Below are 55719 nucleotides of genomic sequence, written 5' to 3' on the forward strand. Positions count from 1 at the left end.
GGCGCAGCGTCAGATCGCGGGGGAGGTAGTAGTGGATACCGGTGCCGATCATCCAGGACTGGCCTCTGCCGTAGACGACCGTGTCTCCTGGACGGTGGTACTTCGCGATGGTCCGCGCGGCGGCCGGGTAGTCGACCCTGTGGGGCACGTCGTGCTCGTACTGCTCGCGCATCCTTGTCTGGTCAGGCACCACGAGCAACCCGAGCACGGTGACGGCGGCAGCTGTCGCGCCCCAGGACCGCGTTGTCGCGGCAAGGCCGGCACCGGCCAGTACCGACCAGGCCGGCAGGGTGAAAAGGGCGTACTGGTAGCGGAAGTAGGACACTTCCCCGTGGGAGGCCGCCCAGATCGTGAGGAGGGGCAGCACGGCCACCGCGATGCAGAGGACCAGGGCGTCGCGGCGCTCCTTGCGGACGGGCACGGCCAGTACGGCCAGCGCGATCAGGGCCCCGGCACACACGCCCGAGGCGAACACCTCCTGCGGGATCCGCAGGAGGCTCCAGCCGTCCGGCTCCTCGACCCAGAACAGCTGGCGGCCGTCATGGGACAGACCCAGGACGATGACCGGGCTCACGCAGGCCGTGCCGACGACGGCGGCCAGACCGAAGGACCAGAGCGCCCGGCGCTCGCGCCAGGCGTGCACCACCACGGCGACGGTGTGAGCCAGCACGATGCTCAGGGAGATGAGATGCAGAAGTCCCGCGCACGTCAGGCACAGGGCGTAGGCCCCCCAGCGCCACCAGCTGCGGGGCTTCTCCAGGGCCCGGAGCAGCAGCAGCGTCGCCAGGGCCGTGGCGAGCATCACCAGCGCATAGCCGCGGGTCTCCTGGCCGAACCGGCTGACAGCGGGAATCAGCGCGAACACGAGTCCGCCGCACAGCCCGGCGGGGGCGCCGAACAGCCGGCGCCCCGTCAGTGCCACCACGGCGGCCGCCACGGTCATGGCGAGCGCGGAGGGTGCACGCAGGGCGGTGGGCGAGTCCCCGAAGACCTCCATCCATGCGTGCATGAAGAGGTAGTAGGTGCCGTGGACCGCGTCCACATGCTGCAAGGTGACCAGGATCTGGCCGGTGCTCCGGCGAGCCACTTCCCATGTGGCCAGTTCGTCGGTGCCCAGCACCGGAGTGTTGATCTTGTACATCATCAGGGGGAGCGCGAGCAGCGCCGGCCACAGCCACAGCCCGGTCTGTCGTCTGACCGGCTGTTGCTGTGGCCCTGCGGGCTGAGCTTCGTCCGATCGCTGGGCCGGAGGAGAGAGAGTTGCCATGGCAACAGCCATAGCGGGGCCGGAGAGGTGCGTGGGGGGAGCCACGATCGACTTCCGCCGCTATTCGCCCGATCGGTCGTGTGTCGTGCGGTGAGCCGATCGTGTCCCGAGCCGGGCGGGCGGCCCTCCTAGGGCCGGGTCATCCGCAACACGTCCAGCGCCTCGTCCAGCTGTTCCAGCGTCAGGTCGCCCCGCTCCACGTACCCCGACTCCAGCACCACCTCACGGATCGTCTTCCGCTCGGCGAGCGACTTCTTGGCGACCTTCGCCGCCTCCTCGTAGCCGATGTACTTGTTCAGCGGGGTGACGACGGAGGGTGAGGACTCGGCGTACTCACGGGCCCGTTCGGCGTTGGCGGTCACGCCGTCCACCGTACGGTCCGCCAGCAGCCGGCCCGCATTGGCCAGGAGCCGGATGGATTCCAGCAGGTTCTTGGCCATGACCGGGAGCATGACGTTGAGTTCGAAGTTCCCCGCGGCTCCCGCGACGGCGACCGTCGTGTCGTTGCCCGTCACCTGCGCGGCCACCATCAGCACGGCCTCCGGGATCACCGGATTGACCTTGCCCGGCATGATCGACGAGCCGGGCTGCAGGTCGGGGAGGCTGATCTCGGCGAGCCCTGTACGCGGGCCGCTCGACATCCAGCGCAGATCGTTGGCGATCTTGGTCAGCGAGACGGCGATCGTACGGAGCTGTCCCGACGTCTCCACCAGCCCGTCCCGGGCCCCCTGCGCCTCGAAGTGGTCGCGCGCCTCGGTGAGCGGCAGTCCGGTCGCACGGGCGACCTCGGCGATGACGGCGGCGGAGAAGCCGGGAGGGGTGTTGATGCCCGTGCCCACGGCGGTGCCGCCGAGGGGGAGTTCGGCGAGGCGGGGGAGCGAGGCCTGGAGGCGCTCGATCCCGTACCGCACCTGTGCGGCGTAGCCGCCGAACTCCTGGCCGAGGGTGACCGGCGTCGCGTCCATCAGATGCGTACGCCCGGACTTGACGACGTCCGCGAACTCGGCCGCCTTGCGCTCCAGGGAGGCCGCGAGATGCTCCAGCGCCGGGATCAGGTCCCTCGTCACGGCCGCGGTCGCGGCGATGTGGATGGACGAGGGGAAGACGTCGTTGGACGACTGCGAGGCGTTGACGTGGTCGTTGGGGTGCACGGGCCGGCCGAGGCGCTCGCCGGCGAGGGTCGCCAGGACCTCGTTCGTGTTCATGTTGGACGACGTGCCCGAGCCGGTCTGGAAGACGTCGACCGGGAAGTGCTCGTCCCACCGGCCGTCGGCGACCTCGGCGGCCGCGTCCTGGATCGCCGCGGCGATGTCCTCGTCGAGCACGCCGAGCTCCGCGTTGACCTTGGCGGCGGCCGCTTTGATCCGGGCGAGGGCCTCGATATGGGCGCGTTCCAGCCGCATGCCCGAGATCGGGAAGTTCTCCACGGCCCGCTGGGTCTGAGCCCGCCATTTGGCGTGTTTGGGCACCCTCACCTCGCCCATGGAGTCGTGTTCGATCCGGTGGTCCTGTGCGTCCCGGTCGTCCCCGGAGCCCCGGTGGCCAGCTGTGGTGTCGCTTGTTTCGGACATCTCCAAACCTCCTGAAAAGGTGAGCACTTGTCTTGTTCTGCCTATTCCCAAGTGGTCTACCGGCCAGTAAATACCGTCGGTAACACCAAACCGGGGAGGCGCAATGAGGCGCACTGGACGAAGGCTTCGCCGAAGACTTCGCTGTACGGTCGCGGCCGCCGCGGCCCTTGCGGCGGCTCTCGGCACCATGGCAGCCACGACCCCCGAGCGCGCGCAGGACACGGCACGCTCGGCCGCAAACGCATCGTCGGTACCCCTTCCGCCCGAGCTGGAGACGATCCGGGCCGCCGAGGCGACCGCCCTCTACGGCGACCCGGCCGTGCGGCCGCTCGACCGGCGCAGGACCGCTCTGATCTCGCTCGGTGACAGCGAGATCTCCGGCGAGGGCGTGGGCACGTACGAACCCGGCACCGACGGCCCCGGCAACTGGTGCCACCGCTCTCCCGACGCCGCCATCCACCGCACGGGCATCGCGGCCGACGTGACGTACAACGTCTCCTGCTCGGGCGCGTACAGCGGCAACATCCGCATCGGCGGCTCGAAGCAGTACGCCGACGAGCTGGTCCAGAGCGACAGCCTGGCGATCAAGGCCCGCAACACCCGGATCACGATGGTGCTCCTGGTGGCGGGTGCCAACGACGACCTGCAGTTCGGTCCCGTGATGACCGACTGCGTCACCCGCTGGTTCCTGATCCAGGGCCCGTGCGAGTCGACGTACGCGGGCGGCTGGCAGGCCCGCGTCGACGGCCTCGTGCCCAAGGTCGAACAGACCGTGCGCGACCTCCGCACGGTCATGCGCGACGCCGGGTACGGGGACGGTGACTACAAGCTCGTCGTGATGGGGTACCCGAGCCCGATCGGCCCCGACTTCAGGGACAACCCGGGCTTCCCCGGCAAGCTGATCTGCGGCGGCACGGGGTACGACTCCGACACCGTGTGGGGCCGCAACACCGCCGTGCCGGCCTTCGAGCGGGGCATGCGGCGGGTGGCCAGGTCCACGGGCGCCGTCTACCTGGACAACTCGCGGCTGTTCCACGGCCACGAGGTCTGCATGGAGGACACCTGGGCGCGGGGGCTCCACATCGAGCTGTCCAACCCCTTCCCACCGGACTCCAATTCGGTCCGCCAGTCCTTCCACCCGAACGCGCGCGGACACGCCGCCTTCGCCTCCTGCCTGACCCAGCTCTACGACTCGGGCCTCGCCGAGGCGAGTTGCGCCGACCCGGCGTCCACGGGCAAGCCGGTGCTGTACCCGCTCGCCTGGGACGACGCGTACGGACCGCTGAGGAACGAGGCGACGGGGACCTGCCTCGACGTCGACGCGGCCGTGACGCGCAACGGGACCGGGGTGCTGGGCTGGGACTGCCACGGCGGACGGAACCAGGGCTGGTGGTACGACGCGGCCCGCAGGTCCGTGCACACCGAGCTCACCCAGGACCGCTGCCTGGACGTGCCCGGCGCCGACTACAAGGCGGGCGCGGCGCTCATCGTGTGGAACTGCTCGGGCGCCGCGAACCAGCAGTTCGTCCGGCAGGCCGGGACCGTCCGTCCGGCCGCCGCGACGGGGCTGTGCCTGACGCTGGCGGCCGCGAAGGACCGGGTGCGGCTGCAGCCCTGCGACGGCTCGGCGAAGCAGCGCTTCGCCTAGGGAGTTCGCGCGCCTGGACCGGCCTCGCCGCTGGGGAGCGGCGGGGCCCTTTGCGCGTGACCGGCACAGCCCTGGTGGCGGTGTCTCCGTCCTCGGACGCCGGACGGGCCGGGCAGGCGGCCGGTGCGGGCTCAATGCGAGCCGCTCGCGATCGCGGTGGTCGTCCTGCCACGCCCGCCAGGGCGCAGGGGCAGGGGGTTCGGGGGCGGAGCCCCCGGTCCGGGGTCAGGCCAGGCCCGGGCCCCGCACCGGGATGGTCGTGAACGTCGGCGCGGGCGCCGGGTCCTGGAAGAAGTCGTTGCCCTTGTCGTCCACGACGATGAACGCCGGGAAGTCCTCGACCTCGATCCTCCAGACCGCCTCCATGCCGAGCTCCTCGTACTCGACGACCTCGACCTTCTTGATGCAGTCCTGGGCGAGCCGTGCCGCCGGGCCGCCGATCGAGCCGAGGTAGAAGCCGCCGTGCGTGCCGCACGCGTCCGTGACCTGCTTGCTGCGGTTGCCCTTGGCCAGCATGACCTTGGAGCCGCCCGCGGCCTGGAACTGCTCGACGTACGAGTCCATGCGACCGGCCGTGGTCGGGCCGAAGGAGCCGGACGCGTAACCCTCGGGGGTCTTGGCCGGGCCGGCGTAGTACACCGGGTGGTCCTTCAGGTACTGCGGCATCTCCTCGCCCGCGTCCAGGCGCTCCTTGATCTTGGCGTGCGCGATGTCGCGGGCCACGACCAGCGGGCCGGTGAGCGAGAGCCGGGTCTTGACCGGGTACTTGGTCAGCTCGGCGAGGATGTCGTCCATCGGCTGGTTGAGGTCGATCTTGACGACGTCGCCGGCCTCGTCGAGGTGCTCGTCCGTCGTCTCCGGCAGGAAGCGCGCCGGGTCCGTTTCCAGCTGCTCCAGGAAGACGCCCTCGGCCGTGATCTTCGCGACCGCCTGGCGGTCGGCGGAGCAGGACACCGCGATGGCGACCGGGCAGGACGCGCCGTGCCGCGGCAGGCGCACCACACGCACGTCGTGGCAGAAGTACTTGCCGCCGAACTGGGCGCCGATGCCGATCTTCTGCGTCAGCTCGAAGACCTTCTCCTCGAGCTCCTTGTCGCGGAAGCCGTGGCCGAGGGCCGAGCCCTCCTCCGGCAGCTCGTCCAGGTAGTGCGCGGAGGCGTACTTCGCGGTCTTCAGCGCGTACTCCGCCGACGTACCGCCGACGACGATCGCCAGGTGGTACGGCGGGCAGGCGGCCGTGCCCAGCGAGCGGATCTTCTCCTCCAGGAACTTCATCATGGAGGCCTCGTTCAGGACGGCCTTGGTCTCCTGGTAGAGGAACGACTTGTTGGCGGAGCCGCCGCCCTTCGCCATGAAGAGGAACTTGTAGGCGCCGCCGTCGGTCGCGTACAGCTCGATCTGCGCGGGCAGGTTCGAGCCGGTGTTCTTCTCGTCCCACATCGTCAGTGGGGCCATCTGCGAGTAGCGCAGGTTCAGCCTGGTGTACGCGTCGTAGATGCCGTGCGAGAGGGCTTCCTCGTCGCCGCCCTCGGTGAGCACGTTCTGGCCGCGCTTGCCCATGACGATCGCCGTGCCGGTGTCCTGGCACATGGGGAGCACGCCGGCCGCCGCGATGTTCGCGTTCTTGAGCAGGTCAAGGGCGACGAACTTGTCGTTGGACGACGCCTCGGGGTCGTCGATGATCTTGCGCAGCTGGGCGAGGTGCGCCGGGCGGAGGTAGTGCTGGATGTCGTGGATCGCCTCTTCGGCGAGCTTGCGCAGCGCCTCCGGCTCGACCTTGAGGAACGTACGGCCGTCGGCCTCGAAGGTGGACACACCCTCGGAGGTCACCAGGCGGTAGGGCGTGGTGTCCTCTCCCAGCGGGAGCAGATCGGTGTACGCGAACTCTGGCATTACGGCCATTCCTCACTCGGCGGACTGCGGCGCGGCCTCCGTTGGCAACGCGTCCACCAGCGTAAGGCGCCCCGCGCCGTCCGGGCTTGTGAGGTAAGGCTCAGTTGCCGGGCCGCCGTTGTCCGGACCGGCGCTACCGGGCGCCGACGGCACCGCCACTAGTCGCGATCTATCGCGTTTCGCTAGGCTGGGGTCGTGGACCTCGAGAAGCATGATGCGGCGGCCTCCGGCCGCGGACCTCAGAAGCCGGTCGCTCCCGCCGAGCCCGCGGGCATCGCGGGCGCCGCGGACCCCGCGGGTGCGATCCGTGCCTCCGACGCCGACCGCGACCGGATCGCGGACATCCTCCGGGAGGCTCTGGCCGAGGGCCGGCTCGACGCCGAGGAGCACTCCGAGCGGATCGACGCGGTCTACCGCGCGAAGACCGTCGGCGAACTGGAGCCGATCGTGCGGGACTTGCCCTCCACCAGGCCGCCGCGCCCGGAACCCGCGGCGTACGCGTACGGGCCGGAGGTGCCCGACGGGCCGACGGAGAGCCTGGTCGCCATCTTCTCCAGCTCCACCCGCAAGGGCCGTTGGCGTGTGGGCGCCAGGACGAATGCCTTCGCCCTGTTCGGGAACGTCGAGATCGATCTGACCGAGGCCATGTTCGGCCAGCGGCTCACGGTCATCAACGCGACATCGATCTTCGGCAACGTCGAGGTGCGCGTGCCGGAGAACATCTCGCTGCGCGGCAGCGGCAGCGGGGTTTTCGGCAACTTCGAGGTGGTCACGCTGGAGGCCGCCGACCCGGAGGCCCCCGTCGTCGTGGTCAACGGGTACTCCGTTTTCGGCAATGTGGAGGCCAAGCCGAAGCGCGGCAAGCTCATCACCGATCTCCACGACCTCATGCGCAAGCACCTGCGCAAACATCTGGACCGGTGACGCCGTCAGTCGCGCAGGACTTTGATGCCTGGCGCCGTTCCGCTCCCCGGAACGCCGCGCCACTCAGTGCATAGGCGCGCGCACAGCGGGTAGGGCTTGCTGCATCGTCTCTCGCTCGCGAAGCCGTCGTCAGGAGTAGACCGTGCTGCAACTGCCGCATCAGCCCCTGCAGGTAGCCGCCGTTCCGACCCAGCGCACGTCTGCTCGGGAAGATCAGGACGGACCCTGGCACGCGGAGGCGGTGTGCCGCCGCGACGAAGCCGGACTGTTCTTCGCGCCGTCCAAGGAGCCAACGGCCGCGCGGCTCTCCCGCGAGGAGGCCGCCAAGCGCGTCTGTGCGCGCTGCCCGGTCATGGTCGAGTGCCGCGAGCACGCGCTGCTCCAGCCCGAGCCGTACGGGGTGTGGGGCGGGCTCACCGCGGCCGAGCGCCGCGTCGTCCTGGCCCGCCGCAGGCGGCGCGAGACGGAGCTGAAGAAGTCGGCATCGGCGGCCTGACCTCCTGACGTACGCCCCGCCGACCACGCGCCCACGGACGCGCCCTCGGCCTACGTACGGGAAAGGGGCGCCCCCACCGCACATGGGGGCGCCCTCTTCTGTTCGTGGCTCGGTTCGCCTCCGGGGCGCTTCAGCGGCTGTCGACGGTCGATCGTGCTCGGTCCCTCGTTCCTCGGGCCCTCCGCGCGTTCTCCCTGTCGACAGCCGCGCGCCCCTTCGGCTCACTCGCCCAAGCCGGGTCCGGCTCTACTTCGCGCGGTCGAAGTCGATGGCGCTGTACGCGCGCAGCTTCGACAGGCGGTGGGTGGAGTCGATCTGGCGGATCGTGCCCGACTTGGAGCGCATCACCAGGGACTGCGTCGTCGCCGTCTCGGCGCGGTAGCGCACGCCGCGCAGCAGCTCGCCGTCCGTGATGCCGGTCGCGACGAAGAACACGTTGTCGCCGCTGACCAGGTCGTTCGTGTACAGCACCCGGTCCAGGTCGTGGCCCGCGTCGATCGCGCGCTGCCGCTCCTCGGCGTCCTTCGGCCACAGCTTGCCCTGGATCGTGCCGCCGAGGCACCGGATCGCGCAGGCGGCGATGATGCCCTCCGGCGTACCGCCGATGCCCATCAGCATGTCGACGCCGGTGCCCTCGCGCACGGCCATGATCGCGCCCGCGACGTCACCGTCGGAGATGAACTTGATGCGCGCGCCGGTCTCGCGGATCTCCTTGACGATGCCCTCGTGGCGGGGCCGGTCCAGGATGACGACGGTGACGTCCTCGGGCGAGGAGTTCTTCGCCTTGGCCACGCGGCGGATGTTCACGGAGACCGGGGCGTTGATGTCGACGAAGTCGGCCGCCTCGGGGCCGGTGACCAGCTTGTCCATGTAGAAGACCGCGGACGGGTCGAACATGGTGCCGCGGTCCGCCGCGGCGAGGACCGCGATCGCGTTGGGCATGCCCTTGGCGGTGAGCGTCGTCCCGTCGATCGGGTCCACGGCGATGTCGCACTCCGCGCCGGTCCCGTCGCCGATGCGCTCACCGTTGAACAGCATCGGGGCTTCGTCCTTCTCGCCCTCGCCGATCACGACGACACCGTTCATCGACACGGTGTGCACGAGGGTCCGCATGGCCTTGACGGCGGCGCCGTCGGCGCCGTTCTTGTCGCCGCGTCCCACCCACCGCCCCGCAGCCATGGCGGCGGCCTCGGTGACCCGGACGAGCTCCAGGGCGAGGTTGCGGTCAGGGGCTTCGGGCGAGACTTCGAGCTGGGACGGCATGTTGTGCTCGGTCATCGGAGCGCACCTTTCTGTACGACGACGGCCGGAAAAAAGAGGGTGCTGTGACTCTATCGGTAGGTCGACAAAATGAGCAGAGGGGCCCACGTTTGAGCAAACATCCTTGATGCGACCATAGTGCGGTGGCAGGTATGCGAGGCAAGCAGACAGTACGCGGGATGATCCAGTCGTTGGCGGTGGTCCTGGGCGCCGCTTTCGTGGTCTATCTCTTCGTACCGCATGACGGCACGGGCGACCCGGTCAAGGCGAAGGACTACCGCGTCGAGCTGGTGACGGCACGGCGGGCGGCACCCTATGCGGTGGCCGCTCCCACCGGCCTGCCGGCGGACTGGAAGCCGACGTCGGCCCGGTACAACCGCGAGGACCACAACGCGTGGCACCTCGGCTTCCTCGACCCGGACGGGCAGTACGTCGCGGTCGAGCAGTCCACGGCTCCGGCCGGGAAGTACGTCCCGAAGGTCACCCAGCGGGCCGCGAGGACGGACCGGACCCAGCAGGTGGCCGGCGCGACGTGGGAGCGCTGGGAGGGCACGAAGTACGACGCGCTCGTACGGACCGGCGAGAACGGTTCGACGACGGTCGTCACCGGCACCGCGTCCTTCGAGCGGCTCGCGGAGATGGCGGCGGCGCTGGAGTCGAAGAAGGCGTCCTGACGTCCGAGACCTGGGACGAACGACGAGGCCGCCGCACCCCTCACGGGTGCGGCGGCCTCGTTCTGTTCCGTACGACGCTGTACGGGGTCCTTACGGGGCGTACGTCAGACGGTCTGGATGACGTCCTCGAACGCGAGGCGCGGCGAACGCGGGAACCAGGCGTCTTCGCCCGGCTTGCCGATGTTCACGACCATCAGCGGGGTGTGGTCGTCGTCCAGGAACTCCTTCTGGACGGCCGCGTGGTCCATGCCGTTCATCGGACCGGCGGCGAGGCCGGCGGCGCGAACGCCGATGATGAAGTAGGCGGCCTGCAGGGCGGCGTTCAGCGAGGCGGAGCCCTCACGGACCGGACGCTCGGAGAAGAACATGTCCTTGGCCTGCGGGAAGTGCGGGAACAGCTCCGGGAGCTCCTCGTGGAACTCGTTGTCCGCGGCGAGGATCGCGACCAGCGGGGCGGTCGCGGTCTTCGCCTGGTTGCCCTCGGCCAGGCAGTTCACCAGGCGCTCCCGGGCCTCGGCGGAGCGGACGAGGACGACACGCAGCGGCGACTGGTTGAAGGCGGTCGGACCGTACTTCACCAGGTCGTAGATCGCCTGCACCTGCTCATCGGTCACCGGCTCGTCGGTGAAGGTGTTGGCGGTACGGGCCTCACGGAAGAGGAGGTCCTGGGCTGCGGGGTCAAGAACGAGAGACATGCTGCGTACCTTCCGGATGAGCATTGGGGGATCAAGCTGTGGCCTCACCGTACGACGGGTTTAGGTGAAGCTTCAACTAAATCCGGCCCCTGGTGAGGCAAATCACTTAACTTTCAACAATGCAACGCTCAACTGAATCGGGGTATCGGTCTATGCCGCCCGCTGTCGTGCCGCCCGTCGCGGTGGCCTCAGAGGCGGGCCTGGTCGTCCTCGTCCTCGCCCTGGTCCCGGCCCTGCGCGCCCGCGTCCCCGTCCCGCCCCGCCAGCGCCGCGTCCAGCCGAGCCCGGGCCCCGTCCAGCCAGCGGCGGCACACCTTCGCCAGCTCCTCGCCGCGCTCCCACAGCGCGAGGGACTCCTCCAGCGTCGTGCCGCCCGCCTCCAGCCGGCGCACGACCTCGATCAGCTCGTCGCGCGCCTGCTCGTACCCGATCGGACCGATCGAGTTGGCCGAGCTCTCGTCCGTCTTCGCCGTCATGCGATCCACCCTATGTGCGAGGTCCGACAGTGACCGTGAACTCGCCTTCCGCGACCCTGGCCCGCAGCTCCTCGTCCGCCGCGACCTCGTCGGGGGCCCGCACGACCGAGCCGTCCGCGCGCTGCAGCACCGCGTAGCCCCGCTCCAGCGTCGCGGCCGGCGACAGCGCGACGACCCGCGCGCGGGTGTGGGCCAGCTCGGAGTCCGCACGGTCCAGCAGATGGCCGAGCACCCGCCGGCTCCGCGCGACGAGCGCGTCCGTCTCGTGCTCGCGCTCCTCCACCATCCGGTGCGGATGCTCCATCGAGCGCCGGGCCAGGGTGTGCGCGAGCCCGCGCTCCTCACGGTCGAGCAGCCCCCGTACCGTCCGCAGCGCCCGGTCCCGCAGCGCCTGCACCCGCTCCAGCTCCTCGCCGACGTCCGGGACGACCTTCTTCGCGGCGTCGGTCGGGGTCGACGCCCGCAGATCGGCGACCAGGTCGAGCAGCGGCGCGTCCGGTTCGTGTCCGATCGCGGACACCACGGGCGTACGGCAGTCCGCGACCGCGCGCACCAGCTGCTCGTCCGAGAACGGCAGCAGGTCCTCCACACTGCCCCCGCCGCGGGCGACGATGATCACGTCCACGTCCGGCAGCTCGTCGAGCTCCTTCACGGCCTGGACGACCTGGGACACGGCGCGCACGCCCTGCACCGCGACATTGCGCACCTCGAACCGGACGGCGGGCCAGCGCCGCCGCGCGTTCTCCAGCACGTCCCGCTCGGCCGCCGACGCCCGGCCGCAGACCAGGCCGATGAGCTGCGGGAGGAACGGCAGCGGCTTCTTGCGGTCGAGAGCGAAGAGTCCCTCCGCTGCCAGGGTCCGCTTCAGATGCTCCAGCCGCGCGAGCAGCTCGCCGATGCCGACCGGCCTTATCTCGACGGCGCGCAGCGACAGCTGCCCGCGCGGGGCGTACCACTCCGGCTTGGCGTGCACGACGACCCGCGCTCCCTCGGAGACGACGTCGGCGACCGCGTCGAACACCTGGCGGTAGCAGGTGACGCTCACGGAGATGTCGTACGACGGATCGCGCAGCGTCAGGAACACCACCCCGGCGCCCGGCCTGCGCGACAGCTGGGTGATCTGTCCCTCCACCCACACCGCCCCGAGGCGGTCGATCCAGCCCCCGATGAGCCGTGACACCTCGCCGACGGGCAGGGGAGCTTCGGCAGACGTAGTGAGACCCATGCACGCGAGCGTATCGGCACCCTCCGACAGGGCCAGGTCCTCGACGCCGGGTCCGGCCTACGAGGCGCGTTCCGTCCCCCGCCCCCTCTGGCCCACCAGTACCAGCAGCCCCACCGCCAGCCAGATCGCGCCGACCACCTGCGCCGTGCGCGACGCCTCCGCGATCACGGTGACCGTCACCATCGCGCCGAGCACCGGGATCAGCACATGCCGCCACCAGCTCGGCGGCCCTTCCATCCGGCGCACCGCGAACCACCCGACCACGCTCGCGTGCAGGAGCGTGAAGGCCGTCAGCGCCCCGATGTCGACGACCGACACCAGATGGTCCAGACCGTCGTCCCGCCGCGCCGCCCACACCGCCGCGGTCATCGTCACGACCGCGGAGATCAGCAGCGCCACCCGCGGCACACCGGAGTCGGTACGGGAGAGCCGGTGCGGCAACCGCCGGTCGCGGGCCATCGCGAAGAGGAGCCGGCCCGCCGCCGCCTGCCCCGCCAGGGCAGCGAACGTCGCTCCGATCGCCTTGCTCAGGGCCACCAGGTCGTGCAGCCAGGTCCCGACGGCCGCGTCCACGGCGTCGTAGAACGCCGACCCCTGACTCCTCGGGTCCGCCGCCGGCTCCGCCGACGACACCGGCTCCAGCAGCGCCACCAGATACGTCTGGGCCACGAAGAGCACCCCCGCCAGCCCCAGGCAGAACAGCACCGCTCGCGCCACCTGGCGCGACCCTCCCGTCACCTCCTCCGCGAAGGACGCGATCGCGTCGAAGCCCAGGTACGACAGCACCGCCACCGACACCGCGCCGATCACCGCGTCCGGCGCGAAGTCCCCGTCACCCGTGAGCGGCGACGCCCAGCCGCGCCGCGGCCCGTCCTGCACCAGGACCACGGTCGCCGACACCAGGAAGACGCCCAGGACCACGATCTCCATCGCCAGCACCGCGAAGCCGACCCGGGCCGCGGGCCGTACGCCCCAGAGGTTCAGCAGCGTGGTCACGACGACTGCGGTCCCGGTCCACACCCACCGGTGCACGGCCGGGACCAGTGCCTCCATCGCGATGCCGGAGAACAGATACGCGACGGCCGGGATCAGCAGATAGTCGAGCATCGCCATCCACCCGGCGATGAACCCCACACTCTCGCCGAGCCCCTTCCGCGCGTACGTGAAGACCGATCCGGCCTGCGGGGCGACCCGCACCATCTGCGCGTAGCTGTAGGCCGTGAACGCCATCGCGACCGTCGCGAAGACGTACACGAGTGCGACCGCGCCGTGCGACTTCGCGTCGAGGGTGCCGAAGACGCCGACGGGCGCCATGGGGGCGATGAAGAGCAGCCCGTAGACGACGAGATCCCGGAACCCGAGGCTGCGGCGCAGTTGGGTGTGCGCGTCCCGGTCGGTCCCGGTCCCGGCGCCGGTGCCCGCCATGGAGGCCTCCGTCCTCGTACGTACGGTCTTGATCACGTACGGGCACAGTCTCAGCCCTGTGGGCGATCGTTGGGCTGTTCGGCGCGCCCTTACGATGGGAGGCATGACTGCAACGAACGCCCGCCGCGTCCTGCTCGCCGCTCCCCGTGGCTACTGTGCGGGCGTGGACCGTGCCGTGATCGCCGTGGAGAAGGCCCTCGAGCAGTACGGCGCCCCGATCTACGTGCGCCACGAGATCGTCCACAACAAGTACGTCGTACAGACCCTGGAGAAGAAGGGCGCGATCTTCGTCGAGGCCACCGCGGAGGTCCCCGAGGGGTCCATCGTCATGTTCTCGGCCCATGGCGTCGCGCCGATCGTGCACGACGAGGCCGCCGAGCGGAAGCTCGCGACCATCGACGCCACCTGCCCCCTGGTGACCAAGGTCCACAAGGAGGCCGTCCGGTACGCCAACGAGGACTTCGACATCCTCCTCATCGGCCACGAGGGCCACGAGGAGGTCATCGGCACCACCGGCGAGGCACCCGACCACATCACCCTGGTCGACGGCCCGGGCGATGTCGACAAGGTCGAGGTCCGCGACCCGTCGAAGGTCGTCTGGCTCTCCCAGACCACGCTGTCGGTCGACGAGACGATGGAGACCGTCGACAAGCTGAAGACGAAGTTCCCGCTGCTGGTCTCCCCGCCGAGCGACGACATCTGCTACGCCACGCAGAACCGCCAGATCGCGGTCAAGCAGATGGGCGCCGATGCGGACCTGGTCATCGTCGTCGGCTCGCAGAACTCCTCGAACTCCAAGCGGCTCGTCGAGGTCGCGCTGGGCGCCGGCGCCCGCGACGCGCACCTCGTGGACTACGCGAAGGAGATCGACGAGGCCTGGCTGGAGGGCGTCTCGACCGTCGGTGTCACGTCGGGCGCCTCGGTGCCCGAGGTGCTGGTCGAGGAGGTCCTGGAGTGGCTGTCGCAGCGCGGCTTCGAGGACGTCGAGATCGTCAAGGCGGCCGAGGAGTCGATCACCTTCTCGCTGCCCAAGGAGCTCCGCCGTGACCTGCGCGGCGAGGCGGCCGCGCTCGTCGAGGAGTAGACGCCGAGGACCGGCCGTCGAAGGCCGGTCGGGGGGTAACCGTCAGCGGTTCCTCGTAACGTTGTGTCCATGAACGTCTTCGGAGTGGACATCGGCGGGTCGGGGATCAAGGGCGCTCCCGTGGACCTGGACCGCGGCGACCTCGCAGAGCCCCGCCACAAAGTACTCACACCGCATCCGGCCACGCCCGACGGCATGGCCGACTGCGTTGCCGAGGTGGTGCAGCACTTCGGCTGGTCGGGCCCGGTCGGGATCACCTTCCCCGGCGTCGTCACGGGTTCCGTGATCCGTACGGCCGCGAATGTCGACAAGGGCTGGATCGACCTGGACGGCGGCAAGCTGCTGGGCGAGCGGCTGGGCATGCCGGTGACCGTGCTGAACGACGCGGACGCGGCCGGGGTCGCCGAGATGACCTTCGGCGCAGGGCGGGGCCGCAAGGGCACGGTGATCCTGCTGACCTTCGGTACCGGCATCGGCAGCGCCCTCTTCATCGACGGCAGGCTCGTGCCGAACACGGAGTTCGGCCACATGGAGCTGCACGGCCACGAGGCCGAGAAGCACGCGTCGACCAAGGTCAAGGACGACGAGGAGCTGAGCTGGGAGCAGTGGGCGCACCGGGTCCAGAAGTATCTGCAGTACCTGGAGATGCTGTTCTCGCCGGAGCTCTTCATCATCGGCGGCGGGGTGAGCCGCAAGGCGGACAAGTTCGTGCCGCTGATCAAGCACGTGCGCGCGGAGATGGTCCCGGCGGAGCTGAGGAACAACGCCGGAATCGTGGGGGCGGCGATGACGGCGGCGGAGCGGTAGGTCCCTCCTGGGCGGGGCCCGGCTAGCGGCGGGCGCCGGGGCGGGGCTGGGCCTGGCCCGTTCGTCCCGCGCCCGCCCGTTCACCCAGGCGCTCGCCCGCTCGTTCGACCGGGTGCCGGACGGACCGGCGCCGGATCATCAGCGTCACCTTCCGTACGATCGTGATCAGCCCGGCGACGAGCGTGCCGCCGTACAACCAGCCCGCATTCACGGCCAGCGCGGTCACGACCGCCATGATCTGACCGCCGACGCCACCGATCCCGCCCGAGATCGGGACGACCCCGACCGTGAAGGCGATCGGGACGCTGATCGGCGCGGTGACCAGGTCGGCGCTCCGCACCCACAGTGCCGTCAGGGCGCTCAGCGGCAGGAAGAGCACGCCGTACACGACCGCCGAGCCGTCGAACAGCAGCTGGTCGAGGAGGCCGATCACCAGCATCGTGGCCGAGGCGAAGAGCCCGGCGCCGAGACCGGTCAGCCGGGGATTCGGCAGCCTGCGCAGCGCGAGGACCACCGGCGGCACCGGGCGCCCCGGCCGTGCGCCGGGCCGCCCCGGGGGACCGGCCTGACCTGACCGGCCCGGCTGTCCGGTCCTGCCTGGCCGGCCCGGGCTGCCGGGCCTGGCCGCGACCCGGTACGCCGCGGCGCCCTCGATGAGCGCGCCCTGACCGGAAAGAGGGGCCTGCGGCCGTGGCCGCTGTGAGGGACCTGTCCTTTGCTCCACGGAACCAAAGTAGGTCGCATTGAGTGAGTGTTCCGATACAGGACACGCCCTTTGGGTGACCTTGGCTGTAATCCCGCCCCCGCGGGGGCCTCCGAGGTTCCCGTCGTCGGCCCCGGCGACACGCCCGTAAACTGGGGGATCGGCCCACCCGGGGCCGGGCCCCCGGCCCTCAGCCAGTCCTACTCCAGGAAGTCGCCAACGTGTCGCTCACGATCGGAATCGTCGGTCTGCCGAATGTCGGCAAGTCGACCCTGTTCAACGCCCTGACCAAGAACGACGTGCTGGCGGCCAACTACCCGTTCGCCACGATCGAGCCCAACGTGGGCGTGGTCGGCGTCCCCGACGCCCGGCTCGCCAAGCTGGCGGAGATCTTCGGTTCCCAGCGGATCCTTCCCGCGACGGTCGACTTCGTCGACATCGCCGGCATCGTCCGCGGCGCGAGCGAGGGCGAGGGCCTCGGCAACAAGTTCCTGGCGAACATCCGCGAGTCCGACGCGATCTGCCAGGTCATCCGGGCCTTCAAGGACGAGAACGTCGTCCACGTCGACGGCAAGGTCTCGCCCAAGGACGACATCGAGACGATCAACACCGAGCTGATCCTCGCGGACCTCCAGACCATCGAGAAGGTCCTGCCGCGCCTGTCCAAGGAAGCCCGCATCAAGAAGGACGTGGCCCCGAAGGTCGCCGCGGTCGAGGCCGCCCAGGCCATCCTGGAGGAGGGCAACACCCTCTTCTCTCAGGGCGTCGTCCAGGGCTCCGAGAAGGCCGCGCTCCTGCACGACCTCCACCTGCTCACGACGAAGCCCTTCCTCTACGTCTTCAACGTCGACGAGGAGGAGCTCGTGGACGAGGACTTCAAGAACGAGCAGCGCGCCCTGGTCGCCCCCGCCGAGGCGATCTTCCTCAACGCCAAGCTCGAGGCCGACCTCGCCGAGCTCGACGAGGAGGACGCCATGGAGCTCCTCCAGTCCGTCGGCGCGGAGGAGCCGGGCCTGGCGACCCTCGCCCGCGTCGGCTTCGACACCCTCGGCCTTCAGACCTACCTCACGGCAGGCCCCAAGGAGTCCCGCGCCTGGACGATCAAGAAGGGCGCGACGGCCCCCGAGGCGGCCGGTGTCATCCACACCGACTTCCAGAAGGGCTTCATCAAGGCCGAGGTCATCCACTTCGGCGACCTGGTCGCCACCGGCTCCGTCGCCGACGCCCGCGCGGCCGGCAAGGCGCGCATGGAGGGCAAGGACTATGTGATGCAGGACGGCGACGTGGTGGAGTTCCGCTTCAACGTCTAGCGGCTGACATATCACCACGTCGCTGATCTGGCAAACATGCAGGTCAGAGAGGGTCCGACTCTTCGGGGTCGGGCCCTTGGTTTTTTCCCGTGCTGGGATGGTGCTGGGATAGCTGACCCCTCGTCACCTGTCATCACCCCTGCTCATCCCTACCGTGCTGGGATCGTGCTGGGATGGGATGAGGGTGCCCGTGCTGGGATGCGCTCTGTTCAGTGCCATGTGGCAGGGAGTTCGCGAGCGAGATCGCCTTCACGCCTTCTTCACGGCTTGGGGACAGTTCCGAGGAGTCGATTTCGTACCCGTTCGGCGTGGTCGATCTCCTGGCCGAGGAGGGGGAGGCGTCCGACCTGAAGCTGCTCCACACGACGAAGGGCGGCGTGACTGAGGCCACGCCGGCCGGGCTGGAACGGTGCGTCTGTGATTGGGGCCCGTCGATTACCCAAGATCCCCGACAGAGTCAGAGCCTAATTCCTGATAGATCCAGTAAGGCACGTACCGGGGGGCAGCGTTTGATGCGTCTGCGGACGGCGAGGACGCCGAGGGCGGGCGCGGCGGAAGGCGCGACTCGTGAGCAGGTGGGTGCCGGTCAGGTCCCGCAGGGACGTCGCCCGGCCCCGGGTCTTGAGGCGCAGGGTGCTCAGATACTCCGCCGCTTCGCGGGCATGGTCGTCGGTGAGCAGTTCGGGTGGCAGGTGGACGCTCCCGGCCTTCGCGCCGCTGTGGAAAGCTGTGGTGGCCCAGTAAAATCGCGACGTGACGGGGTGGATGTGGGGCAGACGGCTCGTGGGGCGTGATCGCGAGCTGGGTGTGCTGCGCGGCTTTGTCGACGCAGTGGCGACGGGCGGCGGTTCCCTGCTCGTCGTCGGCGAGGCGGGCGTGGGCAAGACTTCGCTCCTCGACGACGCGGCAGCCCACGCTGCGGAGCTCGGCACGCGCGTACTGCGGGCGTCGGGCGTCGAGTTCGAGGCGGAGGTGAGCTTCGCCGGGCTCCATCAGCTGGTCGCTCCGCTCGCTGCCGAGCTGGCCCGGGTCTCGTCCGATGCCCGGCGTGCGATCGGTGTCGCGGTGGGCCTCGCGGAGGGGCCCGCGCCGGATCAGCTGGCCCTGACGAACGCGCTGCTTGCCCTGCTGGCCGAAGCCGCCTGCAGAGAACCGGTGCTGGTGGTGGTCGACGACCTGCAGTGGCTCGACCGCGCGAGCGCCACCCTGTTCGGCATCCTCGCGCGGCGGCTGGGCAGCTCGCGAATCGGCCTGCTGGGCGTCGTGCGGACAGGCGAGGGCAGCGTGTTCGAGGAGGCCGGTCTCGCGGAGATACCCATCCGGCCGCTCGACGACGACGACGCGGCGGTGCTCCTCACCAACGCGTTCCCCGAAATGCCGCCGCGCGCCGCCCGGCAGGTCATCACCGAAGCCCAGGGCAACCCGCTGGCGCTGATCGAACTTCCGGCGCGGCTCGGCTCGCCGACCGAACCTCCGCTCGGCCGAACGTCGGTCGGCCGACGGTTGCGGCTGACCTTCGCCCGGCGGATCGAGGGGCTCCCCGCCAAGACGCGTGCCCAGCTGCTCCTCGCAGCGCTCGACGGTACAGGCATCCTGTTCCCGGGGATCTCGGCCGGCGAGCTCGAACCGGCCGAGCGCGCCCGGCTGATCCGTATTCATCCGGTCACCCGCGGAATCGAGTTCCGGCACCCGCTCACCCGTTCCACGGTCGTCGAGCTGTCCACCGAATCAGAGCGGCGCGGGGCACACGGGCGGCTGGCAGGACGGCATCCGGAAGGTTCCGAGCAGCGCGCATGGCATCTCGCGGAGGCGGCATCGGCGCCGGACGAGCAGATCGCGCAGCTGCTCGAGGAGGCCGCACTGCGGACGAAGGGGCGCGGCGACCCGGTCGGCGCGATCGGTCTGCTCCTGCGCGCCGCCGAGCTGAGCCCGAAGGTTGACGACCATCACCGCCGCGCCATGTTCGCCGCCTACCTCGGTGCCGACGTCACCGGGGACCTCACCGACGCACGGGCGCTCGTCACCGAACACCTCGGGCAAGGCCACGCGGTGGCTGCCGTCGCCACCGCGGCCTACCTGGTCAACAGCGGGGGCGATATCGACACCGCCCACCGGCTGCTGCTCGGTGCGGTGCGCAACGCACGTCGCCCGGTCGGGGTATGGGACGCGCCGCTCACGGAGATGGTCTACGTCCTGCAGGCGAACTGCTCCTTCGGGTGCCGTGCCGACCTGGCCGAGGACTACTGGGCGGTCCTCGACGGGCTCGGCGTCGGACCCCCGGAGATCCTGGACCTGCTCGGCAACACCTATCTCGCGCCGACGCGACGGGCCGGGCCGTCGCTCCCCGTGCTGGACGAGGCGATTGCCGGTATCGGCGAGCAGGCCGATCACGCCCACGCGGTGCGGCTGGGCACCGCGGCGCTGTACGTGGACCGGATCGCCGGATGCCGCGATGCGCTGTGGCGGGTGGTCGAGCACGGCCGCAGCGGCGGCGCCGTTGCGGCGGCCATCAAGGCGTATGCACTGTTGGGGTTCGACGGCGTGCTGAGCGGCGACTGGGACAGCGTCCTCCGGTTGGCCGAGGAGGGGCTCGCCGTCACGACCCGGCACCACTACCGGCTGCTCGGCGGCTTCCTGCAATACGACCAAGCGATGGTCGCTGCCGCGCGCGGCGACCGCGCCGCCGTCCGGCGTCTGGCCTACGACCTGGTCTCTTGGGCGGCGCCGAACCGCAACGGCTTCGTGCTCCAGCTCGCCGCGCACGCGAAGGCCCTCGACGCGATGAGCCACGGAGAGTTCGAGACGGCATACCGCCATGCGGTCGAGATCTGCTCACCGGAGACGCTGCCGGTCTACAAGCCTGCGGCGCTGTGGGTGCTGCTCGACCTCGTCGAGGCCGCCGTCCGGGCCGGGCGGACGCCAGAGGCCAGTGCGCACGTCGCCGACATCCATCGCTCAGGCGTCGCCGACTTCTCGTCCCGGCTCGCCATGATCGCGGCCGGCGCGACGGGGATGACCGCCCCGGCCGCGTCGTTCCGCGCAGCGTTCGACACCGCGCTCGCGACCCCGGGAGCAGACCGCTGGCCGTTCGCGCAGGCTCGGATCCAACTCGCCTACGCCGAACGCCTCCGCCGAGCACAGTGCGCCTCACAGGCCCGGCACCATCTGACGGGAGCCCTGGGCACCTTCGAACGCCTCGGCGCCGCCCCCTGGGCGGCCCGGGCACGCGCCGAACTTCGCGCAAGCGGCACGCCCGCCGCCCACTCGGCCCCGGGGACGACCGCCCAACTGACCCCGCAGGAGCGCGAGATCGCCGCGCTTGCCGCCGCGGGACTGACGAACAAGCAGATCGGCGAACGGCTCTACCTCTCCCCCCGCACGGTGAGCACCCACCTCTACCACCTGTTCCCGAAGCTGGGCATCAGCTCGCGGGCAGCACTGCGGGACGCACTCGCGGACCTGCGAGCGCACGAGCAGACGTAGGGATCACGAGAGCCCGTGCTGTTCGGGCCGCAGCTGTGCAGGGAAGACGACGCGCAGGCGTTGGACGATGCCGTTGCGGCGAAGCATGACCCAGGCCAGTCCCGGAGGGCAGGGATCGATCTTGCCGGGCGGGTTGGTGACGTCCACCCCCAGATGGTGATGTCGCGGCTTGCGACCACGTGCCGCAGGCCCTGGCGTACGCCGACCTCCAGCATGCGCTGCATCACGGAGGTGGGGTGGACGCGTTCGCCCGGTTGGGCCAGCCTGCCGATCATCTCGGAGTCCTTCGGCCACAGTTCGGCGATGTCCCGCGGCAGAGGCCGGCCGACCTCGGAGGCGTCCAGCGTCGCGGCGGCCTTCATGCCGGGCTTGCCTGGGTCGGTACAGCTGCGTCGTCGTGGGCCTGGCCGACGGTCGACAGCAGCACCTCGGCCATCTTGCCGCGGGCCTGCGTACGGTGCCGACCGGTATCTCGCACGCCGCCGCGATGTCCGTGTAGAGCTGAGTGCGCTGAAGTGGCGCAGCATCAGGACCAGGGGAGCCTGGGAGGAAGTTCCTTGACCGCGTCCCAGATCCAGTCGCGCAGGGCGTGACGCTCGATGACCCGCTCGGGATGCCACGGTTCGTGGTCGTGTAGTGGGACGTGGTCGAGGCGGCCGAAGTGTTCGAGATCGTCCAGGCCGGGCGTCTTCCGGATGCTGCGCAGGCGCGTCTTGCAGGTGTTCCGCACGATCTCCGGGCCGGCCTTCGAGACGCTTGCCCGGCTGTTGGAGTGAAGGAAGAGCCAGCGGAACTACGTCATCTGACGGGGGCGGCCGAGAGGCTGGAATTCTACAGTTCGGGCCAAGGGCCGCACATGCGGGCCCGGCGAACCTGGGAGGAATGATGAGCGACAACGCGCCGCGCGGGAACGTCGTGCTTGTCCACGGAGGCTTCGTGGACGGCTCCGGCTGGCAGGGGGTCTATGAGGCTCTCAAGGCCGACGGCTACAACGTGGCCGTCGTGCAGAACCCCACGCTGTCGCTGGACGGCGACGTGGCCGCCACTCGGCAGGTTATCGACGCGCAGCCCGGCCCGGTCATCCTGGTCGGCCACTCCTACGGCGGCGTCGTGGTCACCGAGGCCGGCAACCACGACAAGGTCGCCGCGCTGGTGTACATCGCCGCGTTCGCCCCCGACAAGGGCGAGTCCGTGAACACCCTGATCGCCGACCCGCCGCCGGGTGCCGCGGTCCCGCCGATCCTGCCGCCGGTGGACGGATACCTGCTCCTGGACCGCGAGAAGTTCGCCGACGCCTTCGCCGGCGACCTCCCGCGCGCCCAGGCCGAGTTCCTCGCCGATTCGCAGGTCCCCTGGGGCCTGGACGCGGCCGGCGGCGCGGTAGCGACGCCGGCGTGGCGCACCAAGCCGTCCTGGTACCTGGTGGCCACCGACGACCGCATGATCCCGCCGCCCGCCCAGCGCGCGATGGCCGAGCGCATTGGCGCGCACACCGTCGAGGTCGCCGGCAGCCACGCCGTCTACGTCTCGCAGCCCGCCGCCGTCGCCGATCTGATCAAGCAGGCCGCCAACGGCTGAACGGCGCCCGGACACCGCACCTGCCCAGCGCCCGCCGACCAGCCCCGGCCAGGGGCCGGTCGGCGGGCGCTGAACGTCCCGCGTCCCGGCCCCGAGCCCAGCTCCGCCGCCGGTCCCAGCCCCCGCACCGTGGGCGCCGCCATGTCCGGCCGAGGCCCCACGCTCCAACGTGCGGGCTCCACACCGCTCCACCCCGTCACATGAGGAGAGCCATCGTGAAATCCCTGCGCAGACGCAGCAAGTTCGCACTCGGTGCCGCCGCATTTACCCTCGCCGGTGCCGCGGCGTTCGCCACCTTGACGCCGTCGGCATCCGCGTCCGACGGCGACCGCCACCCGCGCCCGCCCAAGCCGACCGTCGTGCTCGTGCACGGCGGCTTTGCCGACGCGTCCAACTGGAACGGCGTGATGGCGCGGTTGCAGAAGGACGGGTATCCGGTGATGGCACCGGCCAACCCGCTGCGCGGCATACCCAATGACGCCGCCTACATCGCGAGCGTCCTGCGCTCGATCCAGGGGCCGATCGTCCTGGTCGGGCACTCCTACGGCGGCGCCGTGATCACCAACGCCGCGGCCGGGAACCCGAACGTCAAGGCGCTGGTCTACGTCGCCGCGTTCGTGCCCGACACCGGCGAGAAGCTCGGCGACATCATCAACAAGTACCCCGGCAGCGAGATCCAGGCCGCGCTGAACCCGGTGCCCTTCCCCAACCCGGACGGCAGCACCGGCACCGACCTCTACATCCGGTCGGACCGGTTCCGTGACGTCTTCGCCGCCGACGTCTCCAAGAACGAAGCCGCGCTGATGGCGGCCGGACAGCGGCCGTTCAGCGCCTCCTCCTTCGAGGACGTCACCACGGCGGCGGCGTGGCGCACCATCCCGTCGTACGGCGTGGTCGCCACCGCGGACAAGGCGATTCCGGCTGCCGTGGAACGGTGGGAGTACCAGCGGGCCGACGCCCGCCGCGTCGTCGAGGTCCGCGGCGCATCGCACGTCGTCATGATCAGCCACCCCGACGTCGTCGAACGCCTCATCGAGCAGGCCGCCGCCGACACCCGCTGACCCGCGCCACCGGGCGCCAGACCGGCCCGGCACAAGGCGAGGCACGACGGCGCCGCGGCCACCCGACCGCGGCACCGCTCGGCCGCACCGCAACCCCCGGTCTGGCGGGCGAGCCTTTTGTCCGGGCCCACTAAACCGACGGTGTCAGCCGATGTCGTCGGCGTGTAGGGACGGGCGTGGCCCGGAGTTGTGTAAGCGGTACTCGACGATGCCGGGTCGGTCGACGGTGGAGGGTCCAACGGCAATGCCTCCGCGAAGCTGCCGGTCAACAGCCGTACGGGCACCAGCTTCTGGGCCCGGCAGACGACGGCACCCGCCGGGTACGCCATTTACAAGCCTTCGAAGAGCTTCATCGCGCAGACCGGCGCCTCGGTCACCGTGACCGTCACGAACGCCAAGAAGGCCAGCGGCACGACTCCAGCCCCCACCTTCTCCACGAAGTCGTCCGACGAGCCGACCACTGTCCCGTCCACGCCGGGCACCACGGCCCCGGCCCAGGGCAACAGCACGGGCTCGTCGTCATCCGCACCGTCCGGCACCCCGGCCGCCAACGAGACCGCGACCACCCTGTCGAAACCACGCCCAGAACCGGGCGACAGACTGAACCCCCTTCCGTCGCCCGCTGCGCGGACCTTCAGTACTGTCTTCGCCTACACGGGCGAACATCAAGCTCAGACGTCCTTGATCTGTACGCGGTCGCCGCACAGTTTCGACCAGTCGTCGCGGTCCGAGGTCAGCACCAGGACGGGCGCCGGAGAGCGGAGCGCCATCGCGGCGACGAGGGCGTCGATGGCGTACTTGTGGCCGTGCAGGCCGCCGGCGTCGCTCAGAAGCTGCACCGCGGTAAGGCTGTCCGCCTGAGTGACGTCTTGGACCTGAAGCCGGGAGAGCACCCAGCGCAGCCGGGCGTTATCGATCTTCCCATAGACGGCCTCCACCACCGTCAGCGCTGACACGAGGACGGGCACGCCCACGCGCCGGGCTGCCTCGATCCGGGTGATCATCTGGCGGTCATTGCGCAGGAGCAGGGACAACGCCTGGGAGTCCAGAACGAGGGACCTGGCCGCGGGTTCCTTCATGCGGCGCTGTCGCCGGACGCGTACGGCGACAGCGCGTCACCGAACAGTTCGTGCTGCGCGGCCTGGACCTCGGACTCGCTCAACGGTTCGTGCTCGGCTTCGTAGGCGGCCACGATCTCGGCGAGGCCGTCCATCGCCAGCTGATGCCGGACCGCCGCAGTCACGTAGGCGGACACGCCGCGCTTGCCGGTGCGCGTGCGCAGGGCACCGAGGAGTTCCGAGGGCATCGAGACGGAGATGTTCTCCGTGCCGCCGGGGCGGGGTGACTTCATGGAGGCAAGTCTAGTACAGAAACTATTACAGCGTCTGGAGTGCTGCGCAGTTCGCATCCGGCGCTGGCGTCGGTGTGTAATCTTGGCGCCCTTGGGTCTTCTTGTACTTTGTCGCGCGTCCCGTGCTGGGATGGTGCTGGGATGCGCCCATAAAACCGCAGGTCAGCGACTCAGCGCACCTTCGGTGCGCGCCGGGGGCGTGGTAAATGCCCCGGTGCGCGCCGAAGGCGACGGGGCGGCTTTGGTGTCGGCCTTGGTCAGGCTGCGGCGTCCGGTGCGCCGGCTGTTCCCGGCGATGCCGTGCTCTCGCATGACCCGCGCCACCCGCTTGCGGTTGACCGGCCGGTCCTGTCGGCGCAGTTCGGCGGTGACGCGCGGGACGCCGTAGTTCCGCCGGGAGGCGAGGTGGATCACCGTGATCTTGTGCGCCAGGGCCTCATCGGCCCGCCGCCGCGCTTCGCGGGCTTCCCGTCCGGCCACCCACGCGTAGTACGTGGAGCGGGCGGTCTTCGTTACCTTGCACAGCAGCGTGATCGGGTAGTTCGCCTTCTCCGCGTGGATGAACCGGCATATCTTGCTCACCGGTCGCTCTCCTTCGCGAAGAAGGCCGTCGCTTTTTTCAGGATCTCGATCGTTTTCGCCTGCTCGGCGGTCAGCCTCCGCAGCCGCTTCAGTTCCTCATCCCGGTCGTCGGCGCTCTGCCCGGCCTGCCCGGCGACGGGGCCGGATCCGGCGTCCTGGGCGGCGCGGGCCTTCTTGACCCAGCCCCGCAGGGACTCCGAGCTGATCCCGAGCTCCCGGGCGACCTCGGTCACCGTCCGGCCCGACGACCGCACGAGCTCGATCGCATCCCGCTTGTACTCGTCCGAGTACCGCTTCGTGTACTTGCTTCCCACCTGGCACTGCTTCCTCTGGGCTCTCACGTCCCAGTCTCCAGGTGTCCACGATCAAGGGGTAGCTTCATGGCGCCCGCTACCACCGCCTCATGGTCCGACTGGGCAAGAAGAAGGCCCTGGTTGCCGTGGAACACTCCCTCATGACCGCCGTCTGGCACATGCTCGCCAACGACACGCCGTACCACGACCTCGGCGGCGACTACTACGCCAAGCACGACCCCGAACGCGCTCTCCGCCGGATCACCCGACAAGCCAACGCCCTCGGCCTCACCGTTCGCTTCGAACCCATCGCAGCACCCTGAACCCACCTGCCTGCCAGCGTTCAAGCTTCATTTTCGGACCAGAGCCTTGTTGTGGAATCCCGCTTCAACGTGTGACGGGCTGACGCCATGATCGGCTGAAGGCGGTAAAACCCCAGCTCAGGGGCCAGATCTTCGGGTCTGGCCCCTTCTTGATTTCTCTGGCTGGATCAGGCTGTTTCCTGGCCCTGTGCTGACTTGGTGCTGACTCTCGGGGTGGGTCTGTACATGCTCTGAGCTGGGGTTTCCGGGGTGTCGTGTGAGGCCGGACAGAACGAGGGGTGCACCTGGGGAGGGGGCACGGGAAACCCGGTGCGCATGGGGAAGGGGCGCCGGGCAGGGTGGGGGAGTGACTGACCTGCTGTGGGATGACGTCAGAGGGTTCTTCGACCCTGATCTGATGGGCGCGCTGCCGGACGTGCTCGTTCCTGGGGCCTCGGTCGAGGATTGGCAAGCTGTCCTCGACCTTGTTGACGTGAGCGGATGGAAGCACCAGTACTCCGAAGGAGAGTCGGTACTTCCGGTGCCTCGGGCGGAGACGGTGCTGTCCCGGCCGGCCGACGCTGAGTGTCCGCAGTTGAGGGTCTGGCTGGCCGCCGATGTGCTGGTGATCTTCCGCTTCTATTCGTCGGACGAGATCGACTTTGATGTCGACCTGCGGGAACTCCAGGGGCAGGAGCGACTCGACTTGTTCTGCGGGTTCCTCACGGCCATCGGACGGCGGTTGGGGAAGCCGGTGCTGATGGATGCCGAGGGCGGCGACGGCAACCATCCCGTACTCGGGTTCGAGGTCGAGAGTGATCGGGTCGTGATGTTGGCGGAGCCGTTCGTTCCCTGACCGCTGTTGGTTCGGGCCTCCTGGAACGACCCCTCTTTATGCGGCAACGCGAATATTCGCGCAACCGCATGGACGGCGACGGCGCCCCCTCCGTACGGTCGTGATGCCGCCCCACGAGGGGGCGTGAGACAGGGGGTTCACCATGGCTCGTGAGGAACTGACCCGGCTGACCGGCAACGGGAACGGCGAGTGTGGCAAGGACGACTGCCCGAACGTCTACCGGACCGCGTCCGGCTCGTTCGTCGTCCAAGGTGACGTGTCCCACGCGTTCACCGCTCCTGACGGCGAAGGGCTCGTGGAGATCCCGGAGGAGACATTGAGGGAGGCCTTCCGTGCTCTTGGCTGGTGAAGCGTGGGCGGTGCGCTTCGAGCGCTTCACACGGGAGGCGTGGCGCCTTGAGACACTGCCGCAGTACCTCATGCCGCAGGAGGAAGAGGAGTTCGCAGCGTTCCGTGCCGGAGCCCGCATCGCCCCGGAGACCGTAGCGAACGAGTACACCGATCGGCTACGCCGACAGGTTGCGGAAGGGCGCACACAGGGCCGCGTTCACGTCGTCACCCGCCCTCTGTCGGAATACCTGCGCTTCGAATTCCACCACTACTACAAGGCCCATGCCTTGGCCGGCGAGCAGATCCGCATTCTCGACGTCACGGACAGGCCCAACCCGCTGGATGGCGTGCAGGACTTCTGGATGTTCGACCATTCCGAAGTGGTTCTCATGAACTACCACCCGGACGGCAGACAGATCGGCCGCGAAGTGCACGAGGGTGATACGGCGCCGTTCATCGAATACCAGAGGATCGCGGTATCCGAGTCGGTTCCCTTTGAGGAGTACGTGAAGGGCCTTGACCTTTGAGCCGGAGGCCCTAGGTCAATCCAGGTCAGACCTAGCGGCGGTCCTGAAGAACGAGCGCAAGCGGGCCGGATGGACCCAAGTCCGGCTCGCGAAGCGCTGCAATATGAGCCAGACAAAGATCAGCAATATTGAGAGCGGGAAGCTCACCCCCGCCATAGTCGACGTGGAGCTGATCCTTGATGCCCTCGGTGCAGAGGGGCCGCTGGCTGCCGAGATCCTCGCCCTTGCCCGCTCCGCGAACACCGAGTGGCAGGACCACTGGAGCTCGCGCCGCAGGGGGCTGGACAAAAAGCAGAACGAACTGGCCAGGCTTGAGGCAGTCTCCACAGAGTTCCGCTACTTCCTGCTCTCCATGATTACCGGCCTGCTCGCTACGCCTGAGTACGTGCGCGCGAGCATCGCTGACGTTCCTGGAGACCAGTCCAAGACCATCGCGAAGAAGCTGGAGCGGCAAAGCGTCCTGGTCAATCCGGAGAAGCGGTTCACGTTCCTGTTGACGGAACAGGCCGTCAGGTGGCCACTGCTTCCGCCTTTGGAAATGGCCATGCAGATGGACCGGCTCGCGTCTGTGTCCCGTATCCCGAATGTACGGTTGGGCGTGATCCCCTTGGGAGGACACATTCCAGAGCGCCCCCTTAACACGTTCACAGTTTATGACCGTCGCCTGGCCACCGTGGAAACAGGAACAGGGGCCCTGATGCTTCGGGACCACAGGGACGTGAACGTTTACCGGGAGGACTTCGAACGGTACGAGGGATACGCCGTGTGGGGTGACGACTGCCGTTCACTCCTGAACGACTGGGCCGTGATCTTTACCCGACAACGCCAATAAACCTGGGCCCCTCCGACTCGCTCGATGAAACTGGTTGCTCGCTCGGGACATTCGGTCGGGGAGGCGGCAGGCGTGAGTAATCCGAGAACGACGATGAGCGGCCCGGTGTATTTGTCTCTGCCCCGGACTCCGCCTGATCCTGCGCCCGGCTGCGGGGTGTGCGCGGCGTTGGTCTCGCAGCGCCAGGCCGCGCGCGACAGGGGCGACCTGTCAGCAGCGACGGACGCGGACGTGGAGTTCTGCAACCACCCGCACCGGACACGTGGTCGGAGGAGGCCGTGAGCCGCTCTGTCCTGCGCTACGTAGAGCACAGGATTACTCAGCACCCGGGCACGGACGTGACGTTCGAGGCGGAATGCCTGGCCTACGAGTGCCGGTGGTCGGCGCAGCCGTCGGCGGACGGTGCTGCCGTGGACGTGGAGTGCATGAGCCATACCGGTCGGACAGGGCACGGGAGCTTCCGGCGCGTGTGTACGTCGTTTGCCTTGGTGGTGCGGACCGAATAGGAGCACACCCTTGGTGTGCTGGGATTCTTGACCGGTGCGGCTACGAGCCGTGCGGTGGCTTGGTGTCCCAATCGACGCGGGTCTGAAGCGTGACTGGGAGAATTTCGAGTTCGTCGTCCGCCAGCAGCAGCTCGGAGGTCTGTGCCGAGCAGCCAACGTAGGTCGACAGCAAGTCATAGTCGGTAGTGACCACCCAGCTGCGATCTTGCGGCCACCAGAATTCTGGGCCGCTCTCCCCCCAGGGCGGCGTCGTTCAGAGGATCTGTCCGACTTGATGCTGGTTCAGGTGACGGACATGGCTGCGGAGTTCGCGGGGCCGGAACGGAGGCAGGCACGGCCTCCGGGTGATCATGAGGTGTCGAGTCCCTGATCACCGCAACGGAAGACCGTGCCTGCCCGCTCATCATCGCCCATCCCCGCCGGCCTGAGCCAACTCGCCGTTGTCCGGCCCGCCGAGCCCGAGGACCACCCGGGCCTGCTGGTCTGCCTCGCAGCGGTGCCGGATACCCGACGGGCGGAGGGGCGGCGCCATCCCCTCGCCTTCATCCTCGCGCTCGCCGCGTGCGCGGTTCTGGCCGGTGCGAAATCCCTCGCCGCGATCACGGAGTGGGCCGCCGACGCATCACCCGCCGTACTCACCGCTCTCGGCGGCCCGGGTCGCGAACCGTCCGGTCCCACCCCTCCGGCCGAGGCCACGGTGCGCCGGGTCCTGCAGCGCGTGGACGGCGACGCCCTCGACACGGCAATCGGCACCTGGCTCGCTGCCCGCGACCCCGGCCGCCCGCGACCCGGTCAGGACCGAGCCCGGCAACCCCGTCACTCTCTGGCCGTGGACGGCAAGACCGTGCGCGGCGCCCGTCGCGCCGACGGCACCCAGGTCCACCTGCTCGCCGCGATGACCGGCACCGGACTGGTCACCGCCCAGCGCGAGGTGGGCGGCAAGACCAACGAAATCACCGTCTTCCGGCCGATGCTCGCCCCACTCGACCTGACCGACATTGTGGTCACCTTCGACGCCCTGCACTCACAAACCGCCCACGCCCGCTTCCTGGTGGAGGAGAAGCAAGCCCACTACATCGCGGTGATCAAGGGGAACCAGCCGCTGCTGCACCAGTACCTGAAGCAACTGCCCTGGCGGGAGGTGCCGCTGATGGACAAGACCCGCGCCACCGCGCACGGCCGCGACGAGATCCGCCGCGTCAAAACCGCCACCGTCACCCGCGGACTCGGCTTCCCGCACGCGGTCCAGGCCGTGCAGATCGTGCGACGCCGCCGCGTCATCGCCACCGGCAAGGTCACCCTCGAACGCGTCTACGCGGTCACCGACCTGGCAGCGGAGCACGCCGACGCCCCCGAGATCGCGCACCGCGTCCGCGAACACTGGGGCATCGAGAACAAGATCCACCACGTCCGCGACACCACCTTTGCCGAGGACGCCTCACACGTTCGCACCGGGACCGCACCCCGGGCCATGGCCGCACTGCGCAACCTGGCCATCGGCGCCCTCCGCCTGACCGGCTGCGGCAACATCGCCGCCGGCCTGCGCAAGCACTCCCGAGACGCCACCCGACCACTGACCACCCTCGGCATCACGTGATCAAACCGGACAGATCCCCTGAACGACGCCGCCCTGGCTCTCCCCCACCAGGTCCCTCACAGATTCTCTTACGTTCTCCAGGTCGGCCAGGGAGCTGTGACGGACGAGGGGTTCGTCGTCGTCGCCCCAGAGCATGGCCGCGAGGTCGTAGGCGAAGTACACGGCCTGCTCCCCGGAAACCATGCCGAGCAGGCGAGCAAGCGCCCGTCGGCTGCGCTCGTCGAGAGCCCCATCATCGGCCGCCCACAGCGGTTGTCCCGCGCTGAGCTCCTGGCGCCGCAACCACCTGTGGGATATCTCCGGGTGAAACGGAACATCAGAGTCCTGGGCCCACGACTCCCACGTGCGGCTGCGACCTGAACCGTCCGTGGCCTCGAAGCGGTGGAAGACCCGTACGTATGCCTCATAGCCACTCGGTACAAGCTCGGACACCACGTGCCCAGGCCCGTCCTCCGAGCGGCCGAGCCGGTTGTGGAGCCACGCCAGCTCAGTTCTGTCGTACTTCCATTCACGCCTCTCCGTCATGGCACCCATTCTCGTGCCACATGGCAGCACCTTTGGGGCGTGAAGCCGGGGGCCTGTCCAGGTCAGGTCAGGTCAGGTGACGGGCGACGCGCACACCATGAACGGCCCGGCAGCCTTGCTCCACGACTCGCCTCGCGCGAGAGTGGCTGCCCCCTCCGTACGCAGTGACTCGACCACGGGCGCGAGGAAGTCCGTCCGCCAGTGCTGCGCGCTCTCCGGATTCATGCCGCTCGACTCGACCACCGACCCACCCTGGCTTCGAGGACGGCCGCGCCCTGCGCCGTGTCGTCGCCGGTCCACTCGTCTACGTGCTCGGCCACCAAGGCCCAAGAGAGCTTGATCATGGGCTGGATCGTAGAGGCGATCGCGGAAGGAAGGGAGAGGGCGAAGGGGGTGGGGTATGACCCCTTGGACTGGTCACCGGCGACCGCCCCGTCTTAGCAGCGCAAATTCCGCCACGGTTCCAGAGCGCTCCGACCCTCAGCCGGCGACTTGCTACGGGTTATATTCGCAGGTCAGGAGAGTGTCGAGGCCCCATCTCCCGGCGGCCTGAGCGCATAGGAATGGGGGTGTTCGCCCTCCCCACGACGCTGGGTCCTGGCTGATGAGTCGTGCAGGGGGCGTTCATGGATGCGGAGTCGTCCCGGCAGCCTCAGGGCGGTTAAATGCTCAGGTGGTGAACTGGGCACGGATGTACGACTGCCACGGGGACATCGATCGCGTCCCTGAGCTCCTGGCGCGCGTCGAGCGCGAGGACGACGCAGCGGCATGGGATGAGCTGGGTTACCGGCTGGTCCTTGAGCGCGACTTGGTATTCCGCCAGTTTCGCCGCGCTGTCGCGTCTGGTGCGTCTCGCCTCGCGGAGCGCGCGGGCGCGCGGGCTGGCCGGGACGATCGTGCGGTGCGCGGGACGTGATGCAGCAGGCGCTTCGGCCGTCGCCGGTACGCGCCGTCGCCGTGGCGGCGTGACGTGCTGACCCGACGACACGGTGCTGACCCTGCACCCCGCGAAGGGGCGGAAACCCTTGGGGGCACTGGGAAGGAAGGGGTTCCATGAACGTTCCGCTTCGACGTGAAGTGCCCGCGATAGCGTCGTCTGACAATTTGGCAAAACGTGCAGGTCAATGGGGCCGGCCCGGTTCCGGGTCGGCCCCATTGCTGGATTCGTGCCGGTTGGACTGACGGTTTGCCACCTGTTGTCATCCCTGGTTCTCCGTACCGCTGCTGGCTGCAACTGGCGGGCCTTCGTCGTCGAGCATCGGATCGCCGGACTGGGTGACATGCCGCGTTCCGGTGGCCCTCCAGCCGCACCACTCGGGGACCTTCAAGCCGTCGACCGATCCGTACTTCCTCGGCAACCCCGCCCCGACCGACTGCACCGATCCGATGAGCACGGCTGCCGAACAACTCGCCCGGTCCGGGGACACGTTGTTCGTCATCGCCGCCGGAAACTCCGGCCGGAGGCTCAACAGCGTCTCCTCCCCGGGCTGTGCCCCCAGTGTGCTCACCGTCGGCGCCGTCGACCGCGACGACTCCACGGCGTACTTCTCCAGCCCCATGGCCACCCCGCACGTCGCGGGTGCCGCCGCCGTCGTCAAGCAGCGTCACCCCGACTGGACCGCGCAGCAGATCAAGGCCGCGCTCGTCTCCTCCGCGAAGACCTCCATAACCGGCGACGTCCGTGAGACCGGCGGCGGTCGCCTCGACGTCATGGCGGCGATCGACGCCAAGGTCATCGGCGCCCCGGCCGTCCAGGGCGGCACCTTCGACTGGCCGCAGAGCGGCGACGACCGCACCACCGTCGACATCCCCTACACCAACACCAGCGACCGGCCCGTGGAGCTGGACCTCGCCGTCCAGGGCGTCACCGGCAACGACGGCACGGATGTCCACTCGACGGTCGCCAAGCTCGGCCGGAGCGGCGTCACCGTCCCGGCCGGAGCCACCGTCAAGGTCCCACTGGCTCTCGACCCGGCCGCGCACCTGGAGCCCGGCCAGTACGGCGACATCACCGGCCGGGTGCTGGCCACCGCCGACGGCGTCAGCGTCTCCACTCCGTTCGCCCTGTACGTCCAGCCCGAGACCGTCACCCTGCGGCTCAAGCTCGTCGACCGCCTCGGCAAGCCGGCCACAGGCTCCTCCTCGCTCGATGTTGTCAGCACCGACATCGCCACCGGCGAGCGCCGATTCAACGAGGGCGCCACGGTCCAGGAGTACCGGCTGCGCCCCGGCAGCTACCTCGTGTCCGGCTTCGTCGTCACCCCCGACGCGGGTGAGGGCACGAAGCTCGCCGACTCCATCACCTACCTGGGTCGTCCGCAGCTGAAGCTGCAGAAGGACACCACCGTCGTCCTGGACGCCCGCGACGCCCACAGGCTGCGGATCAGCACCGAACGGCCCACCGAAGTGCGCTCCGGCACCCTGGCCTTCGCCCGCTCCTGGGACGACACCTGGCTGCACGCCGGCACCCTCTCCGGCGGGCGCACGCTCCGCGGCTACTACGCCTCCGTCGAGGGTGCGGCGAGCGACGGCGACTTCGAGTTCGGCAGCTACTGGCGTGCCGCCACCCCGCTGATCTCCGAGCTCGCCGTCGTCGGCGGTGAGACCCTCCACCCGGTCACCGCCTCCACGGGTTCGGTCAACCTCGACGGCACGGGTGAGGCACAACTGGTCGACGCGAAGACCGGCACGCCGGGGGAGCTCGCGGCCGCCGGAGTCCAGGGGAAGATCGCCCTGGTCCGTATCGCCGACGACCAGACCTACGTCCTCCAGCAGGCCCGCAATGCCAAGGCCGCGGGCGCCAAGGCCGTCCTCGCGTACCACTCCGCCCCTGGACGCCGGCAGCCGTTGACCAGCATCGGCGGCGGTGAGCTGCCGGTGCTCGCCGTCGAGTCCGCCGAGGCGACCACGCTGCTGGACCGGCTGGCCGGCGGTGAGGTCACCCTCCGCTGGAAGGCCGCCGCGAAGGCGCCGTACGCCTACAACCTTGCCTTCCCCCGGGGCGGCGGGATCGACGAGGACCTGACGTACGAGGTCAACGACGAACGGCTCGGCCGCACGGAGGCGACCTACCACGCCATGGGCGTCGCCACCGACTTCATCGACTTCGTCGGCGCCTCCCGGCCGATCGGGACGTGGGTGTTCCTCGGCCTGTTCGACGCCCTCCCGGTACCCGGCACCCGCACCGAGTTCTACACTCCCGGCGACACATCCTGGCAGCGCGCCATCTCCAGCAGCTTCCCCTGGGGTGAGGCCATGGTCGGCCGCTCGCGTGTGTACCAGGCGGGTGAACAGCGCGTGGAGAGCTGGTACGACGGAGTGATCGCCCCGGTCGCCCCGCGCGACGCCGACGGAAAGCCCCTCCTCACCGCCGAGCGCCAGGGCAACCTGATCGGCTTCGCCGCCGCGATGTGGGGCGACGGCACCCACCACGCCGAGGCCGGGTCGTTCGGCGACATCGGCAATCTGCAGCTACGCCGCAACGGCGAGCAGATCGGGTCGAGCTCCTACCCGTTCGGGGTGTTCGAGGTCCCGGCCGAGGAAGCGTCGTACGAACTCGAGCAGAACACCGGGAAGATCGGGTCCCCGGCCAAGGTCTGGAAGCGGTCCGCCGCCGTCAACACCGTCTGGCGGTTCCGCTCCGCGCTCGACGAGAACGTCTACTCACAGGCCATCCCGATCCTCTTCCCCCGCTACGGGCTCCCCGAGGTCGGCCTCAAGACCCTCCCCGCCGCCGACGGCCAGAAGATCACCCTGACCGCCACCGGCCACGCCGGCTACACCCCGGCCGCCCTGACCGACGCCAAGCTGTCGTACTCGTACGACGGGGGCGCGACCTGGACCGAGGCCGCGGTCTCGCAGCACGACGGCACCTGGAGCGCCACCGTGGACCACGCCGGCGCCTCCGGCAAGCAGGTCACGCTGAAGGCCGAACTGACGGACGCACGCGGCAACTCCGTCAGCCGGACCGTGGTCCGCGCCTACGACGTGCGCTGACCACGAACTGCCCCCGCCGGGCGTCCTGCTTGTGAGGGAAGGGACGCCCGGCGGGGGCCACGACCGTGAGCAGGGCCCGGGCATCGGCCGCCGGATCCCGCACGGCCCGGCGGCCCCACGAGTTCCAGGTGGTCGCGCACATCCGCGGCTGCATGCGCCGCGGAGGCCTCGACGAACCGGAGGCCGCCCGCTACTACCGGGTCTCCGCGAACGCGGCCCTGTCCTACGCCGCCATGGACGCCACCCTCCACGCCTGGACGCCCCCACCCGCGAGGCCGACCCGCGTCCCGGCAGACCCAAGTCGGGGTCGGCCCCCTTCGCGTAGGCGGGGGTAGGTTCGTGCAGGACGTCCTCCGTCCGTCTTCGGTGTGGTGATGTGTGGAAGAGGAAGCGATCCGTCGTACGTTTCTGAACCGCCGGTGTCCCTTCTTGGTGGCGCCGTTGTTGGCGTTGCGGTTGCCGTTGCCGCTGTGGTGCTGGTGATCCAGCCGGGGGCGGACGAGAACGGCGAAGCGGTTGCCGAGTCGGAACGGAGATGCGCCTCGTCGGTTCCGTGCGCCTCGGGTACCGGCGGCTATGACACCTACCGCATACCCGCGGTCGTCCGGACGCGAGCCGGGACCTTGCTCGCCTTCGCCGAGGGGCGGGTCGGTGGCGCGGGGACAGCGGCAGCATCGATGTCGTTCTCAGAGGAGCCGCACGAGACGATCGAGATCCGCCGTATCCCGTTGAAGGAGCTGTCACCGAACGGCGCGTAGCGCCCTCCCGCGGCAGCGCACCGGCCGCATAGATATCGGGGTCAGGTCGTCGCCACCCCCGACTTGAGCCCCGCCCCGCACAGCGGCAGCACCGCGCTGCGGCCGTCCAGCCCGTACGCCCCGAGCGCCGCCCAGCACGCCACTCCCGTGGACTCGACGTACAGCCCCCGCCCGGCGAGATCGAGCTGCGCGGCGCGGATCTGGTCCTCCGTCACGGTCAGGAAGGTGCCGCCGGTGGCGCGGACCGCGGTGAGGATCTGCCGGGCGCGCGGCGGGTGCGCGATGGCGATGCCCTCCGCGAGGGTGGGGGTCGGGGACGTCGGAGCGAGCACGTCGTCGGCGCCCGCCCGGAAGGCGAAGGCGAGCGGCGCGATGGCGGCCGCCTGTACCGCGATCAGCGCCGGGCGCTCGTCGATGAGCCCGTGACCGTACAGCTCGTCGACGGCGAGCGCGGCGCCGAGCAGCAGGGTCCCGTTGCCGACGGGGACGACGAGGGTCTCGGGCAGCCTGCCGCCGAGGTCCTCCCAGATCTCGTAGACGTACGTCTTCGTGCCGTGCAGGAAGTACGGATTGAAGACGTGCGAGGCGTAGAAGACCCCGTCCTCGCCCGCCGCCGCGCGGGCCGCCCGCGCCGCGGCCTCGCGGTCGCCGGGCACGATCTCGAGATGGGCGTCGTGCGCCCCGATCTGCTCCACCTTCTTCGGGGAGGTCCCCTCGGGGATGTATACGGTGCAGTCCAGCCCGGCGCGGGCGCAGTACGCCGCGAGCGCCGTGCCCGCGTTGCCGCTGCTGTCGGCGATCACGCGCCGCGGCTTCAGCTGCCGTGCCAGCTCGGCGAGCATCACCGCGCCGCGGTCCTTGAACGACAGGGTCGGCATCAGGAAGTCGAGCTTGGCGGTGACGGTGTCCGTCAGCGGGACGAGCGGGGTGCGGCCCTCACCGAGGGACACCGCCGCGCGGGCGTCCGACGCGCGCAGCGGGAGGGCCTCCTCGTAGCGCCAGAGCGAATTGACGCGTCCGGAAAGAGAGTTGCGCTCCACGGGGAAGGCGGTGAAGTCGAGGTCCCAGGGGCCCTGGCACTGCGGACAGTGCCAGGTGAGTTCCTCGACGGGGGAACGTACGTCGCACATCGGACAGAGGTATTCCGTCATGTGATCCAGGATGGCAGTTGTGTGGCACACGTGTTACGCGGCCTTCAAAGCTCTTGTGGGATTCCTACGGATCAGTCAATCTTTCGGACGGCAGCGGCACGGCACCCTCGCAGACATCCCGACGGACACCCCGGGCAAGCGGATTGTCATGCTCCTGTCGATAACCCCCACAGCAGCGCACCACCAATGAGGAGGATCCCTCACATGTCCGTGATGCGTAATTCGCGGCGAAGACTGTCCGCCGTGGGCGCGATAGCCGTCGCCGCACTCGCGCTCGGTACCGCGTCCGCCCTTCCCGCCACCGCGGCCGAAGCCGCCCCGGAAGGCGTCATCCAGAACGAGGACGCGCCCGGCGCCATCGCCGGCAGCTACATCGTCACCCTCGACGAGTCGGCCGCCGACGCGAGTTCCAAGGAGGGCAAGGCCCTCGCCGCGGAATACGGAGCGACGATCAAGAAGACGTACAACGCCGCCCTCAACGGATACGCCGTCGAACTCTCCGAGGCCCAGGCCAAGAAGTTCGCCGCGGACCCGGCCGTCGAGTCCGTCGTGCAGAACCGCGTCTTCACGATCTCCGGCACCCAGCCCAACCCGCCGTCCTGGGGCCTGGACCGCATCGACCAGCGGGCGCTCCCGCTGAACCAGAGCTACACCTACCCCGACCCCGCGGGTGAGGGCGTCACCGCGTACATCATCGACACCGGTGTGCGGATCACCCACAGCGACTTCGGTGGCCGGGCCTCGTACGGCTACGACGCCATCGACAACGACAACACGGCGCAGGACGGCAACGGCCACGGCACGCACGTCGCCGCCACCGTCGCCGGAAACTCCTACGGTGTCGCGAAGAAGGCCAGCGTCGTCGGCGTCCGCGTGCTCAACAACTCCGGCTCCGGCACCACCGCGCAGGTCGTCGCGGGCATCGACTGGGTGACGCAGAACGCCGTCAAGCCGGCCGTCGCCAACATGAGCCTCGGCGGCGGCGTCGACTCCGCCCTCGACACCGCCGTACGCAACTCGATCGCCTCCGGTGTCACCTACGCCATCGCGGCCGGCAACGACGGCGCCAACGCGGCGAACACCTCGCCCGCCCGCGTCACCGAGGCCATCACCGTCGGCTCGACCACGAGCAGCGACGCGCGCTCCAGCTTCTCCAACTACGGCAGCGTCCTGGACATCTTCGCGCCGGGCTCCTCCATAACCTCGGCCTGGAACACCAGCGACAGCGCCACGAACACCATCTCCGGTACGTCGATGGCGACCCCGCACGTCGCGGGCGCGGCCGCGCTCTACCTGGCGAACAACCGCACCGCCACCCCGGCGCAGGTGTCCTCCGCCCTGACCACCGCGGCGACCCCGAACGTGGTCGGCAGCCCCGGCACCGGATCGCCGAACCGCCTGCTGTACGTCGGCGGCGGCACGACCCCGCCGCCCGGCCCGAAGTTCGAGAACACCACGGACTACGCGATCAACGACCACACCACCGTGGAGTCGCCCGTCACCGTCAGCGGCGTCGCGGGCAACGCCCCGTCCGCTCTCCAGGTCCCGGTCAACATCGTGCACACCTACATCGGCGACCTCCAGGTCCAGCTCATCGCTCCTGACGGCACCGCCTACACCTTGAAGGGCTACGGCACCGGCGGCAGCGCGGACAACATCAACACCACGTACACCGTCAACGCCTCGTCGGAGGTCGCGAACGGCACGTGGAAGCTGCGGGTCAGCGACAACGCGAGCATCGACACCGGGAAGATCGACTCCTGGGCGCTGCAGTTCTGACGCGCGCTGAGCGCATGGGCCCTGAGCCCTGAGCTCTGAGCTCTGAATCCGGGGGGTGGGGCGGTCGCCGAGGCGGCCGCCCCTCCTCACGCGTCGAGCAGTCCGTACATGGCGGACGGCGCTCCAGGCACAGTGCGTTCCAGGCCTCCGCATACGCGGGCTCCAGCAACCGGAGCGGCACGTCGGCCGGTGCGGCCGCAGGTGCCGATCGATGAGACCGTCGACGCCATGGCTGGTGTTGGCACTGCCGTGTGGTCGGGTCGGGTCGCGGCATTCACGTCGGCCCAGTGGATGGCGTGTCCGGGCTCCTGGCGATCGCCGTGCGCGGCGGTGAGCTGATCGATGATCTCCAGCCCGCGGCCGTGCTCGTCGGGAGTGCAGCCGGCTGCCCAGTCGGCTGGAGCGGGAAGGTCCGATCCGGCTGACCGTGCTGGCAGCGGCGGAGGGCGTCGCCCAACCGTCGATGACCGCGCTGGTGCACCGACTGGAGGCCCAGGGCCTGGCATCACTAGTGGACCATCCCGAAGACGGACGGGTCCGCCTCGTCGCCATCACGGATGCCGGGCGCGAGGTGCTGGCCGAGCGCCGACGCGCGCAGTGTGCCTGGGTGACCGACCTGCTGGCCGCGTTGCCCGAGCAGGACGTGCGGGCGCTGGGCGAGGCCATGCACACGGCCCTGCCCATCGTTCGGCGGATGGTCCAAACCGCCCCGCGACCCCGCGTCCCCGGCGGCGGGTCGGCCTCCTGAACCTCCGGGCTGCGCGCTTCGGTGTCTCCTCCTGCAGGCGGGACCTGCTCCGCTGCCCCGTCGCGCCCCACGCGCGCCGGGCCCCGGTCCTGGCACTGCCCCCATACCGACTTCCGGAAAGGGCGGAGATCCATGAGCACCATCTCGGCACCCGGCACCCGGCACCCGGGACCCGGCACCCGGCACCGACGCGCCGCCGGCGCAAGTACCGGACTTCCCGATGACCCGGGCGGCCGGCTGCCTGTGCCGCCGCATCCCCACCCTGCAGCCGGCGGCGGATCTCGACGAGATCCCGTTCAAGCACGACGGAGCCGTCTACGGCGTCTACGAACTGCCCGTCACCTGGTGACCGCGGCCAAGTGCCGCGCAGGAAAGGAGGATCCGATGAAGGTGGTCGTCGGCCAGAGCAAGTGTGTCGCCTCCGGCCAGTGCGTGCTGGCCACGCCGGAGGTGTTCGACCAGCGCGAGGAGGACGGCATCGTCGTCCTGCTCACCGAGAACCCGCCCGAGGACCTGGCGGACGACGTCCGGCAGGCCGCCGCCTCTGCCTGGCCCAGGCGATCTGGGTGGAAGAACAGGAGGACGAGCAGTGAGGCGGATCGTCATCGTCGGAGCCTCGGCCGCAGGTCTGACCGCGGCCGAGACCCTCCGCCGCCGAGGCTGGGGCGGCGACCTCACCCTGATCGGCGAGGAGTCCCATCCGCCGTACGACCGGCCGCCGCTGTCCAAGCAGACCCTCACCGGCGCCTGGGAGCCCGAACGGGCCACCCTGCGCTCCCCACAGGACCTGGCGCGGCTGGAGGCCGACCTGCGGCTCGGACAGCGCGCCACCGCCCTCGACGTGGAGCGCGGCCAGGTGCGTCTGGGCAACGGCGAGAGCATTTCGACGCTCTGGTCATCGCCACCGGCGTGGTCCCCCGGCGCCTTCCCGACAGCGATCTGGCCGGAGTCCATGTCCTGCGCACTCTCGACGACGCGCTCGCCCTGCGTGCCGCGCTGCTCGCCGGGCCCCGGGTGGTCGTCGTGGGCGGCGGGTTCCTGGGCACCGAGGTCGCCGCGGCGGCCCGGACCATGGGCCTGGAGGTGACCGTGGTCGAGCCGGAGCCCGTCCCGGTGCGACGCCCGTTCGGCGACCGCATCGGCGCGCTCGTCGCCGACCTGCACCGCGACCACGGAACGCGCCTGCGCTGCGGGATACCGGTGCGCCGCCTGCGCGGTGCAGGCGGCCGGGTGACCGGGGTGGAACTCGGCGACGGCACCACGCTGCCGGCCGACGTCGTCGTCCTGGCCCTCGGCTCCACGCCCGCGACCCGCTGGCTGGCGGGCTCGGGCCTGAGCCTGGGGGACGGGGTGCTGTGCGACGCGTCGTGCCAGGCCGCACCCGGCATCTACGCCGCCGGCGACGTCGCCTCCTGGCACAACCCGCACTTCGGCACCCGCATGCGCCTCGAGCACCGGATGAACGCCACCGAACAGGCCATGGCCGCAGCCGGCAACCTGCTCGGTGACGCCAACCCGTTCGCTCCCGTGCCCTACTTCTGGACCGACCAGTACGACACCAAGATCCAGGCGTACGGCATCTTCCCACCCGACGCCGCCGTGCGCATCGTCCACGGCGACCCGCAGGACGGTCACTTCGCCGCCGCCTACGGCCACCACGGGAGGGTGGTCGGCGTACTCGGCTGGAACACCCCCCCGCCACGTACGCACGACTGCGCCGCCTGGTCGCCGAACGCGCGTCGTGGACAGCCTTCACGGCCACACCCGCGCTCCGCCCGGCAACAGTGAACTGAGCCCCAGATCCCCGCAGGAAGCCATGAGGGAGGACAGCCGGTGACCACCGACGGAACCCCCCCGCCCGGCAGGCAGCACCCCCGGCGTTCGGCCCCACGATCGGCGTACCTGGATCGGCGCCGACCACCCCCGCTACAAGTGGGTGGCGCTGTCCAACACCACGCTCGGGGTCCTGATCGCGAGCATCAACACCTCGATCGTGCTGATCTCGCTGCCCGGGATCTTCACCGGCATCCGTCTCGACCCGCTTCAGCCGGGCAACGTCAGTTACCTGCTGTGGATGCTGATGGGCTACCTGCTCGTCACCGCCGTGCTGGTCGTCACCCTCGGCCGACTCGGCGACATGCGCGGCCGGGTACGGACCTACAACGCGGGATTCCTCATCTTCACCGTCAGATGGTGGCCGGACTCGCCGGCTCGCTGCCGCACACCCTCAGCTCCGGCCTCACCGCCCAGCACGTACCCGCCCCAGCCGCACACACCATCGCAGCGCTGCCGCCGGTCGAGGTCCTGTTCGCCGCCTTCCTCGGCTACAATCCCATCCAGCAGCTCCTCGGCCCGGCCATGCTCGGCCACCTGCCGCCGGCCAACGCCGCCATCCTGACCGGGCGGGACTTCTTCCCGCACCTGATCTCCCGGCCCCTTCCACGACGGCCTGATCGTCGTCTTCACCCTGGCCATCGCCATGGCCCTCATCGCCGCGGCCACCTCGCTGGTCCGCAGACGCACCGGGACCGCGACAACGACAGCCCCCGCCGTCACCACGCCCAAAGCCTCCGCCGGCACGGGCGCTGACGGCCCGCCCGGACGAGCGCACTCCTCTGCGGCGGCGACCGGGGCACGCGGGGACCACGGGTCACCGGGCGGGGTGAGAACCGGATGGACGGCCCCTGCCCGTGTGGCCGTCGAAGCCCCTGCCGAGGAGTACGACACGGCGAGCGACCTCGGAAAGCGTGCCTCCGAGGCAGAGCATTCGGGCGACTTCCACAGCAGCCGCTATGAAGCCTCGCATGCGCTCGGCCTCACCGCGGTACCCCCGGCCGTTCCGGACGAGGACCCCGAGGACCCCGAAGAGCCGGAAGCGGAGGACAGCGAGGATCTGTGAGCGGGGCGGCCCCGGCCGGCGTCGGCCAGGGCCGCCCCGCCCGATCGCTGGCGTCGCGTCGGCGTCTGCGTCTGCGTCGCCTCAGCGGCGCTCGAGGCCCGTGTCGATCGCCGTGATCAGCTCCCCGTCGGACGTGTCCCCGTCCAGGGACCAGAACATCGCGCCGCCGAGCCCGCGGTCCCGGATGTACGCGGTCTTCGTGCGCAGCACCTGCGGATCGTCGTACGTCCACAGCGTCGTCCCGTCGAAGAGCCACGCATGGCCGCCCCGCCGGTCGCGGTGGACCGTGTACGTGCCCGACTCGGCGAGCTTCTTGAGGGCCTCGTAGTCCTCGTACCCCGCCGCCCAGGTGGCGGGCGCGGGCCCGCTCGCCGGCTGCCCGAGGCCGTCCCCGCCGCCGGTGACGCCCGTCCAGCCCTGGCCGTAGAACGGCATGCCCATCACCAGCTTGCGGGCGGGTGCGCCGCGGCGCAGCCAGTCGCGCACGGTCTGGTCGACGCTGAAGTCGTCGCGCGACGCGAACAGTGCGGACTGCTGGGCCGTCGTCCTCTCGCCGGAGACGTGGAAGTCGTACCCCTGGAGGTTCACGAAGTCCAGGTCCCGCATGATCTTGCGGACCTCGAAGCCGGCGTCGATCTTGGCGGGTGCGGTCGGGACGAACGCCGTCAGTTCGTAGTGCCTGGGCTTCTTCAGCGTCCGGCCGTACGCGTCGAGCTGGGTGCGGAACTCCCGTACGAGCGCGGTGAAGTTCTGCTTGTCCTCGGGGCGGAAGACGGTGTCCGCGTCGCCCGCCGAGCCCGGCCACTCCCAGTCGAGGTCGATGCCGTCGAAGAGGCCGGCCGCCGCTCCGGTTCCGCCGCGGGAGCCGTCGACGGGGAGGTTGCCCTTGATGTAGAGGTCGAGGCAGGAGGCGACGAACGCCTTGCGGGAGGCGGAGGTCCGGGCCGCGTCCGAGAAGTGGGTCGACCAGCTCCAGCCGCCCAGGGAGATGAGCACCTTGAGTCCGGGGTGCTTGGCCTTGAGCTCGCGGAGCTGGTTGAAGTTGCCCGCGAGCGGCTGCTCGGCGGCGTCGGCGACGCCGTCGACCGAGCCGGCGGCATCGAGCGGACGGACGTAGTCCGCCCAGGCGTCGGCCTCACCGGGGACATTGCCGGTGAAGCACTTGCCGTCCGGACTCACGTTGCCGAAGGCGTAGTTGATGTGGGTGAGCCTGGCCGCGGTGCCACTCGTGTCCAGGTCCTTGACCTGGAAGTTCCGCCCGTAGATGCCCCATTGGGTGAAGTAGCCGACGCGCTTGTACGCGGGTTTGTGCCCGGGACCGTGCCCGGGCATGTGTGTGGGCTGGTACGAGGAGCGGCCGTCCCCGTCCGCGCGGGCCCCGTCCGCCGAGGCGGAGGGGGAGAGCGTGGCGAGGAGGGAGAGCGAGGCGGCGGCGATGGTCAGCCGGGCAAGGGTTCTTCGGCGCATGAGGCTCATTCCTGTGCGTGTGCCGGAGGGTTTCCATGAGCGGTGCGTGCTGCCGTGCGCGGTACGGACAGGAAGGTATTGGTCTGGACCATTTGCGGTCAAGGATTCGGGGCGCGGGATCAGGAATCCGGCGCACATGTGCCCGAGGTGGTCGCCATACCTGCGGTAAGCACCCGCGTAAAGAGCGGTAATCACTTCGGGTGAAACTCTGGCCCATGCTTGCGGTAGGCAACCCACGGTTGCCAGGCTGTTGCTGTCTGTCAACCTGTTGGGAGTGGCCAGTGACATTCGGTGAGCAGCCCGCCTATCTGCGTGTTGCAAGCGATCTCCGCCGGAAGATCGTCAACGGCGCACTGCCGCCGCACACCCGCCTCCCCTCGCAGGCCCGCATCCGCGAGGAGTACGGGGTGTCGGACACCGTCGCGCTGGAGGCGCGCAAGGTGCTGATGGCCGAGGGCCTGGTGGAGGGCCGCTCCGGGTCGGGTACGTATGTGCGCGAGCGCCCCGTGCCCCGCCGGATCGCCCGCTCCGGTTACCGGTCGGCGTCCGGCGCCAACCCCTTCCGGCAGGAGCAGGCGGCGGACGGGGCGCGGGGCACGTGGGAATCCAGCAGCGAGCAGGTGGAGGCGAGCGCCGCGATCGCCGCGCGGCTGGACATCACGGCCGGCGACCGCGTGATGCGCACGCGGTACGTCTTCCGGGACGCGGGCGAGGCGATGATGCTGTCGACCTCGTGGGAGCCGCTCGCTATCACCGGGCGCACGCCCGTGATGCTGCCGGAGGAGGGCCCGCTGGGCGGCTGCGGGGTCGTCGAGCGGATGGGGGCGATCGACCTCGTCGTGGACAACGTGGCGGAGGAGGTCGGCGCGCGGCCGGGGCTGGCGGAGGAGCTCCTGGCGCTCGGCGGTGTCCCGGGCCATGTGGTCATGGTCATCCAGCGGACGTACTACGCGTCGGGGCGTGCGGTCGAGACGGCCGATGTCATCGTCCCGGCCGACCGCTACCGGATCGCATACCACCTGCCGGTGCGGTGACCCGCGGTGGCGCGAATGCCGGACCGCGGTGGGCGGCTGCCGTGACCACCGCGGCGTGAGCTCCCCCACCGCAGTGGCAGGGCCACGGTGGCCGGCGGGGCTCCAGGTGCGGTCCGGCCGAGCTCCGGCCGGACGTGACCGCTGGGCGAACACGCTGTTCGCGGGGCGTGATCACGAGTTAACGCGGACCCTGGACCCGTAACGCCGGGGCAATTGCCCGCAGCGTCAAGTTGTCATGCCCGGCTCCTACTTTGCTCGTCCGTACCCGAAATCCGGTCGGACGACAGGAACCCTCATGACGGATACGGTCACCCGTGACACCGAAGCGGTGGCACCGCCGCCGCCCAAGCGCAGCTACGCGAAACTCGCTGCCGACGAGAGCCGCGAGGACTACTCGCTCCGCTATGCCCCGCACTCCTTCCGGCGCTGGTCGCCCTCGATGGTCGCGGGCACGGCGCTCGGCGGGATCGCGTATCTGGCCGACTTCGCGATCGGCGCGTCGATCGTCTTCACGTACGGCTTCACGAGTGGTCTCGCCTCGATCCTCACAGCTGCCGTGATCATCTTTCTGACGGGCATTCCGATCGCCCGCGCCTGCGCCACATACGGCCTGGACATGGATCTCGTCACGCGCGGCGCCGGCTTCGGCTACTTCGGCTCCACGCTGACGTCCCTGATCTACGCGTCCTTCACCTTCATCTTCTTCGCGCTCGAGGGCTCGATCATGGCGCAGGCCCTGCACCAGGCCGTGGGGCTGCCCGTCGAGATCGGCTATCTGGTCACGACGCTGATCGTCATCCCGATCGTCTTCAAGGGGATGGGCGCGCTGGCGAAGGTCCAGGCATGGACCCAGCCGGTCTGGATCGTCGGGATGGTGCTGCCGTTCGTCGTGCTCGCCTTCGAAGCGCCGGACGCCTGGGGTGCGTTCGCCTCCTTCGGGGGTACGGAGGGTGCGGGCGCGGGCTTCTCGTGGATCGGCTTCGGGCTCGGCACGGGCGTCGCCCTCTCGCTGATCGCCCAGATCGGTGAGCAGGCCGACTATCTGCGCTTCATGCCGGCCAGGACCGAGCGGAACAAGCGCCGTTGGAACCTCGCGGTGCTCGCCGCCGGGCCCGGCTGGGTCGTCATCGGTGCGGCCAAGCAGCTCGGCGGTGCTTTCCTCGCCTTCGTCGCACTGGAGGCGGTGGGGAAGACGCACGCCCTGGAGCCGATCGCCCCTCAGGTCGAGGCGCTCAAGCCCTGGCTCGGTTCGGTGGCCCTGCCCGCGGCGGCGGTCTTCGTGATCGTCTCCCAGATCAAGATCAATGTGACCAACGCCTACAGCGGCTCGCTCTCCTGGTCCAACTTCTTCTCCCGCATCACCCACAAGCACCCCGGCCGCGTCTGGTACATCTTCCTCAACCTCGCCATCGCCCTGACGCTGATGGAGATGAACATGTTCGCGGCGCTCGGCAAGTTGCTGGGCTTCTACTCGAACGTCGGCATCGCCTGGATCGCCGCCGTGGCCGCCGACCTCGTCATCAACAAGCGGATCGGGCTCAGCCCGCCGTACATCGAGTTCAAGCGCGCCTACCTCCACGCCGTCAACCCGGCCGGCTTCGGCGCGATGGCCATCGCCTCGACCGTCTCCATCCTGGCCTTCTTCGGGGTCTTCGGGCAGTACGCCGAGGCCTTCTCCACCTTCATCGCCGCCGGACTGGCGCTGGTCCTCTGCCCCTTGATCGCCTGGGCGACGAAGGGCAGGTACTACCTGGCCCGCCCGAACCCGGTGAACGGGCCCGATGTCGTCGTGGAGGACGTCACCGCCACCCATACCTGCGCGGTCTGCGAGACGGCGTACGAGCTGCCCGACATTGCCGACTGCCCTGTCCAGTCGGGCCCGATCTGCTCCCTGTGCTGCTCGTTGGACTCCGAGTGCGGGGACGTCTGCCGCAAGGAGCCCGCGGCCTCGGGGCCGGTGCTGATGCCGCTGCCGACGGTGCGTACGGACTGATCTACGTCGCGACGTACGGCACCACCTGACGCACGACGCACGGCACGAGGTAAGGCGCCGACAGCACCTGTCGGTTGTCGTGGGGGCGCACGCGGCTGCGTGCGCCCTCCGTCGTGTGCCCCGTCGTTGGCCGGATCCGTCTCTCTTTGTGAAAACACGTATCCGCTGAGTAAAGGTCAGGCGTAAGCTCGGGCATATGCGTAGTGCGGTTTCCTGGGGACGGTGGGAGTTATGCAGGCCGGCAGCGGAAGGGGTGCGATGAACGACAGCGGCGCAGTGCTTCCCTGGCTGGTCATTCGTCAGGACGACAACGGCAACCGCTATCGCGTCGGCCGGTACGCCACGGAGGACGAGGCCCAGAAGATCGCCGACCGCCTCGATGCCCGCGGCCACAAGCAGCTGTACTGGGTGGAGCGCATCGGGCAGACCACTCCCTGACGTCGCAGAAGCGCACACGTGAGTGCGGCGGGGCTGTCCGGGGCCCGGCGGCAGGGTCCTCGGATGCGGGTTACGCTCCGGCGCATGACAGATCGCGTGACCGCCCGGGTCGTGGTGGCCGGAGCCCTGTACGACCAGGGGCGCCTGCTCGCCGCCCGCCGGAGCTCCCCGCCCGCACTGGCCGGCCGCTGGGAGCTGCCCGGCGGCAAGCTGGAGCCCGGCGAGACCCCTGAGCAGGCCCTCGTGCGCGAGCTGCGCGAGGAGCTGGGCGTCGAGGCGGAGCCGGTCGAGCGGGTGCCCGGCGAGTGGCCGCTGGGTCCCGGCTATGTGCTCCAGGTCTGGACGGCCCGGCTGCTCTCGGGCGAGCCGCACCCGCTGGAGGATCACGACGAGCTGCGCTGGCTGGCCCCCGACGAGCTCGACGCCGTGGACTGGCTGCCCCAGGACCGCCCAGCGGTCGTCGCTGCGGTGCGCCGGCTGCCCTCGGGACCGGCGCTCCGGTCCTTGGGCCCCGCGGGCGGGCCGGACTCCCCGGGCAGCGCGGGTAGCTGACGGGATACGCCGTTCGTGCCACCGCGCGCCCCACTCGGAGATAGCCTGCCCCAAATATCGGGTATGGGCTGATTAACCCTCCGAAACCGGACATGGGTCAGCGGCTGTGGCTGATCTTGGGAAGTGGTCGGCGTGATCGACACCGAAGGCGATGTCGCCGAGTGGACCTTCCCTGCCGAGCCCGATGTCGTACGTGCCGCACGTCACGCCGTCCGCGAGGCTCTGCGCGCCTGGGAGCTGGACGCCGTGGTCGGCGATGTGACCGTGCTCCTGGTCAGTGAGCTCGTGACCAATTCTCTTCGGTACGCCTCCGGCCCCATCGGCGTCCGTCTCGTCCGGCCGAACCCCGACGGCGTGGTCGCGCCACTCCCTTCCGCACTGCTGGTGGAGGTTTCCGATCCGCTTCCGGATCCGCCCCTGGAGCGCCCTGCCGGGCCCGATGACGAGGGTGGACGCGGGCTCCAGCTCGTGGCCTGCACGGCCAGGCGGTGGGGCACGCGGCGTGGCAGAACCGGCAAGACCGTGTGGTTCGAGCTGCCTCTCCCGGGTTAGAAGTGTGAAGGGACAACGATCACGGTCTCGGCTCAAAATGAACGAGATCGCTCTGTGATCGTGAACGCCGTGTCGCCAGAGGCCGTAGTGCTGAATACTGCGGGCATGGCCGGTCCGGTGCGGTGAGCTGGAGGGGACGGTCGCGTGAGCGAGATACCTGAGACGGCGAGCGGCGTGGTGTGGCAGAGCAGTCCGCCCGGCTCGATATACGACTACATCAAAGTCGCGTCTTTCTCGATCGGGCCCGACGGGCTCGTCGACCAGTGGAGCCGGCGCGCCGCCGAGCAGTTCGGCATCGAGTCCGCCGAGGTCAGGGGGAAGGACCCGGTCGAGGTATTCATGCCCGCCGAGCTGCGCACCCGGGGCCACCGCAAGATCGCCGAGATACTCGACGGCAAGGAGTGGACGGGCCTCGTCCCCTTCCGTATGCCCGGCGAGGGCGGAGCCCACGGGCTCGCCGAGGTCTATGTCATGCCGAGCGAGACGGACCACGGCGAGCGCGCCGCGATCTGCATCGTCGTCGACGTCCGCGCCCTGCGCGGCATAGAGACCGATCTTGCCTCGTCGCAGGCTATTTTCGGCCAATCTCCCTTTGGGTTCCTCCTGTTCGGCCCCGACCTCACCGTCGTACGCGCCAATCAGCGGTTCGCGACCGTCTTCGGCGGTGCGGCGGCGGACCACCGCGGCCGCACCGTCTTCGACTACCTTTCCCGGCCCGAGGCCGAACGGATGACCGCGGCGCTCCGACGGGTGCTGGAGACCGGCGAGTCCGTGACCGATCTGCAGATCGTCGGCACCGCCCCCGGCAGCACCGACCGCCGCCACTGGTCCATCAACCTCTACCGCGTCCACAGCGGGACAGGCCGCCCCGTCGGCGTCGCCGGACTCGGCACCGACGTCACCCGTCGTCAGATCGCCGCCCGTGAGGCCGCCAGCGCCCGCCGCAACCTGGCCATCCTCAACGAGGCCAGCGCCAGGATCGGCAACTCCCTCGATCTGGAGACCACCGCCCGCGAACTCCTCGACGTCGCCGTCCCCGGCTTCTGCGACCTTGCCTCCGTCGACCTCTACCAGGGGCTCCTCACCGGAGACGAAGCCCCGCCCGGACGCTGGGGCTCCGCGCACCCCGAGGGCTTCGGCGGCGGCAGCGCCGAGCTGCGCCGGGTCGCCTACGCAAGTGCCGTGTCCGACGCCGTCCTTGCCGACGGCTCCGGCGGGACGGGCAGGTCCCCCGAGTCCGACGGGTCCCACGGCGCCAGTGGCTCCGGTGCGGGAACGCCGGCCTCGCCCGGGGTCGGAGCCGTCCACCGCTACTCGTTCAACTCGGCCAGCGCCGTCGCCCTCCGCACCGCCCGCGTCCAGACCATCCCGGGCGAGGAGGGCAGCCTCGTCCAGTCCACCCTCGCCGTGCCGATGGTCGCCCACGACTCGGTCGTCGGGCTCGTCCAGTTCTCCCGGGCGAAGGGCAGCGAGCCCTTCGGGGAGCGGGACCGTGCGCTTGCCGTCGAGCTGGCCGCCCGTGCAGCGGTCTGCATCGACAACGCCCGCCTCTACCGCCGCGAGCACGAGCGGGCCCTGATCCTCCAGCGCAGCCTTCTGCCCCCCGGCGACCCCGAGGCCGCCGGCCTCGACATCGCCTGCCGCTACCTCCCGGGCAACACGGCGACCGAGGTCGGCGGGGACTGGTTCGACGTCATCGAACTCCCCGGCCACCGCACCGCCCTCGTCGTCGGCGACGTCATGGGCCGCGGACTGCGCGCCGCCGTCGCGATGGGCGAACTGCGCACTGCCGTACGGACCTTGGCGCTGCTCGACCTGGAGCCCGCCGAGGTGCTCTCCGCCCTCGACGAGATCGCCCGCGGGCTCGGCACCCCCAGCGGCGCCCAGCAGGCGTCCCGCGTCGCCCACAAGTCCCGTGGCCCCGAGCTCTCCGAGGTCTATCTCGCGACCTGCGTCTACGCCGTCTACGACCCGGTGACCAGACGCTGCACCTTCGCCAACGCCGGCCATCTGCCGCCCGTCCTCGTCGAACCCGGCGAGGAGGCGCTGCTGCTCGACGTGCCGCCCGGGATGCCGCTCGGCGTCGGCGGCGAGCCCTTCGAGGAGGTCCAGGTCGAACTCCCGGAGGGCGCGCTGCTCGCGCTCTACACGGATGGACTCGTCGAGTCCCGGGACCATCCCCTCGACGAGGGCCTCAGCGCCTTCCGCCGGGCGCTCACCGAATCGGACCTCCCGCTCGAGGACGTCTGCGACCACGTCCTCGGCACCCTCGACACCCGGCACGGCGAGGACGACATCGCCCTGCTGATGGCCCGGATCCAGGGCATGCAGACCGAGTCCGTGGGCGACTGGCGGCTGCCCCGCGAACCCCGCTCGGTGGGCCGCGCCCGGGAGCTCGCCCGGGCCCAGCTCGTCGCCTGGGAGCTCGAACCGCTCGTCGACACGGTCGAGTTGCTCGTCAGCGAACTCGTCACCAATGCGCTGCGCTACGGCGAGGGCGAGATCCGCCTGCGGCTGCTGCGCGACCGAACCCTCGTCTGCGAGGTGTGGGACGCCGGTCTCGTACAGCCGCGACGGCGGCGCGCACGGGACACGGACGAGGGAGGCCGCGGACTGCAGCTCGTCGGGCTGCTCAGCGCGGCCTGGGGCTCGCGCCGCACCCCGCGCGGCAAGACCGTGTGGTTCGAACTCGCCCTGCCGGACGGCGACTCGACGTCCGAGCCGAGTGTGGAGCAGCTGCTCAGCATGTTCTGACCCGGACCGGGGCCCCGGACCAGGGCGCGGGCCCTGGTACACCGCGTCCCGGGGGCCGCTGCCCTGGCGGACCGCGTCGTACGCCCCGCGGCCCGGCGGGACTGCGCCCGGTGGTGTGCCGCCCCGCGTCCGTGCCGCTACGCGGCCTTGAGGGCCGCCAGACGGGCCTCGATCTCTGCGTTGTCGTCGAGGGCGTCGAGCTGCTCGAACTGGGCGTCCAACGACGAGGCGGCGAGTTCCTCCTTGCCCTTCGCCTTCGCCTCCTCCCGGCGCACCTTGTCCTCGAAGCGGTTCAGCTCGCTCGTCGGGTCCAGCACGTCGATGTTCTTGACGGCGTCCATCATCTGGTTCTGCGCCTGGGCCGACCTGGCCCGGGCCACCAGCTCGTCCCGCTTTGCCTGGAGCTCGCGGAGCTTGGTCTTCATCTGGTCGAGGCCGGACTTGAGCTTGTCCACGACCTGCGTCTGCGCGGCGATCGTGGGCTCGGCCGTCTTCGCCTCCCGCTCGGACTGCAACTGCCGCTGCAATGCCACCTTCGCGAGGTTGTCGAACTTGTCGGCGTCCGCGGTCTGCCCCGACGCCCGCAGCTCGTCGGCCTTCCTGCTCGCCGCCAGCGCCTTGCCGCCCCACTCCTTGGCCGCGTCCACGTCCTCCTGGTGGTCCTGCTCCATCAGGCGCAGATTGCCGATGGTGCCGGCGACGGCCTGCTCGGCCTCCGCGATGTTGTTCGTGTAGTCCCGGATCAGCTGGTCGAGCATCTTCTGCGGGTCCTCGGCCTGGTCCAGGAGCGCGTTGATGTTGGCCTTCGCCAGCTGGGCGACACGGCCGAGGATCGTCTGCTTGGTCATGGCACTTCTCCTTGTGCGGAAGCGGAATACGAGTCGGTGGGCGCCGTAGCCGGAGCCGGGATCGGAGTCGGAGTGGAAGGAGGAACAGAACCGCGTCAGAAACGGCCGCCACCGCCCAGCCGGCCGCGAGTGCCGCCACCGCCGAAACTGCCCGGACCGCCGCCGAAGCCGCCGCCCCCCGGACCTCCGCCAAATCCCCCGCCCCCTCCTTGTCCGCCCCCGCCGCCGAACAGGCCGCCGAGAATGATTCCGCCGAGCACGGCACCGCCGAGCCCGCCTCCACCTCCTTGTACACCGCCCGACCCGAACGGGTTCCCGTACGAGCGGACGTCCTGCTCGGCGAAGCTCTGGGCCTGCCGGGCGAGGGAGTCCGCCTGCTGCGCCTCGACCAGCGCGGCCGGTGCCTCGCCCGCTCCCGCGAGCTCCTGCGACCGCTCCAGCCGCCGTTGCGCCTCCGCGAGCCGGGTGCGGGCCCGGGCCCCGACCGCCCCGCGGTGCGTCGTGATGAAATCCGCGGCCGCCCCGATCGTCGAACGCGCCATGAGCGTCGCCTGGTCCAGCAGCGCGCGGGCCCGCCGCGCGCCCTCCTCGCGCTCCCGCGCGCCCGCCAGGGCCTCCTCCAGCACGGCGTCCGCCTCCTCGACCCGGCGCAGCGCGTCGATGGGGTCGTACGGTCCGGCGTCGGTCTCCCGCCGCACATCGGCGACCACGGTCTCCGCCCGGGCGATCCGGCCCTGGAGATCGGCCGTGGACACCCCTGCCGCCGTGCCTTTCAGCAGCCCGCGGGCATCTGCCAGGTCCGCCTCCGTCTCGCCGAGCGCACCCGGAAGCTTTCCGGCCGCTTCCGCCAGCTCCTGGGCACGCCGGTCGACGGCGTCGATGAGCCGCTCGGCCTGGTGGACCGCCCCTTCCCCGGCGCGGATGTGGACGGCGGCCGCGGCGTTGTCGCCCCCGTCGACGGACTGGCGCGCCTGGTCGAGCGTGGTCGAGGCGAACAGCAGCCGGTCCTTCGCCTGTTCGACGTCGCCCGCGACCGGCGCGGCGGCCGACTCGGCGTACCGCCGGCGCATGGCGGTGAGGGTGGCCTCGGCCGTACCGGCCCTTCCGCTCAGCTCCTGGTACGCGGACTCGGCCGTGGCCAGGGCCTGCGGCGCGTTCTCCTCGAGGGCGCGCAGCCGGTCGAAGTCCTCCGACTCCGCGTCCAGCCGCCGATTGGCCTCCGCGCAGCGGAAGATGATCTCGTCCAGCATCTGCCGCCGGGTCGCATCGTCCTCGGGGTAGGCGTCGTCAAGCGCCTGCCGCAACCGGAACGCCGCGGTCAGCTCACTGTGGGCGTACGCCACCGCCTCGGTGAAGGGCTTCGCGGCCTCCTCGCCGAACTGTGCCGTGGCGAAGCCGAGTTCCTCCTGGCTCGTACGGAGTGCGTCATCCGTGTCCACCAGGCTCTGCTTGGCCTGCGCGTCCAGTTCCGGGAGCGGCTTCGGCGCGGGCGTCGACGGGTGTGCCGCCGACGGCTCGTCCGACCGGCCCCAACCCTGCCCGCCGCGCGGGGTCGTGCCTTCCGCGGCCCGGCGTCTGCGCCTGCTGTACGCGTACGCGGCGACGGCACCCGCACCGCCCAGCACGGCCACCGGAACGATCAGGTCGGAGGCGGAGGTGCCGTCCCCGCCGCCCGGATCGGGATTCCCCGGTGTGATCGCCGGCGTGGGCACGGGCCGGCCCGCGAGCACCGCGTCGTAGCCGTCGGCGGCCCCGATCGCGGCCCCGGCCCAGTCGTTCCGACGGAGCGGCGGCTCGATGGCGGTCTGCGCGACATCGTCGAACTGCGCCTGTGTGATGCGGGAGTCGGCATCGGCGGAGTACGCGTACTGCCGGTCGCGCGTGGCGACGGCGAGCAGGACGTCGTTCCGGCCGAGCCCGTTCTTCGTGGCGGTCTGGTCGGCCCAGCTCTGCGCCGGGCGGTCCGAGAAGTCGTGCACGTAGACGACGAAGAGCTGGATGCGCTGGTCGTCGTAAAGGCGGTCGAGGGCCTGTGCCACCTGGTCCTCCCGGTCGCCGAGCGCGTCGACGCGGTCGGTGATCTGGCCCTCGCGGGACAACTGCACCGGATCCTCGGCACGGGCGCCCTGAACGGCGGGCACGATGAGCCACCACGCCGCCACCAGCACGGCGAGCAGAACCCGGGCGGCTATTCGTGTCACGCTTGGGAGGTTATGTCCGCTATTTGCTCCGCGCGACCGGACGGGCCCCGGGCTCAGCCGAAAATCGCGGGCCCGCCCGGAGTCTCGTCCCTAGCCTGGTGGGCATGGGTGAGGGGACACAGCACATATGGGCCGGGGCGCGCGAGCGGGTGACCGCGCTGCGCGAGCACGGCGGAGCGCGCGAGGTCTTCGGCGCCCGGGGGCACGGCTTCGAGCTCCAGCCGCCGATGAGCGAGCAGGACGTACGCGCGCTCGAGACCGAGCTGGGCACGGAGCTCCCGGCCGAGTACCGGAGCTTTCTGCTGACGGTCGGCGCGGGCGGCGCAGGGCCCGACTACGGACTGACCACACCACTGTGCGAGGACGGCCGCTGGGCCTGGCGCGGAGTCGGTCTTGCGTACGAGGGGATGAGCACGGCCGTCTCCGACGCGGGCATGCCCTTCGCCCCGGACGAGGTGCAGCGACTGCTGGACGCCTACGACGACGAGGAGCCGGAGCCGGACGACTACCCGGACCAGGAGGAGTTCCGGCGTGCCCACCGGGCCTGGGACGACCGCTACGAGGAGCTGTACGACGCCCAGACCGCAGGCTCGGTCTTCATCGGCGAGCAGGGGTGCGGCTACTACTCGCTGCTGGTCATCACGGGGGAGCACCGCGGCACGGTCTGGGACGACGTGCGGGCCTGCGACGGCGGAATCGTGCCGAAGGGCGGGAGCTTCGCCGCCTGGTACCTGACCTGGCTGGCCCGTGCCGAGGCCGTCGCGTACGAGGCGTGATCGGCGTCCGCGTACGGGGCGTGATCGCCGTTCGTGATGGCGTGTGATCGCCATCGTCACGGGCTGTGACCGTCACTGTCGGTGGTGGCGTCTACGGTGGGAGACCATACGGCACTTCTGACGGGGGGATCCGGTGAACGTACGACCGCGCCACCAGGGCACCACATACCGGCGCCGCCCGGGCCCCGGACCCGGGCGGGTGCCGACACCGGAACGGCACCGGCACCGGCACCGGCACCGGACCCGGACGGCCCCGGCACCGGACCGGCCGGGTCCCTGCGGCCCTCTACGAGCTGGAGTCCCGCCGCCGGATCTTGTTCCCCAGCCACACCAGCGGGTCGTACTTCCGGTCGACCGCCCGTTCCTTCAGCGGGATCAGCGCATTGTCCGTGATCTTGATCTGCTCCGGGCACACCTCGGTGCAGCACTTGGTGATGTTGCAGTAGCCCAGGCCGTGCTCCTCCTGGGCCGTGCGCTTGCGGTCCAGGCCGG

The 55719-nt window shown here is 70.2% G+C and carries 55 protein-coding genes and 4 pseudogenes (2 of these 59 cut by a window edge); 33 read left to right on the top strand and 26 right to left on the bottom strand.

Going from position 1 to position 55719, the window contains the following annotated elements:
- On the bottom strand, nt 1–1267 hold the 5' portion of the coding sequence (locus ACFV9O_RS16755) for a glycosyltransferase family 39 protein (protein ID WP_385418065.1). 245 nt of this gene lie to the left of the window's left edge; the window shows 1267 of its 1512 coding nt (coding positions 1–1267); the start codon lies at nt 1265–1267; its stop codon lies beyond the left edge, outside the window.
- Nucleotides 1268–1395: 128 nt separating this feature from the next.
- Nucleotides 1396–2838 carry a class II fumarate hydratase gene (locus ACFV9O_RS16760; RefSeq protein WP_385418068.1) on the bottom strand — a complete coding sequence of 481 codons (1443 nt, stop codon included), beginning with the start codon at nt 2836–2838 and terminating at the stop codon, nt 1396–1398.
- Nucleotides 2839–2941: 103 nt separating this feature from the next.
- On the opposite strand from ACFV9O_RS16760, the gene ACFV9O_RS16765 reads away from it, so the two are divergent.
- Complete coding sequence (locus ACFV9O_RS16765) at nt 2942–4486, top strand: ricin-type beta-trefoil lectin domain protein (RefSeq protein ID WP_385418069.1); 1545 nt, start codon at nt 2942–2944, stop codon at nt 4484–4486.
- A 225-nt stretch (nt 4487–4711) separates the two neighbouring features.
- On the opposite strand, the gene ACFV9O_RS16770 is transcribed toward ACFV9O_RS16765, so the two are convergent.
- Entirely contained in the window at nt 4712–6379 is a 1668-nt protein-coding gene (locus tag ACFV9O_RS16770; protein ID WP_385418070.1) for a fumarate hydratase, read from the bottom strand.
- A gap of 195 nt (nt 6380–6574) precedes the next feature.
- On the opposite strand from ACFV9O_RS16770, the gene ACFV9O_RS16775 reads away from it, so the two are divergent.
- Both ACFV9O_RS16775 and ACFV9O_RS16780 read left to right on the top strand, forming a co-directional pair.
- Nucleotides 6575–7303 carry a DUF1707 domain-containing protein gene (locus ACFV9O_RS16775; RefSeq protein WP_385418072.1) on the top strand — a complete coding sequence of 243 codons (729 nt, stop codon included), beginning with the start codon at nt 6575–6577 and terminating at the stop codon, nt 7301–7303.
- A 142-nt stretch (nt 7304–7445) separates the two neighbouring features.
- Nucleotides 7446–7799: a WhiB family transcriptional regulator gene (locus tag ACFV9O_RS16780; protein ID WP_385418075.1), complete on the top strand. Its 354-nt coding sequence runs from the start codon at nt 7446–7448 to the stop codon at nt 7797–7799.
- A 246-nt stretch (nt 7800–8045) separates the two neighbouring features.
- Here ACFV9O_RS16780 and glpX read toward each other — a convergent pair whose 3' ends face one another.
- Complete coding sequence (gene glpX / locus ACFV9O_RS16785; RefSeq protein WP_385418078.1) at nt 8046–9077, bottom strand: class II fructose-bisphosphatase; 1032 nt, start codon at nt 9075–9077, stop codon at nt 8046–8048.
- Nucleotides 9078–9202: 125 nt separating this feature from the next.
- On the opposite strand from glpX, the gene ACFV9O_RS16790 reads away from it, so the two are divergent.
- Nucleotides 9203–9733, top strand: a complete 531-nt coding sequence (locus ACFV9O_RS16790; RefSeq protein ID WP_385418080.1) for a DUF4245 domain-containing protein — start codon at nt 9203–9205, stop codon at nt 9731–9733.
- A 104-nt stretch (nt 9734–9837) separates the two neighbouring features.
- Here the strand turns inward: ACFV9O_RS16790 and ACFV9O_RS16795 are convergent, their stop codons facing one another.
- The 4 genes from ACFV9O_RS16795 to ACFV9O_RS16810 all read right to left on the bottom strand — a co-directional run bounded on the left by ACFV9O_RS16795 (nt 9838) and on the right by ACFV9O_RS16810 (nt 13554).
- Entirely contained in the window at nt 9838–10428 is a 591-nt protein-coding gene (locus tag ACFV9O_RS16795; protein WP_385418082.1) for a malonic semialdehyde reductase, read from the bottom strand.
- A gap of 188 nt (nt 10429–10616) precedes the next feature.
- Nucleotides 10617–10904, bottom strand: coding sequence for an exodeoxyribonuclease VII small subunit (locus tag ACFV9O_RS16800; protein ID WP_385418084.1), 288 nt, complete (start codon nt 10902–10904; stop codon nt 10617–10619).
- 10 nt (nt 10905–10914) lie between these two features.
- The gene (gene xseA, locus ACFV9O_RS16805) at nt 10915–12129 is read right to left on the bottom strand and encodes an exodeoxyribonuclease VII large subunit (RefSeq protein WP_385418087.1); all 1215 of its coding nucleotides are present in this window, start codon (nt 12127–12129) and stop codon (nt 10915–10917) included.
- Between the two features lie 57 nt (nt 12130–12186).
- Entirely contained in the window at nt 12187–13554 is a 1368-nt protein-coding gene (locus ACFV9O_RS16810) for an APC family permease (RefSeq protein ID WP_385418196.1), read from the bottom strand.
- Between the two features lie 94 nt (nt 13555–13648).
- Between ACFV9O_RS16810 and ACFV9O_RS16815 the strand changes: the two genes are divergently transcribed.
- Together ACFV9O_RS16815 and ppgK are read left to right on the top strand one after the other, a co-directional pair.
- Nucleotides 13649–14638: a 4-hydroxy-3-methylbut-2-enyl diphosphate reductase gene (locus ACFV9O_RS16815; RefSeq protein WP_385418089.1), complete on the top strand. Its 990-nt coding sequence runs from the start codon at nt 13649–13651 to the stop codon at nt 14636–14638.
- Nucleotides 14639–14707: 69 nt separating this feature from the next.
- Nucleotides 14708–15445, top strand: a complete 738-nt coding sequence (gene ppgK, locus ACFV9O_RS16820) for a polyphosphate--glucose phosphotransferase (RefSeq protein WP_385418091.1) — start codon at nt 14708–14710, stop codon at nt 15443–15445.
- A 22-nt stretch (nt 15446–15467) separates the two neighbouring features.
- Here ppgK and ACFV9O_RS16825 read toward each other — a convergent pair whose 3' ends face one another.
- Complete coding sequence (locus tag ACFV9O_RS16825; protein ID WP_385418094.1) at nt 15468–16169, bottom strand: DUF6542 domain-containing protein; 702 nt, start codon at nt 16167–16169, stop codon at nt 15468–15470.
- A gap of 200 nt (nt 16170–16369) precedes the next feature.
- On the opposite strand from ACFV9O_RS16825, the gene ychF reads away from it, so the two are divergent.
- Complete coding sequence (gene ychF / locus ACFV9O_RS16830) at nt 16370–17458, top strand: redox-regulated ATPase YchF (protein ID WP_385418096.1); 1089 nt, start codon at nt 16370–16372, stop codon at nt 17456–17458.
- A 753-nt stretch (nt 17459–18211) separates the two neighbouring features.
- On the top strand, nt 18212–20941 hold the full coding sequence (locus tag ACFV9O_RS16835) for a helix-turn-helix transcriptional regulator (RefSeq protein ID WP_385418099.1): 2730 nt from the start codon (nt 18212–18214) through the stop codon (nt 20939–20941).
- 3 nt (nt 20942–20944) lie between these two features.
- Here ACFV9O_RS16835 and ACFV9O_RS16840 read toward each other — a convergent pair whose 3' ends face one another.
- Both ACFV9O_RS16840 and ACFV9O_RS16845 read right to left on the bottom strand, forming a co-directional pair.
- The gene (locus tag ACFV9O_RS16840) at nt 20945–21088 is read right to left on the bottom strand and encodes a hypothetical protein (protein WP_385418101.1); all 144 of its coding nucleotides are present in this window, start codon (nt 21086–21088) and stop codon (nt 20945–20947) included.
- A gap of 379 nt (nt 21089–21467) precedes the next feature.
- Nucleotides 21468–21671 carry a hypothetical protein gene (locus ACFV9O_RS16845; protein WP_385418104.1) on the bottom strand — a complete coding sequence of 68 codons (204 nt, stop codon included), beginning with the start codon at nt 21669–21671 and terminating at the stop codon, nt 21468–21470.
- 155 nt (nt 21672–21826) lie between these two features.
- On the opposite strand from ACFV9O_RS16845, the gene ACFV9O_RS16850 reads away from it, so the two are divergent.
- Both ACFV9O_RS16850 and ACFV9O_RS16855 read left to right on the top strand, forming a co-directional pair.
- The gene (locus ACFV9O_RS16850) at nt 21827–22519 is read left to right on the top strand and encodes an alpha/beta fold hydrolase (RefSeq protein ID WP_385418107.1); all 693 of its coding nucleotides are present in this window, start codon (nt 21827–21829) and stop codon (nt 22517–22519) included.
- 215 nt (nt 22520–22734) lie between these two features.
- Nucleotides 22735–23580, top strand: a complete 846-nt coding sequence (locus ACFV9O_RS16855; RefSeq protein WP_385418110.1) for an alpha/beta fold hydrolase — start codon at nt 22735–22737, stop codon at nt 23578–23580.
- Nucleotides 23581–23909: 329 nt separating this feature from the next.
- On the opposite strand, the gene ACFV9O_RS16860 is transcribed toward ACFV9O_RS16855, so the two are convergent.
- The 5 genes from ACFV9O_RS16860 to ACFV9O_RS16880 form a co-directional block, all read right to left on the bottom strand.
- Nucleotides 23910–24146 carry a hypothetical protein gene (locus ACFV9O_RS16860; RefSeq protein WP_385418113.1) on the bottom strand — a complete coding sequence of 79 codons (237 nt, stop codon included), beginning with the start codon at nt 24144–24146 and terminating at the stop codon, nt 23910–23912.
- 105 nt (nt 24147–24251) lie between these two features.
- A complete protein-coding gene (locus ACFV9O_RS16865; RefSeq protein WP_385418116.1) occupies nt 24252–24659 on the bottom strand; it encodes a PIN domain-containing protein in 408 nt (135 codons plus the stop codon).
- Nucleotides 24656–24931 carry a hypothetical protein gene (locus ACFV9O_RS16870; RefSeq protein WP_385418118.1) on the bottom strand — a complete coding sequence of 92 codons (276 nt, stop codon included), beginning with the start codon at nt 24929–24931 and terminating at the stop codon, nt 24656–24658. The genes ACFV9O_RS16865 and ACFV9O_RS16870 overlap by 4 nt, the downstream gene beginning before the upstream one ends.
- Nucleotides 24932–25093: 162 nt before the next feature.
- Nucleotides 25094–25513, bottom strand: coding sequence for an IS3 family transposase (locus ACFV9O_RS16875; RefSeq protein WP_385418120.1), 420 nt, complete (start codon nt 25511–25513; stop codon nt 25094–25096).
- The gene (locus ACFV9O_RS16880; RefSeq protein WP_385418123.1) at nt 25510–25827 is read right to left on the bottom strand and encodes a transposase; all 318 of its coding nucleotides are present in this window, start codon (nt 25825–25827) and stop codon (nt 25510–25512) included. Before ACFV9O_RS16880 ends, ACFV9O_RS16875 begins: the two co-directional genes overlap by 4 nt.
- Nucleotides 25828–25916: 89 nt before the next feature.
- Between ACFV9O_RS16880 and ACFV9O_RS16885 the strand changes: the two genes are divergently transcribed.
- The 5 genes from ACFV9O_RS16885 to ACFV9O_RS16905 all read left to right on the top strand — a co-directional run bounded on the left by ACFV9O_RS16885 (nt 25917) and on the right by ACFV9O_RS16905 (nt 28653).
- Complete coding sequence (locus ACFV9O_RS16885) at nt 25917–26129, top strand: hypothetical protein (protein WP_385418125.1); 213 nt, start codon at nt 25917–25919, stop codon at nt 26127–26129.
- A gap of 346 nt (nt 26130–26475) precedes the next feature.
- Nucleotides 26476–26964 (top strand): hypothetical protein, encoded by a 489-nt coding sequence (locus tag ACFV9O_RS16890; protein ID WP_385418128.1) that lies wholly within the window; start codon nt 26476–26478, stop codon nt 26962–26964.
- A 142-nt stretch (nt 26965–27106) separates the two neighbouring features.
- Nucleotides 27107–27313 (top strand): hypothetical protein, encoded by a 207-nt coding sequence (locus ACFV9O_RS16895; RefSeq protein WP_385418130.1) that lies wholly within the window; start codon nt 27107–27109, stop codon nt 27311–27313.
- Nucleotides 27297–27821 (top strand): DUF6879 family protein, encoded by a 525-nt coding sequence (locus tag ACFV9O_RS16900; RefSeq protein ID WP_385418133.1) that lies wholly within the window; start codon nt 27297–27299, stop codon nt 27819–27821. The genes ACFV9O_RS16895 and ACFV9O_RS16900 overlap by 17 nt, the downstream gene beginning before the upstream one ends.
- Nucleotides 27811–28653: a Scr1 family TA system antitoxin-like transcriptional regulator gene (locus ACFV9O_RS16905; protein WP_385418136.1), complete on the top strand. Its 843-nt coding sequence runs from the start codon at nt 27811–27813 to the stop codon at nt 28651–28653. The genes ACFV9O_RS16900 and ACFV9O_RS16905 overlap by 11 nt, the downstream gene beginning before the upstream one ends.
- A gap of 546 nt (nt 28654–29199) precedes the next feature.
- Here ACFV9O_RS16905 and ACFV9O_RS16910 read toward each other — a convergent pair.
- Nucleotides 29200–29352 (bottom strand): hypothetical protein, encoded by a 153-nt coding sequence (locus ACFV9O_RS16910; protein ID WP_385418137.1) that lies wholly within the window; start codon nt 29350–29352, stop codon nt 29200–29202.
- 195 nt (nt 29353–29547) lie between these two features.
- Here ACFV9O_RS16910 and ACFV9O_RS16915 point away from each other — a divergent pair, with 195 nt between their 5' ends.
- The gene (locus ACFV9O_RS16915) at nt 29548–30756 is read left to right on the top strand and encodes an ISAs1 family transposase (RefSeq protein WP_385414232.1); all 1209 of its coding nucleotides are present in this window, start codon (nt 29548–29550) and stop codon (nt 30754–30756) included.
- On the opposite strand, the gene ACFV9O_RS16920 is transcribed toward ACFV9O_RS16915, so the two are convergent.
- The 3 genes from ACFV9O_RS16920 to ACFV9O_RS16930 all read right to left on the bottom strand — a co-directional run bounded on the left by ACFV9O_RS16920 (nt 30757) and on the right by ACFV9O_RS16930 (nt 31625).
- Nucleotides 30757–31281 (bottom strand): hypothetical protein, encoded by a 525-nt coding sequence (locus ACFV9O_RS16920; protein WP_385418140.1) that lies wholly within the window; start codon nt 31279–31281, stop codon nt 30757–30759.
- A 72-nt stretch (nt 31282–31353) separates the two neighbouring features.
- The gene (locus ACFV9O_RS16925) at nt 31354–31524 is read right to left on the bottom strand and encodes a hypothetical protein (RefSeq protein ID WP_385418143.1); all 171 of its coding nucleotides are present in this window, start codon (nt 31522–31524) and stop codon (nt 31354–31356) included.
- Nucleotides 31503–31625, bottom strand: a complete 123-nt coding sequence (locus ACFV9O_RS16930; RefSeq protein ID WP_385418146.1) for a hypothetical protein — start codon at nt 31623–31625, stop codon at nt 31503–31505. Before ACFV9O_RS16930 ends, ACFV9O_RS16925 begins: the two co-directional genes overlap by 22 nt.
- A 949-nt stretch (nt 31626–32574) precedes the next feature.
- On the opposite strand from ACFV9O_RS16930, the gene ACFV9O_RS16935 reads away from it, so the two are divergent.
- Entirely contained in the window at nt 32575–35277 is a 2703-nt protein-coding gene (locus tag ACFV9O_RS16935) for a S8 family serine peptidase (protein ID WP_385418148.1), read from the top strand.
- 476 nt (nt 35278–35753) lie between these two features.
- Nucleotides 35754–35968: pseudogene (locus ACFV9O_RS16940) on the top strand (exo-alpha-sialidase); the annotation flags it as partial.
- Nucleotides 35969–36076: 108 nt separating this feature from the next.
- Here the strand turns inward: ACFV9O_RS16940 and ACFV9O_RS16945 are convergent.
- Entirely contained in the window at nt 36077–37186 is a 1110-nt protein-coding gene (locus ACFV9O_RS16945) for a threonine synthase (protein WP_385418151.1), read from the bottom strand.
- Nucleotides 37187–37390: 204 nt separating this feature from the next.
- Between ACFV9O_RS16945 and ACFV9O_RS16950 the strand changes: the two genes are divergently transcribed.
- From ACFV9O_RS16950 to ACFV9O_RS16980, 7 genes and pseudogenes are all read left to right on the top strand, one after another.
- Nucleotides 37391–38965, top strand: a complete 1575-nt coding sequence (locus tag ACFV9O_RS16950; protein ID WP_385418153.1) for a S8 family serine peptidase — start codon at nt 37391–37393, stop codon at nt 38963–38965.
- Between the two features lie 427 nt (nt 38966–39392).
- On the top strand, nt 39393–39713 hold the full coding sequence (locus ACFV9O_RS16955; protein WP_385418156.1) for a MarR family winged helix-turn-helix transcriptional regulator: 321 nt from the start codon (nt 39393–39395) through the stop codon (nt 39711–39713).
- Between the two features lie 220 nt (nt 39714–39933).
- Nucleotides 39934–40062 carry a hypothetical protein gene (locus ACFV9O_RS16960; protein WP_385418201.1) on the top strand — a complete coding sequence of 43 codons (129 nt, stop codon included), beginning with the start codon at nt 39934–39936 and terminating at the stop codon, nt 40060–40062.
- Between the two features lie 35 nt (nt 40063–40097).
- Nucleotides 40098–40244: pseudogene (locus ACFV9O_RS16965) on the top strand (ferredoxin); the annotation flags it as partial.
- Between the two features lie 58 nt (nt 40245–40302).
- A pseudogene (locus ACFV9O_RS16970) lies at nt 40303–41132 on the top strand (NAD(P)/FAD-dependent oxidoreductase); the annotation flags it as partial.
- A gap of 60 nt (nt 41133–41192) precedes the next feature.
- Nucleotides 41193–41501, top strand: a complete 309-nt coding sequence (locus ACFV9O_RS16975) for an oxidoreductase C-terminal domain-containing protein (protein ID WP_385418199.1) — start codon at nt 41193–41195, stop codon at nt 41499–41501.
- Nucleotides 41502–41691: 190 nt separating this feature from the next.
- A pseudogene (locus ACFV9O_RS16980) lies at nt 41692–41895 on the top strand (MFS transporter); the annotation flags it as partial.
- Here the strand turns inward: ACFV9O_RS16980 and ACFV9O_RS16985 are convergent.
- Nucleotides 41871–42272 (bottom strand): hypothetical protein, encoded by a 402-nt coding sequence (locus ACFV9O_RS16985; protein ID WP_385418203.1) that lies wholly within the window; start codon nt 42270–42272, stop codon nt 41871–41873. The pseudogene ACFV9O_RS16980 and the gene ACFV9O_RS16985 sit on opposite strands and share 25 nt — an antisense overlap.
- A gap of 133 nt (nt 42273–42405) precedes the next feature.
- On the opposite strand from ACFV9O_RS16985, the gene ACFV9O_RS16990 reads away from it, so the two are divergent.
- The gene (locus ACFV9O_RS16990; protein WP_385418158.1) at nt 42406–42612 is read left to right on the top strand and encodes a hypothetical protein; all 207 of its coding nucleotides are present in this window, start codon (nt 42406–42408) and stop codon (nt 42610–42612) included.
- Nucleotides 42613–42693: 81 nt separating this feature from the next.
- Here ACFV9O_RS16990 and ACFV9O_RS16995 read toward each other — a convergent pair whose 3' ends face one another.
- A complete protein-coding gene (locus ACFV9O_RS16995) occupies nt 42694–44079 on the bottom strand; it encodes a glycoside hydrolase family 18 protein (protein WP_385418161.1) in 1386 nt (461 codons plus the stop codon).
- 281 nt (nt 44080–44360) lie between these two features.
- Between ACFV9O_RS16995 and ACFV9O_RS17000 the strand changes: the two genes are divergently transcribed.
- From ACFV9O_RS17000 to ACFV9O_RS17025, 6 genes are all read left to right on the top strand, one after another.
- Nucleotides 44361–45113: a GntR family transcriptional regulator gene (locus ACFV9O_RS17000; RefSeq protein ID WP_385418163.1), complete on the top strand. Its 753-nt coding sequence runs from the start codon at nt 44361–44363 to the stop codon at nt 45111–45113.
- Nucleotides 45114–45408: 295 nt separating this feature from the next.
- Nucleotides 45409–47106 carry a purine-cytosine permease family protein gene (locus tag ACFV9O_RS17005; protein WP_385418166.1) on the top strand — a complete coding sequence of 566 codons (1698 nt, stop codon included), beginning with the start codon at nt 45409–45411 and terminating at the stop codon, nt 47104–47106.
- A gap of 258 nt (nt 47107–47364) precedes the next feature.
- Nucleotides 47365–47544 (top strand): SPOR domain-containing protein, encoded by a 180-nt coding sequence (locus tag ACFV9O_RS17010; RefSeq protein WP_385418169.1) that lies wholly within the window; start codon nt 47365–47367, stop codon nt 47542–47544.
- Nucleotides 47545–47628: 84 nt separating this feature from the next.
- Entirely contained in the window at nt 47629–48096 is a 468-nt protein-coding gene (locus tag ACFV9O_RS17015; RefSeq protein ID WP_385418172.1) for a (deoxy)nucleoside triphosphate pyrophosphohydrolase, read from the top strand.
- A 123-nt stretch (nt 48097–48219) separates the two neighbouring features.
- Complete coding sequence (locus ACFV9O_RS17020) at nt 48220–48648, top strand: ATP-binding protein (protein WP_385418174.1); 429 nt, start codon at nt 48220–48222, stop codon at nt 48646–48648.
- A 144-nt stretch (nt 48649–48792) separates the two neighbouring features.
- Nucleotides 48793–51402, top strand: coding sequence for a SpoIIE family protein phosphatase (locus tag ACFV9O_RS17025; protein ID WP_385418176.1), 2610 nt, complete (start codon nt 48793–48795; stop codon nt 51400–51402).
- A 137-nt stretch (nt 51403–51539) separates the two neighbouring features.
- On the opposite strand, the gene ACFV9O_RS17030 is transcribed toward ACFV9O_RS17025, so the two are convergent.
- Together ACFV9O_RS17030 and ACFV9O_RS17035 are read right to left on the bottom strand one after the other, a co-directional pair.
- A complete protein-coding gene (locus ACFV9O_RS17030) occupies nt 51540–52250 on the bottom strand; it encodes a PspA/IM30 family protein (protein WP_385418178.1) in 711 nt (236 codons plus the stop codon).
- 95 nt (nt 52251–52345) lie between these two features.
- Nucleotides 52346–54451 (bottom strand): TPM domain-containing protein, encoded by a 2106-nt coding sequence (locus tag ACFV9O_RS17035; RefSeq protein WP_385418181.1) that lies wholly within the window; start codon nt 54449–54451, stop codon nt 52346–52348.
- Between the two features lie 104 nt (nt 54452–54555).
- Between ACFV9O_RS17035 and ACFV9O_RS17040 the strand changes: the two genes are divergently transcribed.
- The gene (locus tag ACFV9O_RS17040) at nt 54556–55227 is read left to right on the top strand and encodes an SMI1/KNR4 family protein (RefSeq protein ID WP_385418184.1); all 672 of its coding nucleotides are present in this window, start codon (nt 54556–54558) and stop codon (nt 55225–55227) included.
- A gap of 286 nt (nt 55228–55513) precedes the next feature.
- On the opposite strand, the gene ACFV9O_RS17045 is transcribed toward ACFV9O_RS17040, so the two are convergent.
- On the bottom strand, nt 55514–55719 hold the 3' end of the coding sequence (locus ACFV9O_RS17045; protein WP_385418186.1) for a succinate dehydrogenase/fumarate reductase iron-sulfur subunit. It continues 571 nt past the right edge of the window; the window shows 206 of its 777 coding nt (coding positions 572–777); the start codon falls outside the window, past its right edge — the gene reads right to left on this strand; its stop codon occupies nt 55514–55516.

It is taken from the genome of Streptomyces sp. NPDC059909 (assembly GCF_042730885.1).
Classification (GTDB): Bacteria; Actinomycetota; Actinomycetes; order Streptomycetales; family Streptomycetaceae; genus Streptomyces.

Excerpts from the sequence above, each read along its gene's own strand:
- ppgK (WP_385418091.1), top strand. The coding sequence starts at position 14,708 with ATGAACGTCTTCGGAGTGGACATCGGCGGGTCGGGGATCAAGGGCGCT.
- ACFV9O_RS16895 (WP_385418130.1), top strand. The coding sequence starts at position 27,107 with ATGGCTCGTGAGGAACTGACCCGGCTGACCGGCAACGGGAACGGCGAG.
- ACFV9O_RS16975 (WP_385418199.1), top strand. The coding sequence starts at position 41,193 with ATGGCCGCAGCCGGCAACCTGCTCGGTGACGCCAACCCGTTCGCTCCC.
- ACFV9O_RS16920 (WP_385418140.1), bottom strand. The coding sequence starts at position 31,281 with ATGACGGAGAGGCGTGAATGGAAGTACGACAGAACTGAGCTGGCGTGG.
- ACFV9O_RS17005 (WP_385418166.1), top strand. The coding sequence starts at position 45,409 with ATGACGGATACGGTCACCCGTGACACCGAAGCGGTGGCACCGCCGCCG.
- ACFV9O_RS16930 (WP_385418146.1), bottom strand. The coding sequence starts at position 31,625 with ATGATCAAGCTCTCTTGGGCCTTGGTGGCCGAGCACGTAGACGAGTGG.
- ACFV9O_RS16885 (WP_385418125.1), top strand. The coding sequence starts at position 25,917 with ATGGTCCGACTGGGCAAGAAGAAGGCCCTGGTTGCCGTGGAACACTCC.
- ACFV9O_RS16760 (WP_385418068.1), bottom strand. The coding sequence starts at position 2,838 with ATGTCCGAAACAAGCGACACCACAGCTGGCCACCGGGGCTCCGGGGAC.
- ACFV9O_RS16865 (WP_385418116.1), bottom strand. The coding sequence starts at position 24,659 with ATGAAGGAACCCGCGGCCAGGTCCCTCGTTCTGGACTCCCAGGCGTTG.
- ACFV9O_RS16800 (WP_385418084.1), bottom strand. The coding sequence starts at position 10,904 with ATGACGGCGAAGACGGACGAGAGCTCGGCCAACTCGATCGGTCCGATC.
- ACFV9O_RS16870 (WP_385418118.1), bottom strand. The coding sequence starts at position 24,931 with ATGAAGTCACCCCGCCCCGGCGGCACGGAGAACATCTCCGTCTCGATG.
- ACFV9O_RS16770 (WP_385418070.1), bottom strand. The coding sequence starts at position 6,379 with ATGCCAGAGTTCGCGTACACCGATCTGCTCCCGCTGGGAGAGGACACC.
- ACFV9O_RS16995 (WP_385418161.1), bottom strand. The coding sequence starts at position 44,079 with ATGCGCCGAAGAACCCTTGCCCGGCTGACCATCGCCGCCGCCTCGCTC.
- ACFV9O_RS17030 (WP_385418178.1), bottom strand. The coding sequence starts at position 52,250 with ATGACCAAGCAGACGATCCTCGGCCGTGTCGCCCAGCTGGCGAAGGCC.
- ACFV9O_RS16810 (WP_385418196.1), bottom strand. The coding sequence starts at position 13,554 with ATGGCGGGCACCGGCGCCGGGACCGGGACCGACCGGGACGCGCACACC.
- ACFV9O_RS16850 (WP_385418107.1), top strand. The coding sequence starts at position 21,827 with ATGAGCGACAACGCGCCGCGCGGGAACGTCGTGCTTGTCCACGGAGGC.
- ACFV9O_RS16815 (WP_385418089.1), top strand. The coding sequence starts at position 13,649 with ATGGGAGGCATGACTGCAACGAACGCCCGCCGCGTCCTGCTCGCCGCT.
- ACFV9O_RS16960 (WP_385418201.1), top strand. The coding sequence starts at position 39,934 with ATGACCCGGGCGGCCGGCTGCCTGTGCCGCCGCATCCCCACCCTGCAG.
- ACFV9O_RS16795 (WP_385418082.1), bottom strand. The coding sequence starts at position 10,428 with ATGTCTCTCGTTCTTGACCCCGCAGCCCAGGACCTCCTCTTCCGTGAG.
- ACFV9O_RS16950 (WP_385418153.1), top strand. The coding sequence starts at position 37,391 with ATGTCCGTGATGCGTAATTCGCGGCGAAGACTGTCCGCCGTGGGCGCG.
- ACFV9O_RS17015 (WP_385418172.1), top strand. The coding sequence starts at position 47,629 with ATGACAGATCGCGTGACCGCCCGGGTCGTGGTGGCCGGAGCCCTGTAC.
- glpX (WP_385418078.1), bottom strand. The coding sequence starts at position 9,077 with ATGACCGAGCACAACATGCCGTCCCAGCTCGAAGTCTCGCCCGAAGCC.
- ACFV9O_RS17040 (WP_385418184.1), top strand. The coding sequence starts at position 54,556 with ATGGGTGAGGGGACACAGCACATATGGGCCGGGGCGCGCGAGCGGGTG.
- ACFV9O_RS17010 (WP_385418169.1), top strand. The coding sequence starts at position 47,365 with ATGAACGACAGCGGCGCAGTGCTTCCCTGGCTGGTCATTCGTCAGGAC.
- ACFV9O_RS16765 (WP_385418069.1), top strand. The coding sequence starts at position 2,942 with ATGAGGCGCACTGGACGAAGGCTTCGCCGAAGACTTCGCTGTACGGTC.
- ACFV9O_RS16945 (WP_385418151.1), bottom strand. The coding sequence starts at position 37,186 with ATGACGGAATACCTCTGTCCGATGTGCGACGTACGTTCCCCCGTCGAG.
- xseA (WP_385418087.1), bottom strand. The coding sequence starts at position 12,129 with ATGGGTCTCACTACGTCTGCCGAAGCTCCCCTGCCCGTCGGCGAGGTG.